The sequence below is a fragment of the Bradyrhizobium sp. IC3195 genome (assembly GCF_020193585.1).
Lineage (GTDB): Bacteria > Pseudomonadota > Alphaproteobacteria > Rhizobiales > Xanthobacteraceae > Bradyrhizobium > Bradyrhizobium yuanmingense.
Genome location: NZ_JADYVG010000013.1, coordinates 56,798 through 112,589, shown reverse-complemented (window position 1 = coordinate 112,589; position 55,792 = coordinate 56,798). Strand labels below are relative to the sequence as shown.

The following is a 55,792-nucleotide window of genomic DNA, read 5'->3' as shown; positions in this document are numbered from 1 at the left end:
TGCACACCAGCGGCTTCAAGATGGGCCAGCCCTATGGCGAGGGCACGCCGAACTTCGAAGCGATGCGCGAGTGGAACAGGGCGGTGGTGTACCGCAAGACCATCGGCTATTTCGCCGATCGGCTGATGGGGCAGTGACCACATCATCGGTGTCATCACCCGCGAAGGCGGGTGATCCAGTATTCCAGAGACGGCGCGGCTAGAGCAAGCCACGGCGTACTGGATTCCCCGCCTTCGCGGGGAATGACAGCGGTGGGTGTGGAGGCCGTTGCGCTCCTGGCTACTTTTCTATCCCCTTCGCCATCTTCTCCAGCCGCCGCTGCAGCGGCGCCCAATACGTGCCCGGGCGGAAGCGCTGCAGCAGGTCCATGAAGCGAGCGTCGTTGCCGATCAGGATGCGCGGCTCGTTGCGCTCGATGCCCCTGATGATGCGCAGTGCCGCGTCCTTCGGCGAGGTCTTCGCCGCGTTCTCGAACCGTTCGATCGATTGGGCGCGGCGGGCATTGTCGGTGACGCCGACGCCGGTGCGGGCGTTGCGCGCGATCGCGGTGGCGATGCCGCCGGGATGCACGACCGACAGCTTCACCGGGCTGCCCGCGACGCTGAGCTCGTGCCGCACGCTCTCCGAGAAGCCGCGCACCGCGAACTTCGCCGCGGCATAGGCCGATTGGCCCGGCGGGGCGATGATGCCGAAGATCGAGGAGAGGTTGACGATGTGCGCCTCGCTCATGGTCTTCAGGTGCGGCAGGAAGGCGCGCGTGCCGTGCACCACGCCCCAGAAATTGATGTCGAACAACCAGTCCATCTGCGCCTGGTCGATCTCCTCGAACGTGCCCATCAGCGCAACGCCGGCATTGTTGACGACGATGCCGAGGGCGGGATGCGCGGCGATGGCCTCGCTTGCGAACTGCGCGATATCGCCGGGCTCGCCGACGTCGACGCGATGCACGCTGACCTTGCGCGCTGTTCCGATCTCCGCCGCGAGTGCCTTCAATCCGCCCTCGTCGCGATCGGCCAGCGCGAGGTCGCAGCCGCGTTGGGCGAACTCGATCGCCAGCGCCCGGCCGATGCCGCTCGCGGCTCCCGTGATGGCGGCAGCGCCGCGAATCGTAGTCATGATGTTCCCCGTCAAGCCCCTGATGCGGGAACTATGCTTTACATTTTTTCAGAATGGAACCGAACCGTAGCCGGCCTCGGTTTTTAACATTCGTTACGGAGAGCATGCATTGGGAGCCGCCGATGGGACAAGCGACGCCATTACGCGCGACAGCGCTGATCGTTGAAGATGACGCCATGCAGCGGGAGATGCTTTGCGTCCTGCTGGAAGAGAGCGGCTACCAGGTCATCCAGTGCGAAAGCGCGGAGGCCGCCGAGCGCGTCCTCGACAAGAACGCCGGCGCGCTCTGTCTGATGCTGACCGACGTCCAGCTGGCCGGCCGCATGAACGGCGTCGAGCTCGCCCATGTCGCCAAGGACCGCAATCCGAAGCTCGACGTCGTCGTCACCTCGGGCCGGCCCTTGAAGCAGGCCCTGCCCGACGGCGCCAAGTTCTGGGCCAAGCCCTGGGCGCCGCTCGACGTGCTGCGCGAGGCCGAGATCGCTCAGCTGTCCTGACGCGCTTCGCTTTCTCGCAGCGCGCTGCGGTGATAAGGTCGGCCCATGACCTGGTCCTTCCTGCTCACCTCGCTCATCGTCGTCGCTTCCCCCGGCACCGGCGTGCTCTACACGCTGGCTGCGGCGCTGACCCGCGGTTCGCGCGCCAGCGTGGCGGCCGCCTTCGGCTGCACGCTCGGCATCGTGCCGCACATGGCGGCGGCGATGCTCGGTCTTGCCGCCGTGCTCCACACCAGCGCGCTTGCCTTCGCCGCGCTGAAATGGTGCGGCGTCGCCTATCTGCTCTACATGTCCTGGCAGGCTCTGCGCGAGACCGGGGCGCTGGCGGTTGGCGGCGAGATCAGGGAAAGATCGAGCAGCCGCGTCATCGTCACCGGCTTCCTGATCAACATCCTCAATCCAAAACTGTCGATCTTCTTTCTCGCCTTCCTGCCGCAATTCGTCGCGGCGGACGAGGCCCATGTGCTGGCGCGCATGCTGGAATTGAGCGGCGCCTTCATGGCGATGACGTTCGCGGTGTTCGTCCTCTACGGCCTCTGCGCCGCCGCGGTGCGCGAGCGCGTCATCTCCCGCCCGGCCGTCATGGCCTGGCTGCGCCGCTCCTTTGCCGCCGGCTTCGCCGCGCTCGGCGCCAAGCTGGCGTTGTCGGAAAGGTAGGTCTTCGTCACCTCTCGAAAGGTCTCGTCATGCCGGGGCTTGTCCCGGGCATCCACGCTCTTCGGACTGTGCGGCAAGGCGTGGATGGCCGGGACAAGCCCGGCCATGACGCTGTTAGAGCGGGTACACTTCGAACTCTCGCACAATAAAAAAGCGGGCCTTGCGCCCGCCACCTTCGATCGACCCGACGCCCGGGCGGAGCTCACTCCACCCGGGCAAAGAAACAGAAGCCTCGTTACTTCTTCTTCGCCTTCTTGGCCTTTTTCGCCTTCTTCTTCGCCGCCTTCTTCGCTTTCTTAGCCATAGTATCCTCTCAAGGGTTAATGGTGGAACGCGACACGAGGGTGCTCGGCGGAGGGCCAGCCTCGCAACATCCTCGACGACAAACTCAGCAGATTCGGAGCCGGCTGCCCCGCGTCGTCACATCCGTGTCATCCTGTTATCCACAGCTCAGATGCACTTTCGGGTGATTTTTGGCGCGAATCCGCTCCACGCGTCAGGCCATCGGGCGCGACAGCCTTAACGATCCGGCAATAGCCGCGTGCCGTTCATGAATCCAAAACCAAGGGCGCGTTTTCGCGAGCCGCAGTGAGACTCCATTAAGCGCAACCATCGCATTGTCTTCCGCAAGAAAACGGGGATGGGTCATGGACGGACGGCTGCCGGGATCGGGGGGCGGGACGCTGCGCGTGCTGTACGCGTCATGCTGAACGTACCGACATTGTGGACGGTCTTCGTCGTCAACTTCCTGGCGCTCGGCGTGATCTGGGCCTACGTGACGCGTTCCTATCCGAATTTCGCGGCTGCGCGGTTCTGGATGGCATCGGCCTTCGTCGGTGCCGCCGGCGCGATGACGGCCTTGATCCGTCTGTTCGTCGCCTCTCCCCTGCCGCTGCTGCTCGGCGCCGGCGGTGTCATCGCTGCGAGCTGCCTTGCCGCCATGGGAATTCAGCGCTTCTACGACCGGCCGGTCTCGTGGCGCCTGATGACCGCGACGGGGTGCTTGAGCCTTGTCGGCGTCGTGCTCTTCATGGTCGGATTCGAGCACATGCAGCTGCGCATGCTCAGCTACACGTTCGGTCAGGCCCTGCCGCTGATGCTGGCGCTGCGTCTGTTGTTGTCGCCGGAAGGCCGCGTCAGTCCGGGCGCCAAGCTGTCCGGCATCGTCATCCTCAGCATCATCGCGATCCTGCTCGTGCGCACCGTGGGCAATCTGCTCGGCTACGATCTCTCGGCGCGCGCCGGCGGCCAGGCCCATGCGATCATGGTGCTCGTGCTGCTGTTCCTGTCGATGACGCTCAATTTCGGTTTCCTGCTGATGGCGATGGACCGGTTGCGGGGCGAGGTTGCCGACCTCGCGTTGCTCGACGATCTCACCGGCGTTGCCAACCGGCGGCATCTCTTGCAGCGCCTGACCGAGGAATGCGCCCGTTCGGGGCGCAGCGGTGAGCCGTTCTCGCTGCTGCTGATCGACCTCGACGGCTTCAAGACCATCAACGACACCCATGGCCATGCCGCCGGCGATGCCTGCCTCAAGCACTTCACCCTGATGGCGCAGACGCGCCTGCGGCCCGGCGACATGCTCGCCCGCACCGGTGGCGACGAGTTCTGCATCGTGCTGCCGTCCTCGTCGCTGCGCGAGGCTGCCGCGATCGCCCGCCGCGTGCTTGAGGTCTGCCGGCAGGATGCCGTCAGCTGCAGCGGCCGCGACATTCCGATCGCGATCTCGATCGGGGTTGCGGAGTGGGATCGCGGCATCGGGGAATTCCCGGACCGCCTGATGGCCAATGCCGACCATGCCCTCTATGCGGCCAAGAAGAACGGCAAGAACGATTTTGCGGTCTATGACCCCACCCCGCCGTTATCGCCCGAGTCTGTCGGGACGGTGAGGACATTCGCGTAAAGCCTGTTAGGCTTGGGTCGCATTGGACCCTGCATGATGATATTTCGCCTGCTCGCGGCCGTGTTGGCCGCTCTCCTTCCGATCGTCCCCGCCGCTGCTGCGGATGCCGAGCTCGCCAGGCTCGCGCGCGCCTCCGGCACGCCCGTCATTCCCGGCCTGAAGATCGTCTGGCTGGCGCCTTGGGGCGAGGTCCGCAACGCAAGACCCTGGCGCAACATCATCGTGCACCAGACCGAGGGACCTGCGGGCTCTGCCCGCGGCGGCGCGCAGGCCCAGGCGAAGAACCCGACGCGGCGCGGCGTCACGGTCTGGGTTGAGACCGACGGCACGGTCTATTGGGCGGTCGCCGAGAACCTCGTGCCGACCCACGGCGACGGCGCCAACCGCAACGACAACAAGTACATCGACAACCGTCCGACCTACCGCCAGGTGGTGCGCGACAATTCGATCGGCGTCGAGTTCGCCGGCAATTATCCCGACGTGACGGCGGGGCCGACCGAGGCACAGGTCGCGGCGTGGAGGATCCTCGTGAAAGTGCTGCGCGCGCGCTACGACATCCCGCTCGAGCGGGTCTACGCGCACAACTGGATCGACTACAAGGACGCCCGCTATTGCGAAGGCTGCACGCTCGCGACGATGGCAAGGCAATGGGGGGAGTAGGCGGTGTGCCCACACGCACCGCTATCGGGCGCAGTTCGCATCACACCAACAAAAAAGCCGGCGTTGCCGCCGGCTTTTCGTCTCTTTCGATCCGCCAATCTCTGGCGCTGAGCCGCCGCGCTTAATGCGCGGCTTCCAGCGCGGCCTGTTCGGCCTTTGCGATCGTGCCCTTGACCGCGGACTGCACCTTCTCGAAGGCGCGGACCTCGATCTGGCGGACGCGCTCGCGCGACACGCCGAACTCGGCAGCAAGGTCTTCCAGCGTCATCGGCTCATCGGCGAGGCGGCGGGCCTCGAAGATGCGGCGTTCGCGCGGGTTGAGCACGCCCATGGCGCCGTTCAGCGCGTCACGGCGGTGATCATACTCCTCGTGCTCCGCCATCATGGCTTCCTGGTTGGGCGTGTTGTCGACCAGCCAGTCCTGCCATTCGCCGGCTTCGCCATCGTCGCGGATCGGTGCGTTGAGTGACGCATCGCCGCCGAGGCGGCGGTTCATGTCGATCACGTCCTGATCGGTGACGCCGAGGCGCTTGGCGATCAACTTGACTTGGTCGGGGCGGAGATCGCCTTCGTCCAGCGCGTTGATCTTGCTCTTCGCCTTGCGCAGGTTGAAGAACAGCTTCTTCTGGTTCGCGGTGGTGCCCATCTTCACGAGCGACCACGAACGGAGGATGTACTCTTGAATCGACGCCTTGATCCACCACATGGCGTAGGTGGCGAGACGGAACCCCTTCTCGGGTTCGAATCGCTTCACCGCCTGCATCAGGCCGACATTGCCTTCCGAGACGACCTCGGAGATCGGCAGGCCGTAGCCGCGATAGCCCATGGCGATCTTGGCCACGAGGCGGAGATGGCTGGTGACGAGTTGGTGTGCCGCGTCGCGATCGTCATGCTCACGCCAACGCTTGGCGAGCATGTACTCCTCCTGCGGTTCCAGCATCGGGAATTTGCGGATCTCGGCGAGGTAGCGAGAAAGGCCGGATTCTCCATTGAGGACCGGCAAAGCAGCGGTACGGGCCATAGTGCGCCCTCCAAAAGGTTCAGGCCCCCGATAGCGGCGGGCCAGGCAGACGACCGCTGTGTTAAAGCCGGCCGTAGCTGCGATGTTCCGCGTTGGTCATTTCAACGCAGACGCAATATACCCCATCGGGGGTCAAAAAGGGAAGGATTGCTGACGTCACGTCCCCGTGTGGCAGCTATAACTTTTTGTAATGTAAAGGCTTTCTGAAGCGGCCTGCGTCATAGCGCCGCCTTGAGCGCACGTTCCAGGAGAAGCAAATCCTCCGGCAAAGGCGCCTCCCAGTGCAGTAATTCTCCCGTCCTCGGGTGCTGCAATACCAGCAGGTAAGCATGTAAGGCCTGCCGCCCCAGCGCCGCCAAAGCTGCCTGCGACTCGGGGCCGAGCTGGTTGGCCTTGGTCTTGAAATGCGGGCCATAGACGGCATCGCCCATCAGCGGGTGGCCGATATGGGCGAGATGGACGCGGATCTGATGGGTGCGGCCGGTCTCGAGCTCGCAGGCGAGCAGGGTGGCGACGGCCTTGCCGTCGCGTCCATGAAAGCTCTCCAGGATTTCCCAATGCGTCACCGCCTCGCGGCCGCCCTGGCGCACGGCCATCTTCTCGCGCGCATGCGGATGCCGGTCGATCGGCGCATCGACGGTGCCGCGATGCCGGTTCGGCACGCCCCAGGCGAATGCCATGTAGCCGCGCCGCATCGCGCCGGTGCGGCCGTGATCGGCGAATTGCGCCGTCAATGAGGCGTGGGCGAGATCGTTCTTGGCAACCACCATCAGCCCCGTCGTGTCCTTGTCGAGCCGGTGCACGATCCCGGGCCGGCGCACTCCGCCGATGCCGGAGAGCGAGCTGCCGCAATGGGCGATCAGCGCATTCACCAGGGTGCCGGTCTCGTGGCCGGCCGCGGGGTGCACGACGAGGCCCTTGGGCTTGTTGAGGACAACGATGTCGTCGTCCTCGAACACGATATCGAGGGCGATCTCCTCCCCCTTGGGCTCGGCGGGCGCCGCTTCCGGCACGTCGATTATGATCGTATCGCCGGATGCGACGTGATAAGCGGGGTCGCGGACCGCGGAGGCCTTCAGGCGCACTGCGCCCGCCAGGATCAGGGCTTTCAGCCTCGATCGCGACAGCTCCGGCAGGCGCGCCGCCAGCACGCGGTCGAGCCGGGCCGAGCCCTCGGAGCCTTCGACCACAACCTCCAACCTTTGCGCTGACCCAGAGCTTTCCATGACGACGTCTGATACCGCTGTTCCCGAACCGACCCCCGAGCAGGCCGCGCTGTTCGCGCGGGTGCGGCGGATGATGCTGATCGCGGGGTTGACCACGGCGCTGGCGTTCTGCGCCGTGCTGATCGCGGTGGGCTACCGCCTTTTCAAGTCGGAGGGAAGGGCGGCCGAGCCGGCGAGCGATGTCACCGCCACCCTGCCCAAGGGCGCCAGAATCGTCTCGACCGGGGTTGCCGGCGATCGCCTGGCGGTCACGCTGGATATCGGCGGGGTCATCGAGATCCGCACCTTCGATGCCCATACCCTGAAGCCCACCGGACGGCTGAAATTCGCCAATGAGCCGTAAAAGGCCCGTCGGGGTCCTTGCGGCGGACAAATTTCGAGGCTATTGGCTAGCCCTCACGCTCCCTTCGTCTAGCGGTTAGGACGCGGCCCTCTCAAGGCTGAAACAGGGGTTCGATTCCCCTAGGGAGCGCCACGCGCTTAACTCGCGTTTGATTTCCCTTTTTTGGCCTAGTTGTCTCACCCACGAGTTAGGTGGGACAGCGAATGTTCTCACTTCATACCTGCGGAACCTGCAGCGTGGATACAGAACGCATCTATTTCCAAGTACGAAATCTTCTCGATACATTGCCGGACTTCTACAACCTGCCTGGGCACGACGCCGATCAGGCAACATGGCTAGCCCGGGCCTCCGTCTTGGTAGAGCAAGGCGGCCACCCGGCCGACGCTATTGCCTTCGTGACCGCGATGGACACCATCATTGGGAATACCAACATCTCAATGCATGGCATGGCGGTCGAAAAAGTCCGCAGCATTTTGTTTCGGACCCTTGCGCGGTTAGAAGCGACGCTACCGGCCGGCCTGCAAGGATCATACATCGCAGCCGGAAACCCCTTCGATGCACTTGCCGCTGTCGCGCGTGTTTTCCAAAGTGCCAAAAACAGCCTCTTGATCGTCGATCCGTATGCCGATGAAAAGCTGCTTCGGGATTTCCTTCCATTAGCGCCCGAGCATGTTCAACTTCAAATTCTCTCGGATGCCTACTACGTAAAGCCATCGTTGAAGCCCGCAGTTGAGCGGTGGACCCAACAATTCTCAACTCGCCCGCTGGCTGCTCGCTTAACGCCACCTCGATTATTGCATGATCGATTGATCGTGGTGGATGATCAACAGGTGTGGATCGTGACCCAATCGTTCAAAGATCTAGCCGAGCGGGCGCCCGCATCAATAGCTCGCTTTGAAGCCGAGCCCGCGACGCTAAAGTTGGAGAGCTACCGTCAGATGTGGTCAAACGCCAACCCGATATAGCGGTTAGCTTCGCCATTGCCACATCAGCCATTTTTTTCCGATTTGCCGCGTTAGTGTAACGTTCGACCTCTTCCAGCGCTCGATGGCCGCCAACGGCCATCATTTCATGTGGCGTCGCTTGTGCCTCGGCACCCATTTGCAGTGAATGGCTTGCTGAACTCTGTGAGCAGATTACGGTGACAGTGCACTAAATGGCTGGCGGAGATGTGCACCAGCTTGCCTCGGCGCGTCTTATGCACTGTCATTGCAAATCGTCTCTGATGATGGGCGCGTCGAACAGGCGGCCTAAGGCTCAAATTCCATAAACACTGCTAGTGGACGCGACCGTCTGGCGGGAGATTATCCGGCGAGTAGCCCAGACGCTCCAACACAATAAATGATCGGCCGAGTGCGGCGTCCACGAGCTTGTGCAATGTCTCGAGGTGCATTCGCGTGCGCGTCAAGCCTTCGAGAATATTCCCGGCCTCGCCGTCCTTAACAAAGCCGGCCATTAGTTCTTTGAGTTTGTCCTGATCGCCGGCTACATGGATCGCGGCCAATCGCACCCAGGGCAACCACGTCGCGGCCCATTCATCGTTGCTCCAGTCAAATTCAGCTTTGATTGCTTCGAATTGGAGTGCGTCGCGCTCTTCCTGTGTCATGGGTCGGTTGATCGGCTTTTTGTGTCGCCTACGATGCTTGGCGATGGGTAGGTTGTTCGCGTCCGGAATCGTGATGGGCATCGTGCGTCCCTCCTGTGCATCGGGGGCGCTGTGGACGCAGCGTAAGGGCTGACCGACTAGTTGCCGTTAGCCGCCGCGCCAGTCGGCGCTTCGCGCTAGCATTTGACATTGTAGTACTCTTCAGTATCGCGCGCAAAAGCGCATGGTATCCTCGCGACGTGCTCCTGCGCCGCGCGATGGTTGCACGACGAGCGCATGACTCAGGCTCCCCCTCAACGCCTGTTCGAGCGGGGATCGCGAGAGGAGCCCTGGCCATACGTCTTGGCCGTAACTTCAGTGATGCGCCGAAACGCTTCTGACGGTCTCGGTGAGCATGTCACCCGATGAGGAATGGCTGACGTCACCCAGGCTGATGATGCCGACCATCCGCTTGCTCTTGTTGATCACCGGCAGCCTGCGGACCTGCAGCTTCTCCATATGATGCATCGCCTTGGCGAGGTCATCGTCCTCGCGGCAGCAATGGATGCCCTCGGTCATCACGTCACGTGCCGTCGCGCGGCCGGCATCGAAGCTGTGGCTCGCGAGTCCTTTGCAGACGATGTCGCGGTCGGTCACCATTCCGACCAGCTTGTCATCCTCGCCAGTCGGAATGCAGCCGATGTCATGTGCCCGCATCAGTTTGGCAATCTCGGTGATTGGGGTGTCGGGGCTGACCCAGTCGACACCCTTGTGCATCACGTCTTTGACTTTCATGGCGAGCCTCCGTTCGTGGGTTTCAAGTGCGTTGATGCAATGCAGCGGCACCCCCATCTTCCGAACTCCGACCAGACAAAGCGCAGACACTTTCGCCGCCACCCTGCGGAACGGTATGACGGCGAACTTGCGGCTAGAGTTCCCGCCCAGGGCCGCAAGGACAATGGGCGGTGCACAGGTCCTCAGTCATGCGCGCTGAAGCGGCCGTGCGGTGCGTTGGCCGTCAAGCGCGCAAACTGCGCGTGACCCATGTGAAGCAGCGTCTCATGATCGCCGGCTTCCATATAGATGTCCGGCTGTGCCTCGAGGCTGTCGTCGACGATGATATCCAATCCGTAGCATTTGCCGACGGCAGGAACTGCACCGTGTGCACAGTCGCTGAACAGCCGATTGATCTCGGTTTCATTGGCCATGTGGACATTGTCGCCGAGGCTTGTCCTCAGGTCGGACAGGCGGAGGTGATGCGATGCGGGCAAGACGGCCAGCATGTATCCGCCGTCGCGCCGCAACACGATGCCCTTGGCGAGGCGATCGCCGGAGATATGGCATGCCTGCGCCGTTCGGGCGGACGTCATGCTGAGTTCGTGCGGGATCACCTCGTACTGGATGTTCTCAGCGGCGAGGTATTTCTGGAGGGTGGGAGCAATGGCCATGGCATCACCTCCGATGCGGAATGGAAACCATCCACCGTGAGGCGATCCTGCAGACTCTCGCCATTCGATGGGCGGCTGCCTGACTAGCTACCCAACATAGGTCTTCCATCCGCAAGCTGCAATGCAATTCCCCTCGGAGCCGCAACGGGTGTGGGCAGGAGCAGGCTTTTCGCGTGGCTCCGCGCTCTCCTACGCCGTCGTGCCGTCGATCGAGCGGCGGATCACCCGCTGCACTTCCGTATTCGACAAGAACAAATCGTGGTTGATGATGCCCCAGCCTTCCTGGGAGGCATCGACCACGCGCACACCGAGCGCTGCGATGGCGGCCTTCTCGGCCGCGCCGACGCGGGTCATGCCGCCGGCGAGCTGCCCCGACAGCGCCAGTGCACGATCGTTGGTCGAGGCGATCACCGTGATCTTGCCGGCGAGAGGGCCGATGCGCTGGATCGCCGACGAGAACACGTCCATGTCGATGTCGGGCGCGGCAAACACCACCGCGCCAATCTTGCTCGTCACCGTGTCGCCGTATCTCCCATGGAGCTGGCGCAGGCTTTCGAGGGTCAGCATGGTTCCCATGCTGTGGGCGACGATGTGCACGCGCCCCGCCCCCGGCGCCGACACCAGCGCAGAGAGCACGCGCTCGAAATTGTCGCGCGACCACATCGCGCTGTCGCGGTCATAGGCGTAGTCGAACAGTCCTGCCTTGGAAGGCCAGGAGAACGCCATGGTCCGGCCGCGGAACTTGATCCCATCGGAAAGGTGGGCTGCATCCAGCACCGCCGTCTCGAATGTCTGCTTGAAACCGTGCACATAGATCAGCACGTCCCCGCCGCCGGCCTGCGCAGCGAGATCGCCGGCGTCGGCCGGGACCGGCTCGATCCGGTCGAGACGCCAGTTCTCGAGTCCGACCGAGGCGAGGGAAAGCCGGCTCTCGTCCGGCGCCGTCAGCTTCGCCCGCGCGACCGTCATGCTCGTCGCACGCTCCGGCCCGAACCAGGGTTTTGCGCGGCCGCCGTTCACGGGCTTGCGTGTGGTGACGACAAGCAACGTCGGATCGACGGAGAGCGAGGAGGCGTCGAAGCGCGCGCCGGTCGCACCGAGGCCAGCGCATCCGCCAAGCGCCAGCGCGCTACCCGTCGACAGGAGACCGCCGATGAGAGCGCGGCGCGACATGGAATGATTTGTTTGGAGAAGACGTCGACCTATCACTGGGAACCCATGGGAACTTTGCCCCGACAGCCGCCCCATCTGCTCTCTGAATGACAATGGGGGCGAGATCGCGGCGGAGCCGCCTCGCGCATGTCGTGGCCTTCAAGTGAATGGCGGGTCAGTCGACGATCTCGATTGCCTGAATCTCGCACCAATCGCGCAATGCCCGCTCCCTCGCCTTGTTGCGGTAGTCATGCCAAGCATCGATCGCTCCCCGTCGGGAGAGCAGGCCCTTGAACTTCTGATAGGCGCTGCGTTTGCTGAAATATAGCGAACGTCGTCCAGATCGTTCGGCAGGAACTCGCGGACGAAGGCAATCACGAGAGGCTTGCCGAGGTCGAGGTCTCGTGAGTTCGGGATCTGCAAGTATTTGGTCTCGTCCTCGATATCGTCAGGCAGTTCGTCGTCCTCGAGCTCCTGGAGGTCGTCCTGATCGAACTGGTAGTAGATCTTTCCTGTCTGCCTGCAGACGAAGGTGCGGCACTCCACAATGCCGCTGATATCGGCGAACTCAAAAGCCTGGAGGATGTCTCCGAATTTCACGCGCATTGGACACCTTGCCAACGGACCGATGCCGCGCTGTCTGCAATCGGCCCGGACAGTATAAGCGGATCGTCCTTCGAGGCAATGAACCCTCGCCGTGTCCGGAAGGCAACTGCCCCGGCGTCGACGGCAAAACACCCCGATCCGCTGTCAACCCCTTCCGCCAAAAATATTCCACTTTACCGAAATTCGGATTTGTCGTATGTGTCGGCCATTCCAGCCCACCAAGGGGCGGTCGTACGTCGTTTCGAGCGCGGGCTGGAAGTTGCGGTGGACGCGGGCGGCGTTGAAGGCGGAGCTTGCGCGTGCAGGGCGAGATGAACCTCGTGAGCATGCGGGACCCGCGAAGACGAACGGCGCCCCTGCGTACGGCGAAACCGTGTGGTCCTGGCCGTCGTTGCTACGGTCAAGCCTTGGCGAAGACGTCATCGCGTCAACCGGCGCGAGAGGCGTGACTTTCGCGGAGGCGAGGGAGGCCAGAAGGAACTCGGCTCCCGGGAGAGCGCGGCATAGGCCGTCAAACCATCGCGCAGGGAAGGCCTGGTTTCGGCTGCCCTGTGTCTCCCCTGTGCACTGCGTGTGCATTCGTTCAGCGCAGGGGTCTTATGGATGCCAGCTGGCGCCCGGTCTTCCCTGCGCCCTTTCCTTGAGGGGGTGTGTGAAGCGGAGCATAGCTCGGGCGGATCACGCCGCGAGAACGCGAGCGTATGCCGATTGGATCGGCGGACTGACGCAGCGGCATTGTTGGGCTCCGGTCCGATACACTTCCTGCGTTCACCGGCCTCACTTGCAAGCATGCTGCATCGGCATCAGTGGTGGTGGTCGTTCTCACGAGAATATGCACTATGCGCGCCGATGCGCCTCCGAAGCTGCTGCCGGGCCTTCGGAGATTCTGGCAATTTGCTTTTCGGAGTGACGAGATGAGCGGTTTGGTGGTCTCTGGCGGCCGGGTGGTGGATCCCGCGAGCGGGATGGACGCCGTTGGGGATGTGGCGGTGGTGGACGGCAAGATCGCCGCCGTCGGCACGGGCCTCGGCGGCGCCGAGCGGGTGATCGACGCTACCGGCCTCGTGGTGGCGCCCGGCTTCATCGATCTGCATGCCCATGGCCAGTCGATCCCGGCCGATCGCATGCAGGCGTTCGACGGCGTCACGACCACCCTCGATCTCGAGGCCGGCGTGCTGCCGGTCGGGTCCTGGTATGAGCGCCAGGCCCGAAAGGGGCGCGTGCTGAATTATGGCGCGGCCACCAACTGGGCCTTTGCCCGCATCGGCGCGATGACGGGGTCCAACGCGGAGAGCTCGCTGGAAGCGTTCGGCAACGCCATGCGCGACCGCCGTTGGATGGACAACGTCGCAACCGATGCGGAGGTCTCGGGCATTCTCGAGCGTCTGGCCCGCGGCCTCAACGAAGGCGGTATCGGCATCGGCATCCTCAACGCCTATGCGCCCGGCGCCGGCGTGCAGGAGCTGACCGCAGTGTGCCAGCTGGCCGCGAACCAGGACGTCCCCACCTTCACCCATGTCGCCTTCATGTCGCGCATCGATCCCGAGAGCGCAGTGGAAGCCTATATCCGCCTGATCGGCTATGCCGGCGCCACCGGCGCGCACATGCACATCTGCCATTTCAACTCGTCGAGCAAGACCGACGTCGAGCGTTGCCGCGTGCTGATCGAGAAGGCGCAAGGACAGGGCCTGCCGATCACGGTCGAGGCTTATCCTTACGGCACCGGCTCGACCGTGCTGGCCGCGGCCTTCTTCAGTGATCCCCAGTTCGTCGAGCGCAACGGCACCGGTTACGATTCCGTGCAGCGCGTCACCGACGGCTACCGCTTCCACGACCGTGAGGAGCTCTTGAAGGCGCAGGCGGAGGAGCCGTCCTCGCTGGTGCTCTGGCACATTCTCGACACCGAGAACAATGCGCACCACCGCGACCTGCTCGATATGTCGGTGCTGTATCCCGGCGGCGCGATCGCCTCCGACGCGATGCCTTGGACGCTGTCGGACGGCTCAACCTACACCGGCGATGCCTGGCCGCTGCCGGATGACGCCACCTCGCATCCGCGTTCGGCCGGCTGCTTCACGAAGTTCATCCGTGAATGGGTGCGCGAGCGCAAGGCCGTGTCGCTGCTGGAAGGCGTGCGCAAATGCGCGCTGATCCCGGCGGAGATCCTCTCGCAGAGCACGCCGGCGATGCGCAGCAAGGGCCGGCTCGCCAAGGACGCGGATGCCGACATCGTCGTGTTCGACTACGAGAAGCTCTCGGACCGTGCGACCTTCACCGCGATGAACCGGCCCTCTGAGGGCGTCCGGCATCTGGTCGTCAGCGGCCAGGTGCTGATCAGCGACGGCATGCTCGATGTGACCGCGCGGCCGGGCAGGCCCGTGCGCCGCCCAATCGTCGAGGGCTGATCCATGGCGGTCCCCATTCTCCTGGTGACGGGCTTCTTGGGGGCCGGCAAGACCACGGTCGTCAACCATCTGCTGGCGCATGCGGAGGGGCGGCGGATCGCTGCCGTCGTCAACGATTTCGGCGCCATCAACATCGATGCGGAGCTGATCGCGGGCGCGAGCGACGGCGTGGTCAGCCTTGCCAATGGCTGCATCTGCTGCTCGCTCGAGGGCGATCTGCTCCGCACGCTTTCGACGCTGCTGCGGCGTGATCCCAAGCCCGATTGTATCGTCATCGAGACCAGTGGCGTTGCCGATCCCGCCGACATCGTGCGCAACCTAATGGACCCCGTGATCCTGCGCGAGGCGCAGCTGGAGACGGTGCTTTGCGTGTTGGACGCAGGGACACCGCCTTCGGCTCTGGACGACGCGCTGATGCGGTCGCAGCTGCGCGTCGCCGATATCGTGGCATTGAGCAAGCTGGATCTGGCGGGCGCGGGCGCGGGGGTGCGGATGCGTGACGCCATCCGCGCCCAGCGCGTGCCCGCGGTGGTGGTCGAGGCACAGCACGGCGAGATTCCGCCCGCGCTGCTGTTTCCCGCCGGTGCCGACCGCGCTCCGGCGCCGCGCGAGGTGGGACCGAAACGGCCGGCGGAGGAGCGCTTCGAGGCACTGAGCTGGACCTCGGATAAGCCGGTCTCGCTGCCGCGCCTGCAGCAGGCCATCAGCCGCCTTGCGCCGAAGCTGGCGCGCGCCAAGGGCCTGTTCGAGACGCTCGAGCAGCCCGGCCGCACGATGGTGTTTCAGTTCGCCGCCGGCCGCGCGACCCTGGCGCCTGGCGATGCGCCGACACCGGGCGCGGCGCGGACGCGCATCGTCTTCATTGCCGAGCTTGGCATGCTCTCGAAGGCGGAGCTCGATGAAGTCATGGAGGCGTGCGTTGCCGGCGGCTGAGGTGAGGGGGTAGGGTCAACCGCTTCCGCCATTAGCCACCACCTCTCCTCTTGCCGAGTCGATCCGAGGCCGAACTATGCCGCCAAATATGCCACTCGCCCCCGCTGATGCCGCCTCGCGCCGCGCTGCCAAGCCGGCCATCGTCTATCCGGCCGGGACGATGCCCGGGCCGGATATGGCTACGCTCGAAGCAGCCCGCCGTGCTGCGGTCAAGACGCACGAGCTTGTCGTGCCGCCGCGCGATGCCCGTGCCTTTCGCGTGGCGCGCGGCCAGTTCTTCCGCATCGTCAGCATCGAAGGCCCTCAGGTCGGCGACCTCAATATCTGGAACGCGGACGATCTCTCCGAGCGCTTCTTCAGCGGCAAGACGCGGGCGCTCCATGGCACGCATGTCGGCATCGGTGACCGGCTCTGGAGCAATATGCCCTATCTTCGGCCGATGGCGACCATCAGCCACGATACGCTCGGCTGGTACGGCTTCGACGCCGACGGCGCCGGCATTCACGATGTGATTGGCACGCGCTGCGATCCCTATACAAATCTCCTGCTGAACGGCACGGCCTACGATTTTTGCTGCCACTCCAACCTGTCCCGCGCCCTCGCCATCGAATTGAAGGCGAATCCGGCCGCAGTGGAGCATCATGTCCACGACGTGCTCAACGTCTTCATGTGCACCGGCTTCACTGGGGATACGCACCAATATTTCATGAAGGCAAGTCCGGTCCGCCCCGGCGACTTCATCGAGCTCTTCGCGGAGATCGACCTGCTCGGCGCGCTGTCGGCCTGTCCGGGTGGAGACTGCAGCGCAACCCATTCCAGCGATGCCGCGGCATGCCATCCGCTCAAGATCGAAATCTTCGAGCCGGATCGAACGGCCCTGAAAGGCTGGACCTGGCCTACCCCGAGCGCGTATCACCGTCACCACGGTGCGCATGCAGGACGCTGAATCTCAGTCTTCGACCGGCAATCCGTCGCCGTGCACCTCACGCGAACTGCGCGATGCCGTGACCGACGGACCAGTTCTCCTTGGGCGCGTCGAGCACGTTGACGAACACGTCCTCGGGCCTGATCCCCGGGTTCTCGCCGAGCAGGTCGGCGATCCGGCGATACAGCGCCTTCTTCTGCTCGGCCGTGCGCGAGGCGAACACGGTGATCTGGATCAGCAGGGCGTCTTCGCTGCGCTCGACGCCGTAGGCATTGCCGCAGCGGAAGTTGGCCGGCTCATGCTCGGTGATGGCCATGAACGCATCGCCTTCGGGCACGTTCAGGGCGTCGCGCATCGCGCGGTAAAGTCCGTCCAGAATCGCCTGCCGGTAGCTTTGCGGCTTACCGGCGCGCATCGAAATGTGGAGGAGAGGCATCACGCGGCCCTTTGCATGCGGCCCCGGCCGACACGGCGATGTGAACGCCGCCGGCTCGGCCAATTGAGAAAAACGGACTATCAATCTTGATCAGTTTTTGACACGATGTCGAGAAAGCATGTTCTTGACGTCATGTCAAATACTTTGCGGAGCCAAGCTTGAGACCGCGCGAGTTCGATCATGACGAGGTTCTGCGCATCGCGTTCGACCAGTTCTGGCGCAAGGGCGTGCGCGGCACCTCGCTGTCCGACATTGCGCGCGATGCGGCGGTCCAGCGCGGGAGTCTCTACAATGCCTTCGGCAGCAAGGAGGCGCTATTCCTGCAGGCCTATGAACGCTACGCGGGGGATTATCTCGCCAAGCTGCAAAAGGCGCTCGGGGCAGGTTCCTTGCGCAAGCGCCTCACCGCGTTCTTCGATCTGACCATCACCAATTTCCGCTCGGGCACACCGCCGCGCGGCTGTCCGACGACGCGCGGGCTGATGGAGCTCGGCGGCGCCGAAGGCGAGGGGCTCGACGACAACGCGCGCCAGGCTTTTGCGAACCTGATCTCGCGCATCACCGCACTGCTTCAGGACACGTTGGCCGCTGGCGCGGCGCGGGGCGAGTTCGACGGCAATCCCGCGGCTGCGGCGCTGCAGATCGTCACCGTGACGCGCGGCCTCGCCGTGCTCGAGCGTGCCTTCGGGGACGAGCCCCAATTGCGCAAGATCGCCGCGCACACGATCGATCTCGTGCTCGGCAGGAATGGCGGATAGGTGTCAGCACAGCGCGAGCGCGTTGACCGCGCGTGTCGCAGCATCCTCCTTGCCGGAGCCAACGAGCTGGCCAACGGTGGATTCGAGCTCGCCCGGCGGCTTGCGGCGCGCGACCGCCAGCAGTCGCATCAATTCCGCCTCGTCCTTGGAAAGCCGCCTGCAGGACGGCGGCATGAAGCACAGCTCGCAGGGCCGCTCCCTGCGCAGGATCCTGACGAGCGCGGCCGCGCGCGCGACCAGCAGCGGGCTGTCGGCAATGCCGGGCGCTTCCTCGGCAAAGCGATAGGCCGCTTCCCAGCAATCCGATGCGCCGGTCGCATAGGCCGCTCCGATGAAGCGGAGCAGCGCCAGCGCGAGGCGGGAAAAATCATCGTAGCTGTCGATGTCCGGCCGGGTCGCAAGCGCGGCCTGGAGTGGACAGAGCAGCGGCTCACCAGCGTCCGACGTCGGCTCAGAATCGCAACTGGCCCGCATCGTGAACGATCTCGTCAATGCAACGTCGCGCTGCCCACGAACCAGCTCTTCATCGCCAACATCCCGTCATGCTCGACAGGCTGCACGTGCCGGTCGGGCAGGACGAGGCCGGCCATGCGGAAGATCGTCGCAAGCCCCAGGACCGGCGCGAGCGCCCAATCGGCGCCGATCGGCGGCAGCCAGCGCTCGAACTGCTCGCGCGCGACATCGACGCGGTCCTGCTGGGCCGCGGCAATCGCGCGCAAGATTCCGCGCTCGCTGTCGGACATGCGCGGACAGGTGGGGCAGTGCACTTCGATCGCGGTATGCGCGGTGCAGGCAAAGATCTCGATGATGGAATCCAGCGACAGCACGGCATCGCCGACGCGAAAATGGTCGTACACCTGCTGGATATCGGCCGCCGTCGGGACGGCGCTTCCGCTACGCGCCTTCGCCCGAAATCCCCAGATGAAGAGACGCTCCGCTGCGCTCAGCGCAGGAAGGTCGACGGGCCTGGTGTATGTCGATCGATGCATTGTGCTTTCGGCCTCCGGCTGCGCTCACGCCAGCGCTGGCGCGGATGATCTGCGCCGATCGTTCTGCCAGAGAGCTCTCCAAGTCAACGCGCGGAGAGGCGATGTCGAGGTGTTCTAGATTGGAAGAATTCGTATCTCGGGTGAGGTCGGTCTTGCTTGTCTCGTGGCCATACGAGCGTGCCGGTAACCCGCAAAATTTCGGAGTGTCGGGAACCCGAATGCTTAAAGCTTTGCTAAGAGACGCGGGATAATCTGGCATATCAGCCCTTCCAATTCCTGTGAGCACCGATGATTTTCTCCCGCATCAGTTTCAAGCTGGTCCTGATTGTCGGCATCAGCCTCCTCGGCATGATCGCGTTGGCGCCGGTCGCCCTCTCGACCCTGCGCACGCAGATGGTCGCCGACCGTCAGGCCAAGACGCAGCAGATGGTCGATGTTGGCTACGGCATCCTGGCGCACTACCAGAAGCTCGAGGGCGAAGGAAAGCTCTCGCGCGAGCAGGCGCAGGGCGGCGCGATGGCCGAGATCAAGAGTCTGCGCTACGACAAGGTCGAGTATTTCTGGATCAACGACATGACCCCAAGATGGTCATGCATCCGATCAGGCCCGAGCTTGACGGCAAGGATCTGTCCGGGATGAAGGATCCCGCCGGCAATGCGCTGTTCATGGGCTTCGTTGACGTCGTCAACAAGCAGGGTGCGGGCTTCTACGGCTACCTTTGGCCGAAGCCCGGCTTCGACCAGCCGGTCGGGAAAATCTCCTATGTGAAGGGCTTTGCGCCCTGGGGCTGGATCATCGGCACCGGCATCTATCTGGACGATGTCGATGCCGCCTTCCGCCAGAACGCGATGACCTTCGCCTATATTTGTCTCGCTGTGCTGGTCGTGGTGCTCGGCGCCTCCTTCCTGATCGGCCGCAGCGTCACCCGGCCGCTGGCCCGGATCACCGCGCTGACCGAGCGCCTTGCCGCCGGCGACAGCGCCTTCGACGTGCCCTACACCGACCGCCGCGACGAGGTCGGCGGCCTCGCCAAGGCGCTCGCCGTGTTCAAGGACAATGGATCGGCGGTGAGCCGGATGCATGCCGAGCAGCAGGAGCTGAAGCAGAAGGCCGACGAGGAGAAGCGCAAGACCATGACCGATCTCGCCGGCAAGTTCGAGGCGAGCGTCCAGGCCGTCGTTCGCGACGTCTTCGACGAGGCCCGCGCGATGCAGCAGGCGGCGCAGGGCATGTCGGAAACCGCGAACAAGGCGAGTGACCGTGCGAGCTTCGTCGCCACCGCGTGTCAACAGGCCTCGAGCAACGTGCAGACGGTGGCCTCCGCCGCCGGCGAATTATCGGCCTCGATCGCCGAGATCAGTCAGCGCGTGGCACAGGCCGCGACGGTCGCCGACAAGGCCGCCGCCGACGGCCAGCGCACCAACGACACCGTGCAGGGCCTTGCCGCCGCCGCGCACAAGATCGGCGAGGTCATCGACCTCATCAACCAGATCGCCTCGCAGACCAATCTGCTCGCGCTCAACGCCACCATCGAGGCGGCGCGCGCGGGCGAGGCCGGCAAGGGTTTTGCGGTGGTCGCGAGCGAAGTGAAGTCGCTGGCGAGCCAGACCGCGAAGGCGACCGACGAGATCGGCGCGCAGATCACCGCGATCCAGGCCGAGACCAATCAGGTCGTCGGCAACATCGAGAGCATCCGCGCCACCATCATGGAGGTCAACGAGATCTCCTCGTCGATCGCCGCCGCGGTCGAGGAGCAGGGCGCCGCGACGAAGGCGATCGCGCACAGCGTGCAGGAGGCGGCCTCCGGCACCGACCAGGTCTCGCACAACATCTCCGGCGTCACCGACGCGACGGCCGAGACCGGACAGGCCGCCGGCCTCGTACTGCAATCGAGCGGCCGGCTGACGCACAAGCTGCAATCGCTGCAGGACGAGGTCAGCGCCTTCGTTGCGGGCGTGCGGGCGGCTTAGTATAACGGGAGGATGGGCCAAAACTCCGATCGACGCGCGCGCATCCTCCTGATCAATCCGAACAGCAACGAGGCGACCACCACGATGATGGTGGCGATCGCAAGGTCCGCTGCCGCCGATGGTTTCGACATCGTCGGCGCCACGGCAACGCGTGCGCCCACGATGATCGTCTCGGCGGACGCGCTGGAGGCGGCTGCGCTGGAGGTCGAGGAGATCGCGCGTCTCCGTGACGGCGAGTGCGACGGCGTCATCGTGTCGGCTTTCGGTGATCCTGGCCTCGCCGGGATCAAGGCGACGATGAAGCTGCCCGCCGTCGGCATCGGCGAATCCGCGATGCTGGAAGGCGCCGGGAACGGTCGCCGGTTCGGCGTGGCGACCACGACGCCGTTGCTGAAAGCGAAGATCGATGCATTGCCTGATACGCTGGGCTTGCGCGCGAGCTACACCGGCACGCGCTTCGCCGATGGTGATCCGCAACAGCTGATGCGCGATCCGGCGCAGCTGCGCGCAGCGCTCGCCGGCGCGGTTGAGGCCTGCATTGTGCGAGACAGAGCGGAAGCGGTCATCATCGGCGGCGGGCCGCTGGGTGAAGCGGCGCGCGAGCTTCAGCCGATGTTCGCGGCGCCAATCATCGCCCCGATCCCATCTGCCGTGCGACGGATCATTCGTCTCGTCGCGGCGTAGCCCCGGTTTTTCCGCGCCGCGGCATCGGCCGTGCTGCGGAAAACTGTTTTCCTTGACATGAACTCTGCGGTGCTCGACGTGTAACGAGGTCGAGCGATGCTGCCTGCGTCCCTCGCGAAAAGAAAAGCAACACGGGAAGGACGTCATGAACAAGGGCCTCGACGAGAATGACTACCTCGCCACCTTGCGCGGCCTGTGGGACAAGGCCTGGCCGAAGGGCCTGCCGCGCTCGCCGAACTATCTGCACGGCGAAGTTCCCCTGACGGAATATCTGCGCACCTGGGCAAAGCGGAGTCCGGAGCGGCCCGCGGTGATCTTCTACGGGCATGTGACCACCTATGCCGATCTCGATCAGAAGAGCGATCGCTTTGCGGCGCTGTTGCAGGCAAAGGGCGTGCGCAAGGGCGATCGCGTCGCCGTCTTCCTGCCGAACTGCCCGCAATTCCACGTCGTGTTCTTCGGCATCCTGAAGCTCGGCGCGATCCACGTTCCCATCAGCCCGCTGTCGCGCGCGTTCGAATTGTCCTACCAGCTCAACGACACCGAGGCCGAGGTGATCGTCGCGCTCGACCAGCTCATTCCTATCGTTGATCAGGTCCGCGGCGAGGTGCGCCTGCGCGAGATCATCGTCACCAGCTTCGCCGATGTCGTGCCGGCGGCGCCTGCGTTTCCCGCGCCGGACTCGATCCGCACGCCTCGCGTTGCGGTCTCCGGCGCAACTGATCTCCTGCCGGCGCTCGCGGCACTGCCCGCACCGACCCCGCTGCCGCCGCCCCACCTCGATGATGTCGCCGCGCTCAATTACACCGGCGGCACCACCGGCATGCCCAAGGGTTGCGTCCATACCCATCGCGATATGGTCTACACGGCCGCCGCCAATTACGGCATCTCGTTTCCCTCGGATGAGAGCAGCGTGTTCCTGTCGTTCTTTCCGGAGTTCTGGATTGCGGGCGAGAATTCCGGTCTGATCTTCCCGCTGTTCTCGGGCGGCACGCTGGTTCTGCTCGCGCGCTGGGACGCTGTCGGCGCGATGGCGGCGATCGACAAGTACAAGGTCACGATGACGGCGATGCCGGTCGACAGCGCGGTCGAGATGATGGACCATCCGCGCTGGAGCGAGTTCGACCTGTCGTCGCTGCAACAGGTGCGCGTGGTCTCCTTCGTCAAGAAGCTCAACGCCGGCTATCGCAGGCGCTGGAAGGATCTCACCGGCACGATCCTGATGGAGGCGGCCTGGGGCATGACCGAGACCCACACCTCCAATACTTTCACCGCTGGCTTTCAGGACGGGGATTTCGACCTCAACAGCCAGCCGATCTTCGTCGGCCTGCCGGTCCCCGGCGCCGAGTTCAAGATCACCGATTTCGAGACCGGTGCGCTGCTGCCGCTGGGAGCCGAAGGCGAGATCCGCGTGCGTACGCCGTCGCTGCTCAAGAGCTACTGGAACAAGCCCGAGGCGACGGCGGAATCGCTCGTCGACGGCTGGTTGCGCACCGGCGATATCGGCACCATCGACAAGGACGGCTTTCTGCACTTCCTCGGCCGGCGCAAGGAGATGCTGAAGGTCAAGGGCATGAGCGTGTTTCCGCCGGAGATCGAGGCGTTGCTGGGGCAGCATCCGAAGGTGCTGGGCTCGGGCGTGGTCGGCCGTGATGATCCGGACAAGGGCCAGGTGCCGGTCGCTTACATCCAGCTCAAGCCGGAAGCGATCGGCACGGTCTCAGAACAGGAACTGCGCGCCTGGTGCGCCGAGCGCATGGCCGTCTACAAGGTTCCGGAAGTCCGCGTTATCGATGCGCTGCCGTTGACGGCAACGGGCAAGGTCAGGAAGCAGGACCTCATTCCAAATCCTGCTGCCGTCCAGTGAGAGAGACGATGTCGTTCAAGAAGCTCCTGATCGCCAATCGCGGCGAGATCGCCATCCGCATCGCACGCGCGGCGGCCGATGCCGGCATTGCAACGGTCGCGATCCATCCTGCCGACGATGCGTTGTCGCTGCACGGGCGCGTTGCGGACGAGGCGATCGAGATCCCCGGCCGCGGCGCACGGGCCTATCTCGACATCGAGGCCGTGGTGATGGCGGCCAAGAGCGCAGCTTGCGATGCCGTGCATCCCGGCTATGGCTTCCTCAGCGAGAACGCGGCTTTCGCGAAAGCCTGCGCCGACGCCGGAATCACCTTCGTCGGGCCGAAACCGGCTGCGCTCGAGCTGTTCGGCGACAAGGTTGCGGCACGTCAGCTTGCCAAACGCTGCGGCGTGCCGATCATTGCCGGCACCAGCGGGCCGTCGAGCCTCGAGGAGATCACGGCATTCTTCACCTCGCTCGGCAGCAATGCTGCGATCGTGATCAAAGCGATGGCGGGCGGTGGCGGCCGCGGCATGCGCGTGGTGGAGAACGCGTCCGATCTTTCGGAAGCCTATGCGCGCTGCCAATCCGAGGCCAAGGCGGCGTTCGGCTTCGAGGGCGTCTATGCCGAGCGGCTGATCCGGCAGGCGCGCCACATCGAGGTCCAGATCATCGGCGACCGCCATGGTGCGATCTCCCATCTCTGGGAACGCGAATGCACCATCCAGCGCCGGCACCAGAAGCTGATCGAGGTGGCGCCGAGCCCGTCATTGAGCGATGCCCTGCGCGGCCGCATCATCGAAGCGGCAAAGCAGCTGGCGGGCGCCGCGTCTTACGACAATCTCGGCACGTTCGAGTTTCTGGTCGACGGAACCGCCGAGGACAGCTTCGCCTTCATCGAGGCCAACCCGCGTCTCCAGGTCGAACACACCGTGACCGAAGAGGTGCTCGGCGTCGATCTCGTCCGCGCCCAGCTCGCGGTCGCCGCAGGCAGCACATTGAGCTCGCTCGGTCTTGCGCAGGCATCGATCCCGAAGCCGCGCGGCCATGCCATGCAGCTGCGCGTCAACATGGAGACGCTGGACGTGTCAGGCGCCACCCATCCGACCGGCGGTGTGCTCGCGGTATTCGAGCCGCCGTCGGGCCCCGGCGTGCGCGTCGATAGTTTCGGCTATGCCGGCTACAAGACCAGCGCGGCCTTCGATTCGCTGCTTGCCAAGGTGATCGTGCACACGCCGAGCGAGGCCTGGCATGACGTCGTCGCGAAAGCCTCGCGTGCGCTACGCGAGTTCCGGATCGATGGCGTCGTCACCAACATCGCGTTTCTTCAGGCGGTGCTCGCACATCCCGATTTCAGGACCAACCGCATCGCGACTGATTTCATCGACCGCAACATTGCCAGGCTCGTGGAAGCATCGGATGGTGCCGCCAAGCCGCTTTACTTCGCCGCGGCCGAGCGTGGCGCCGGTCACAGCGCGGAGGTGCATGTCGCGCCAGCCGTACCTGAAGGCACGGTGATGGTCGCGGCGCCCTTGCAGGGAACCATCGTCACCATCCAGGTGAAGAAAGGCGAGATCGTCCGCCCCGGCCAGCAACTCGCCGTGATCGAGTCCATGAAGATGGAGCACCTCGTCATGGCCGAGCAGGGCGGGCGGGTGACAAAACTCGTCGCAGGTGACGGCGTCACGCTGATGCATGGCGAGCCGATCCTCTATCTCGAGCCGCTCGATGTCGCCGCCGACAGCACAACGGCAGAAGCCGACATCGATCTCGACCATATCCGTCCCGATCTTGCCGAGCTGATCGCCCGCCAGGCCAACACGCTCGACGAGAACCGCCCCGCTGCGGTCGAGCGCCGCCGCAACACCAACCAGCGCACCGCGCGCGAGAACGTCGCCCAGCTCGTCGACGACGGCTCATTCATGGAGTACGGCAGTCTCGCGATCGCGGCGCAGCGCCGCCGTCGCAAGCTCGACGATCTCATCAAGAACACGCCGGCGGACGGCCTCGTCATGGGCGTCGCCACGGTCAATGCCGAGAAGTTCGGGCCCGAAGGCGCGCGCTGCATCGTCGTCGCCTATGACTACACCGTGCTCGCGGGCACGCAGGGCCACATGAACCACAAGAAGATCGACCGCATGCTGACGCTGGCGGAAGACTGGCGCGTGCCGCTGGTGTTCTATGCCGAAGGCGGCGGCGGCCGGCCCGGCGACACCGACCGGCTCGGCATGACCGGCCTCGACGGGCCGTCCTTCGTGCAGTTCGCGCGGCTCTCGGGCCTTGTGCCTGTCGTCGGCGTTGTTTCCGGCTATTGCTTCGCCGGCAACGCCGCGATGCTCGGTTGCTGCGATGTCATCATCGCCACCAAGAACGCTTCGATCGGCATGGGCGGTCCTGCCATGATCGAGGGCGGCGGCCTCGGTGTCTATCATCCGGCCGAGGTCGGCCCCGTATCATTCCAGTCGCCGAACGGCGTCATCGACATCCTGGTCGAGGACGAGGAGGAAGCGACCCGCGTCGCGCAAAAATATCTGTCCTATTTCCAGGGTGCGGTGGCAGATTGGGAGGCTGCTGACCAGCGCCTGCTCCGCCGCGCCATCCCCGAGAACCGCCTGCGCGTCTATGACATCCGCAGCGTGATCGACCTCGTCGCTGACAAGGATTCCGTGCTGGAGCTGCGCCGCGACTACGGCGTCGGCATGATCACCGCACTGATCCGAATCGAAGGCAAGCCGTTCGGCCTGATTGCCAACAATCCGCGCCATCTCGGCGGCGCAATCGATGCCGATGCCGGCGACAAGGCTGCGCGTTTCCTCCAGCTCTGCGACGCCTTCGATCTGCCTGTTGTCTCGCTGTGCGACACGCCCGGCTTCATGGTCGGCCCCGAGGCGGAGAAGACCGCGATCGTGCGCCACGTCTCACGCATGTTCGTGACCGGCGCCAGCCTCACCGTGCCGCTGTTCGGCATCGTGCTGCGCAAGGGCTATGGTCTCGGCGCACAATCGATGATCGGCGGCGGCTTCCACGCCTCGTTCTTCACCGCGGCCTGGCCGACCGGGGAGTTCGGCGGCATGGGCCTGGAGGGCTACGTCCGCCTCGGCTTCCGCAAGGAGATGGAGGCGATCGCCGATCCCGAGGAGCGCGAGACCTATTACCGCAACAAGGTCGCCGAGCTCTATGCCAACGGCAAGGCGGTCTCGATCGCCTCCGTGTTCGAGATCGACAACGTCATCGACCCGGCCGAGACGCGGCGCTGGATCATGGCCGGTCTGCGCACGGTGCCGAAGCCCGAGCCGAGGACGGCGAAGAAGCGGCCGTGCATCGACACGTGGTGAGGGCGGTGCAGCAATAGCTGCTTTCCCGGTTCCCGATTGACATCCCCGCCTTTGCTGCCAGACTTTGCACAATAATACAGGGTGGAGACGTCCGCGATGGCCAGCCTCTCGGCCTCGAACCATGTCGCCCGTGTCTTGTCCGTCGCCAATCATGTGGCCGACGTCGATGCCTCCTCGCGGATTGCGAGTTCCTGGCGGCGCTGCCTCGTCAACCACAAGCTCGATCCCGCCCGCCAGGGCCCACCGCAGACGCTCACCGAAGCCGAAATCCGCCATGTCGCCGAGCCGATGGAGGAGACGATCCGGCTCGTCACGCCCGAGCTCGACGATCTCGCCCGTGTGCTGCACGACGCCGGCTACTGCGTCAATCTCGCCGATGTCAACGCGACCATGCTGTTCAGCCGTCTGCCGGGCGAAGCCGATGCAAGGATGTTTCTGGATTGGAAGATCTACACCGGCTCGAACTTCGCCGAGGCTTGCGAGGGCACCAATGGGCTCGGCACCGCGCTGGCCGAGCAGAAGCCGATCCTGGTGCATCGCGACGAGCATTTTCGGGCGCAATGGCACATGTTCTCCTGCGCGGTGGCGCCGCTGTTCGATCCGGTCGGCCGGCTCGCCGGTGCCGTCAACATCACCTCCTGCCGTGAGGATCTGGAGCGCGCCGCGCATCAGCTTGCACTTGCGGTGACGATGGAGGCGACGCGGCGGATGGAGGGTGCGATCTTCCGCGGGCATTTCCGCAATGCCTGGATCGCCACCGTGCCCGGTGACGGCGGCAGCGGCCTCGTCGCCTATGATGACGACCGCCGCATCGTCGGCGCCTGCCGCTCGGCGCGTGCGCTGCTCGGCCTCACCGACGGCATGATCGCCTCCGGCATCGACCTGTCGCGCTACCTCAAGTTCGACCATCACGCTGCGCGTGGCAGCGGCGAGATCGTCGAGCTGCGCCATGGCGACGGCCGTCCGTTGGGGCAGGGGCATGTTGCTCCGCCCCTGCGTGCGAGATCGCATGCGCCGCGCCGCGATGCGCAAGTCGATCGCTTTGATGCGTTGCACCGGCTCGCCGGCCGCGACCCCGGCCTGATCCGAAGCGTCAAACGGCTGCGGAGCATCGGCGACCACAATCTGCCGGTGCTGCTGCATGGCGAGACCGGCGTCGGCAAGGACGTGTTCGCGCGGGCCATTCACGGTGCGAGCAACCGCGCGCGCAACAATTATGTCGCGCTCAATTGCGCGGCGATGCCGGAAAGCCTGATCGACGCCGAGCTGTTCGGCTACGAGGCGGGCGCCTTCACCGGCGCGCGGCGCGAGGGTTCGAAGGGCCTGATCGTGCAGGCCGACGGCGGTACGCTGTTCCTCGACGAGATCGGCGACATGCCGATTGGCTTGCAGACGCGCCTGTTGCGCGTTCTGGAAAACCGCGAGGTCTGGCCGCTCGGCGCGCTCAAGCCCGTCACCGTCGATATTCGCCTGATCAGCGCCACGCATCGCGATCTCGGCCGCATGGCGGAAGCGGGGGCCTTCCGCGCCGACCTCTATTTTCGCCTGCGCGGCATCGAAGTGCGCCTGCCCGCCTTGCGCGAGCGCGCCGACCGCGACGACATCATCCGCCAGATCGCGCACGAGGAGGCGCCGAGCTGCCGGCTCTCGGAGGAGGCATGGTCGCAGCTCGCGGCCTACCCGTTTCCCGGCAACATGCGCCAGCTCCGCCACGTGCTGCGGCTCGCCGGCTGCACGGCGGAAGATGGCGTCATCACCGATGCCGATCTCGATCTGCCGCCGTTTGACGGACGGACGGAGCCTGATCTCGAAGCAGCCGAGCGTGCGACGATTGTCGCGGCGCTACGTAAGCATGATGGCCGCGTGACGGAAGCCGCGCGCGCACTGAAGCTCAGCCGCGCGACGCTCTATCGCAAGATCAAGCAGTTGAAGATCGAGACGGCGCAGTAGCTCTTTCTTCCCCTCTCCCCTTGTGGGAGAGGGTGGCTCGCCGCGCCGCGGCGAGACGGGTGAGGGGTCTCTCTCCGCGTATGACTCTGGTGAGTTTGCAGAGAGATACCCCTCATCCGGCGCTTCGCGCCACCTTCTCCCACAAGGGGAGAAGGAAGAAAGCGAGCACTCGTCCTACGAAAAATCCGTCCAGCTCAGATGCCGTGCGTCGAGATCGCCGATCGTCACGTTCTCGCGGAGTTCTCGTGGCGTGTGGAAATTGCTGCGCAAGTACACCAGCGGCGTGACGGCAGCGGAATGCGAGGCGCTGCGGACCTCGCCGACGAAGATCGAATGCGTCGTCGTCTCGAACTCCTGCGCCAGCACGCAGTCGAACGCGGCCACCGCGTCCGCCAGCACCGGTGCGCCGGTCACGCCACGCGTCCATTGCCCGAAGGCGAAGCGATCGTCGCCGTCGACGCCCTTCTGGCCGCTGAAGGTGAGGGCGAGCAGCGCGTGATCCTCATGCAAGAAGTTGATGGCGAAAGCACCTTCCTCCCGGATGCGGGCATGGGCGCTGGCGTTGCGGTTGACGCAGACGATCAGCGAGGGCGGCTTGTCCGACAACGAGCAGGCCGAGGTCACCGTCAGCCCCGTGCGCCTGCCGTGCTCGGCGCCCACCGTGACCAGCGCTACCGCACCGGCACATTGGCGCATCGCCTGCTTGAAGTCCTTCGCGTCCACCGTCACGCGGAAATCTCCCAGAATAGAAGCGGGTGCGGCACGATCGCGCCGCACCCGGCGCCAAGAGTCTAGCATGATCTCTTCGGAAAACCGCTATGCACTTTTCCGGATCATGCTTGCGTCAAGCCGCCTTCTTCGCGGAGCCGAGATGCCCAAGGCGCGGCATCACCTCGTTCTTCAGCAGCGAGAGCGAGTTGTGCCAGGCCTCGGCCTTATGCTTGTAGTCGAAGCCGAACACGAGCAGCACGCCGAAGCCGCCGACCTCGTCGTAGATCTTCTCGATCTTCTCGGCGACGGTCGCGGGCGAGCCGACGATCCAGTTCCGCTTCGCGCAATATTCGACCGTGACGTCGCTGTCTGGCACATCGGGCGCGTGCTTCAGATAGTCCTTGAAGCCGAAATGCCCGAGCAACGGCAGGAAGTACTCGCTCATCATTCGGCCCATCATGTCGCCGGTCGAGAGTTTCCAGGCCTCTTCGTCGGTGTCGGCGACGAATACCTCGCGCACCAGGCGCCAGTCCTGGCGGTTCGGCTTGCGGCCGGTCTTCGCGGCCCCGATCTCGACCGAGTCCCAATGGCTCGAGACATAGGCCGGGTTGAGGTTGAGGCTCATCGGGATGAAGCCGCGCTCGCCGGCGAGCTTGAGCGTGTCCGAGTTCTTGGAAAGGCCCGCAACGCCGATCGGCGGATGCGGCGCCTGCAGCGGCTTGATATGGGGCTTGAGGAAGTCGAACATCGTGTCCGGCTTGGTCACCGTCCAGTACTTCCCCTTGTGGGTGAAGGGCGCCGGCTCGGTCCACAGCTTCAGGATGATCTCCAGCGCCTCGCGCGTCATGTCGCGGTTCTGCCCGCTCATGCCGTCGACGTTGAACATCGCCCAGTCGCTCGGTAGCCCGCTCGCCGCCACGCCGAAATTGAGCCGGCCTTCGGAGAGATGGTCGAGCATGGCGACGCGGTTGGCGAGTTCGGCCGGGTGATGGTAGGGCAGCAGGAAGCCGCCCGGACCGATGCGCAGCTTCTTGGTCTGCATCAAGGCCTGCGCGATCAGGAGGTCCGGCGTGGGATTGGGTTCCCAGGGCGCGGTGTGGTGCTCGCCGACCCAGGCCTCCTGATAGCCGAGCTCGTCGAGCCAGCGCATGACCTGCAGATCCCAGTCGTTCCCTTCCTTCAGGCCGCACTCCGGCGGATGCGAAGGCATCGTGAAATAGCCGATCTCCATGGGTTTCCTCGTCTGATGTTGACGCGTCTTGTCGCGCGTTGACGGAGTTGAGTGACGAAGTGTCAGCAAGCGTTGTGCCAGCGCGGCGGAGCCTCAAAATGAAGAGAAAGGGCTGGTTTGCCCGCGCAATAGCCGGTATCTCGACGGGAGCCTTCTGGACATCGTCTCATGTGTCGCGAGACGGCGTCTTGGCCATGAGACGAGGACGAGACCTGACATGACCGAACCCGCCTATGTCGCGGTGGATTGGGGCACCAGCAGCTTCCGGCTCTGGCTGGTCGATCGCGCCGGTCAGGTGCTGGCCGAGCGCCGCAGCGGTGAGGGCATGCTGGCGGCGGCTAGGACCGGTTTTCCCGCCGTGCTGCAAGCGCATCTGGCCGTAGTCGAAGCGCCCGCGCATCTGCCGGTTCTGGTCTGCGGCATGGCCGGTGCCAAGACCGGCTGGGTCGAGGCCGGCTACGTCGACACGCCGGCAAAGCTCTCAGCCATCCTGAAACAGGCCGTGCGCGTGCCGGGCGAGGCGCGCGACATTCGCATCCTGCCGGGCATCGCCCAGCGCGATGCCAAGGCGCCGGACGTCATGCGCGGCGAGGAGACGCAATTGCTCGGCGCGCTCGGCCTCGATGCCGCGGGCGAGGCGCTGGTCTGCATGCCCGGCACGCATTCGAAATGGGTGCGGGTGAAAGACGGCACGGTGGAGCGCTTCTCCACCTTCATGACCGGCGAGCTGTTCAGCGCCGTCTCGCGCGAGACGATCCTGTCGCTCGCGGTCGCCGGCGCTGATGACGCCGAAGATATCGCGAGCTTCAAGGCGGCCGTAAAGGCCGCGTTCGACGCCCCGGCCTTCGCCGCCAATCTGCTGTTCACCGCACGGGCGCGCCAGCTCTTGTTCGGCGGCACGCCGGCAGCGGCACGTGAGACGCTGTCGGGCACGTTGATCGGTGTGGAGCTCGCGGCAGGGCTCTCCGGGACCGTACCGCAAGCGGGCGTCCAGCTGATTGCCGCGGGGCGGCTTGCGGTGCTGTATCGGCTGGCATTCGAGGCGCTCTCGGTAACCGCAAATCCGGTCGATGCGGATGAAGCCGTCCGCCGCGGCCTGTCGATGGCGGCAGCCGCGATCTGGACGAAGCAGAAGGACTGCGAGAGATGAGCGTTCCCTTTCCACCAATGCAGCGGCCGCTGGTCGCGATCCTGCGCGGCATCAAGCCTGAGGAGACCGAAGCGATCGTCGGCGTCTTGGTCGAGGCCGGCATGACCGCGATCGAGATCCCCCTGAATTCACCCGATCCATTCCGCTCGATCGCGCTTGCCGCGAAGCAGGCGCCACCAGGCGTGTTGATTGGCGCCGGCACGGTGCTGACGACGGCAGATGTCGATCGTCTCAACGATGTCGGCGGCAGGCTGATGGTCTCGCCCAATGTCGACACCGAAGTGCTGGCGCGCGCGCATCAGCATCGCATGGTGACCATGCCCGGCGTGTTCTCGCCGACCGAGGCGCTGCTGGCGGCGCGCGCGGGCGCGTCGAGCCTGAAATTCTTTCCGGCGAGCGTGCTCGGCGCTGCCGGCATCGCCGCGATCCGTGCCGTGCTGCCGGCAGGCGTGATGATCGCCGCCGTCGGCGGCGTCTCCGACCAGAATTTTGTCGAGTACATCAAGGGCGGGGTGACCGCCTTCGGGCTCGGCTCCAGCCTCTACAAGCCAGGCATGACGGCAACAGATGTCGCAGCCCGCGCAGAGGTGACAATTGACGCTTACGATCGGGCAATTGAGAAAGATTGAGCCGACAATAAACTAGCCGTAATCCTGACTTGGTCTATTCTGCCATTTGGTGGCGCGATGCCGACAAGCGCGCACCGTGTTATGCGACTGGCTGAATCAGGAGACCGACATGGCGATCAACAACGTGGCCGATCTGTTCGTGGCAACGCTCGAACAGGCCGGGGTCAAGCGCATCTACGGCATCGTCGGCGACAGCCTGAACGCGCTCACCGAGGCGCTGCGTCGCCGCGGCACGATCGAATGGATCCATGTCCGCCACGAGGAGGTCGCGGCCTTCGCGGCGGCCGGCGAAGCCGAGATGACCGGGAGCCTCGCGGTCTGCGCGGGCTCCTGCGGCCCCGGCAATCTGCATCTGATCAACAGCCTGTTCGATGCGCATCGCAGCCGCGTTCCCGTGCTGGCGATCGCTGCGCAGATCCCGACCGCCGAGATCGGCGGCGGCTATTTCCAGGAGACGCATCCGCAAAACCTGTTCCGCGAATGCAGCCATTATTGCGAGCTGGTGTCGGACCCGAGCCAGCTGCCTTACGTGCTGGAGAATGCAATTCGCGCGGCGGTCGGCTTGCGCGGCGTCGCGGTCGTCGCCATGCCCGGCGATGTCGCCTTCCGCAGTCCTCCGAAGCGCGCGTTGTCGACGACGCGTGGCCTTGCACTGGCTCCGCCGAAGGTCGTGCCGCAAGCGGATGAGCTGCAGGCGCTCGCGGATCTCCTCAACGGCGCCGAGCGCATCACGCTGTTCTGCGGCCGCGGCTGCGCCGGCGCGCATGCGCCTTTGATGCAACTCGCTGAAGCGCTGAAGAGCCCGATCGTGCACGCGCTCGGCGGCAAGGAGCATGTCGAATACGACAACCCCTATGACGTCGGCATGACCGGCTTCATCGGCTTCTCCTCGGGCTACGCCGCGATGCACGCCTGCGATGCGCTGGTGATGCTCGGCACCGACTTCCCCTACAAGCAGTTCTTCCCTGATGATGCGAAGGTCGCGCAGATCGATATCCGCCCGGAGAATCTGGGGCGGCGCTGCAGGATCGATCTCGGCCTCGTCGGCGACGTCAAGCTCACGATCGAGGCGCTGCTGCCGCTGCTCACGGCCAAGACGCAGCGCAAGCATCTCGACGACGCCGTTGCGCACTACAAGAGAGCCCGCGAGGGCCTCGATTCGCTCGCCAGGGGCACGCCCGGAGCCAAGCCGATCCATCCGCAATATCTCGCCAAGGTCATCAGCGACCATGCCTCCGACGATGCCGTCTTCACCGCCGATGTCGGCACCCCGACGGTGTGGGCGGCGCGCTATCTCGACATGAACGGCCGCCGCCGGCTGATCGGCTCCTTCGTTCACGGCTCGATGGCCAATGCCATGCCGCAGGCGATCGGGGCGCAGGCGGCGCAGCCCGGGCGCCAGGTCATCTCGCTCTCCGGCGACGGCGGCTTCACCATGCTGATGGGCGACCTGATCACGCTGACGCAGGAGAAGCTGCCGGTGAAGGTGGTCGTCTTCAACAACGGCGTGCTCGGCTTCGTCGCGCTGGAGATGAAGGCGGCGGGCTTCGTCGACACCAATGTCGACCTGGAGAACCCGGATTTCGCCGCGATGGCGCGCGCGATGGGCATCTTTGCCAAGCGCGTCGAGGATCCCGGCGAGCTTCCGGGCGCGATGAAAGAGATGCTGGCGCACAATGGGCCGGCGCTGCTCGATGTTGTTACCGCCAAGCAGGAGCTGTCGATGCCCCCGACCATCACGCCCGAGCAGGTGAAGGGCTTCAGCCTCTGGGTGTTGCGTGCGGTGATGAACGGACGCGGCGACGAGGTGCTCGACCTCGCGAAGACGAACCTGTTGCCGCGGTGATATCAGCCGGCGCGGTGGTTCACCTCTCCCCGCCGAGGAGAGGTGAACGTCTGCCAGTGCAGCACGATGCCGATCAGCATCGCCGGCAGAAAGCCGAGCGCGATCAGGAAATGCGGCAGCTGCTTCGGCGAGATGAGGGCGATGGCGATATCGGAGATCAGCCACAGCGCTGCGAACATCACCGCAAAATCCGTTCGCGGGCACCGCAGGTAATAGAACACGGCGGTGATGACGATGGCCGGGCCGATCGCGATGCCGATCATGATCGCGGTCAGCTCCTTCGGCGTCAGCGTGTCGAGCACCATCGATGCCAGCAGCCAGAGTGCGGCGAACATGGCAACGATGTCGAGCGGATGCCGCAATCCAATTCCTCTGGCGAAAGGCGCGCTATCGTTGGGGCCGGAGCTGCGGCCGTCAAGTCAAAATGGGCTTATTCCTCGTCACTTCCAGGCGTCGGGCGCAGCATGAAGTGACCGAAAGCGGTGGCGATCGGCTTCAAAGCATCGTCCTGCCAGGCCCGCGCCTCGAAGGCGACGATACGTCGGCCCTGCTTCACGATCGAGACGTCGGCAAACGTGTCGAGCGCGCGTCCGGAGCGCAAGTAGTTGACGGTGAGGCCGATCGGCTTGGGCGGTGCGCTAGCGCCGAGCTCCCGCGCCACGCCGATGATGGCGGTGGTCTCGAGGAAGGCGCCCGTCATGCCGCCATGGATCGCCGGCAGGATCGGATTGCCGATGATCTGCGGCGAGAACGGCATCGTCAGCGTGCCGTCATCGTTGACGCGGATGCCGAGCGCGCGCGCGAACGGGCTGCGCGCAAAGGGCCCGTCCGGATCCTCCGGCGCCTCCAGCGTCGGGATGCTGCGCGCATCCATCCGGCGGTCGGCGAGCATGTTGGTGCGGTTGGCGCCGATCATGAAGCAGGCGGTCGCGGTCGCGACCGGATCGTCCTCGGACTCCTGATAGGCGGTGGAGCGCACGAAGGCGATCGAGCGCGTGGTGCGGTAGCAGACCGAATGCGCTTTGATGTCGAGGCCGGGCGTTGCCGGCTTCTGGTAGTCGATGCGCAGATCCAGGGTCGCGATCGCGCGGGTGCCGTCGAGCGCAAGTTGCACCGCCATGCCGCAGCTCTCGTCCAGCATCGCGGTGACGACGCCGCCATGCAGCACGCCGGTCGCGGTGTCGCCGACGAAGACCGGTCGATAGGGCAGGCTGGACCAAGCCTCGCCAGGTGCGAACCGGTCGAGCTGGAGCCCGCTGATATGGCCGTAATCGGAGCGGCGGCCCTTGATGGCCTCGGCGAGTTCCTCGAAGGCAAGCGTGGTCGGCGTGGTGCTCATGGGGACCTTCTAGACCAGTGTCGGGCCTCGCGCAAAATCCCGAATGAGCCCCGCATGGGACGGTTTGGTCTCGACAGGGCGCGCCGAAGCGTCGATGGTGGGCGCTTCGTTCGTCGATGAACTGCAAGGAGCGCCCATGGCCGACCCCGAAACGCCCTCGACCGCCCAGGGGCCCGTCACCATTTCCACCTCCAGCGCCGAGCGGGCGCCGATCATCTATTTCGACGGCGCATCCTGCTTCGGTCACCACAACGGCGCGATCCAGATCGAGCTTGCCGCAAACCTGTTGATGCCGGTCGGCGCTGCCGTCAGGGTCGACGTGGTCCAGACCGCGCATCTGCGTTGCAGTGTCGCCGCAGCACTGGCACTGCGCGAAGCCCTCGAAAAGGCGCTCGCGATGTATCAGCAGGGTCAGAAGCAGCCGGTGGCGGAGGAGATACCGGCGGTGAAGAACTGAGGCTGCTGCGATCGCGTATCGATGCGATCGCACACTTGCTAAAGCGAGATCCATGCCACGGGCTCGCTGCAACCTCTCCCGCTTGCGGGAGAGGTCGCGCCGAAGGCGCGGGTGAGGGCTTTCTCCTCTAGGGGATTGTCCCATCGCGGAAACACCCTCTCCCCAGCCCTCTCCCGCAAGCGGGAGAGGGAGTGCACCTCCGCCGTAGCGATCGAACTGATCTCATCACGCTCTAGTTAGCCTACATGCACCTTCGGTTTCTTGCCGCCGTTCCACTTGCCGTCGAGCGCGCGCTCGATCTGGGCGGCGAGCTGCAGCAGGAGGCCGTCATTGGCCTGCTTGGCGATCGCCTGGATGCCGAGCGGCAGGCCGTGGTCTTGCGCCGCCATCGGCATCGAGATCGCCGGCATGCCGCAGAGATTGGCGAGCGGCGTGAAGGCGAAGAAGCGCCACAGATTGTCGAACCAGTCGCGCACATCAAGGTTGTCGGAGATGGTGAGATATTCCCTGGTGCCGACCTTCGGCGTCGGCAGCGCCGTGATCGGCGTCAGGATCACGTCCCATTGCTCGAAGAAGCTGCCGAAGCCGCGCGAGGTCGTGTTGAACACGGCCTGCATCTTCGCCCGCTCGGCAAAGCTGGTGTGGCGCCCGGCTTCCCAGATCCGGATGTTCATCGGCTCGATCAGATCCTCCGGCGGCTTTTCCAGTCCGCGCGCAGCGAGCATGTTGGAGATCACCACCGCGAAGTTCGAGATGTAGCAGGTGGTCTGCGCCTCGAAGGCGGCCGGGAGGTCGATCTCCGGCAGCGCATAGTCGACGTGATGGCCGAGGCCTTCGAGGAAGCGTCCGGCCTTCTCCAGCTCGGCAGCGAGCTCGGGCGTCGCGGTGTAATTGCCCCATGTGTGCGACAGCGCGATGCGAAGCTTGCCGGGATCGCGCTTGATCATCTCGCAATAAGGCTGCGCCGTGGTCCAGAACGGCATGAACTCGCCGGGCGCAGGCCCGCGCGCATGATCGACGAAGGCGGCAGTGTCGCGCACCGAGCGCGACTGGCAGCCCTGGATCGAGACGAGGCCGGTCAGGTCCGACATGTGCGGCGCGAGCGAGAACACGCCGCGCGAGACCTTCAGGCCGATATTGCCGTTGACGCCGGCGGGAATGCGGATCGAGCCGCCGCCGTCGGTCGCATGCGCGATCGGCACCACGCCCGCGGCCACCATCGCCGCGCTGCCTGCTGATGAGCCGCAGGTGGTGTAGTCCGTATTCCAGGGATTGCGCGTGACGTAGACGGCAGGATTGTCGGCCGACGAGCACACGCCGAATTCTGGCGTCGTGGTGCGACCGATCAGGTTGAGCCCCGCCTGACGGAATTTGCCGGTAAGGAACGTATCGGCGCTCGCGCGATTGCCGCGCATCAGCAGCGATCCCATCTCCTGCAGCCGGCCCTTCATGGTCGGTCCGAGGTCCTTCATCAGGAAGGGCAGGCCGGCGAACGGACCTGCGAGATTGGCGCCGTCCTTGGCGGGATCGGCGATCACGTCCTCGAACAGCTCGACCACGCCGGACAGCGCTGGATTGACCTTGGCAACGCCCGCGGCGGCCTGGCGCGCCAGCTCCTTCGCCGTCAGCTCGCCCTTGCGAACGCGCCCCGCCAGCGCGACGCCATCGTGCTGTGCCCATTCATTCCAGCTCATCGGCAAAGTCATGAAGTCAAATCCCCTTAAGGCCGCGGCGTCACCTTTTTCGCAACGGCCCGCGTGAATCAACCGAGGCGCCACGAGGGGCAGGGTTGCGCCCGGCGGAGAGGTCGGGCTGCCGGCTATCAATCCGACAGTCGCGCGATCGCTGCAACCGGGCCGCCGCCGGCCGGGCCCTGATGCTCGGCGCCGCCGGACACGTACACCGCGCCGGTGCCGGCAAGCCCCGCGATCAGGCCGCCGACCGCTGCGCGGGCGTGGCGGGTCGAGCTGATGTCGGTGTCTTCGAGCATGGTGTGGCGGAAGCCGCGCACGGCGCCGTCGGGAGAGGCCTCCGCCTTGGCGAAGATGTTGACGAGCGTGTGGCCCGCGGTGGTTTGCGGCGCCGCGCCGAGCCCGACGCTGTTCAACGCCGATAGCACCGCCGCGGCGTCGATCGCATCCTCCATCACGGCATGCCCGATCACGAACTCGCTTGCCGATGATGCCGAATTGCCGAGCACGATGACGACATTGTGCATCAGCTCGATCCCCGACGAGGTCGAGGCCACCTTGGAAAAGAGATCGTAGCGCCGTAGCACATCCTCGTCGCCGACGTCGGATCCGATCTCGCCGAGCGCGACCGCAACGCCCAATGCGGACGCACCGCGCGAATAGGCCATCGAGCTGTAAGCGCTCGTCGTCGCCGTCTTGTTGCCGCGCGCCTTTGCCGCCGCAACGCGCTCGCTGGTCAGCAGCGGGCACTTGATCTGCACGAAGTGAACGTCGGCGGGATCGCCGATGCCGGCATCCGCCATCGCGGCTTGCACGGCCTTGGCCGTCTCGGCGATTTGCGCGGAGCGGCCGAGCTCCTCGGGCAGGAAGTCCCGCGTGTGCGCCATGCCGATGCTGAGGCGCTTGCCGGATACGCCTGCCCGGCGCTCGGCCTCGCGGCGCGTGAACACCGTGATGTGCGGGCTCAGCACGCCCTCTGTGCCGCCGGACATCACGAAGGCGATCCGTTGCTCGACTGCCTCCGCCGACAGGCCGAGTTTGGGCGCCAGCGCCGCGCAGAGCGCGCGCACCGCATACTCCCGAGTAAAATCGTTGACGCCGCCATTGCCCTCGGTCTTGCCGAGAATGACCAGGATCGAGTTGGGATCGATCGCGCCTGAGCCGATCAAGTCCATCAGGCCGGAGGCGTCGCCGGGGCCTGTGGTGGCGATCCTGAAGACGCCGACCGATGTGGTACGCATGATTGGTCCTCGTGCGGAGAGTTCATTGGCCCGGCGGGAGCAAGCAGGCGCGGAACGCGGGGCCGATGTCAAGTCGCCGCGCCCCCACGAATGTGGCGAGATCGCATCGGTCGGGCAAAAAATCCTCTGTCGACGGTTGCGCACCGCACCTTGATGAATCAACCTTGGTTGGTCCATAAGCGGCGTCCCGCGGCCGGTGGTTCGCCCCTGCGCCCGCGTGCTTGGATTAGAGGGAATCTCGCGTGGCAAACATCAACCAGAAAATTGCGCAGGAGCTTGGGGTTCGCGCCGAGCAGGTCGAGGCGGCGGTGACGCTGCTCGACGGCGGCGCCACGGTTCCCTTCATCGCCCGCTACCGCAAGGAAGCGACCGGTGCGCTCGACGACGCGCAATTGCGCACTCTGGAGGAGCGCCTGGTTTACCTGCGCGAGCTCGAGGATCGCCGCAAGGCCATTCTCGAATCGGTCCGCGAGCAGGGCAAGCTCGATGCGGCCCTCGAGGCCTCGATCATGGCCGCTGACAGCAAGGCTCGCCTCGAGGACATCTATCTGCCGTTCAAGCCGAAGCGCCGCACCAAGGCGGAGATCGCCAAGGAAGCCGGCCTCGAGCCGCTCGCCAACCAGCTTATGGCTGAGCCCGGCAATGATCCGAAGGTCGTGGCGGAAGGCTTCATCAACGCCGAGAAGGGCGTCGCTGACGCCGCTGCCGCGCTCGACGGCGCCCGCGCCATCCTGGTCGAGCGCTTCGACGAGGACGCCGATCTGATCGGCGCCCTGCGCGAGGAGATGTGGACCAATGCGCGCATGGCCTCCAAGGTGCGCGACGGCAAGAAGACCGAGGGCGAGAAGTTCGCCGACTATTTCGATTTCTCCGAGCCGCTGACAAAACTGCCCTCGCACCGCATCCTCGCGATGTTCCGCGGCGAGAAAGAAGAAATTCTCGACCTGCAAATTCAGCCCGAGGCCGAGGCGCCGCCGCCGGGCGTGCCGAGCGCCTATGAATTGAAGATCATGAAGCGGTTCGGCATTGCCGATCTCAAGCGTCCCGGCGACCGCTGGCTGATCGATACCGTGCGCTGGGCCTGGCGCACCAAGATCCAGGTGCATCTCAATATCGATCTGCGCATGCGGCTGTGGAATTCGGCCGAGACCGAGGCCGTGCGCGTGTTCGCCTCGAACCTGCGTGACCTCCTGCTGGCCGCGCCCGCCGGCACCCGCGTCACCATGGGGCTCGATCCCGGCTACCGCACCGGCGTGAAGGTCGCCGTCGTCGATGCCACCGGCAAGGTGGTCGACACCACCGCGATCTATCCGCACGAGCCGCAGCGGCAATGGAACGAGTCGCTGGCGACGCTCGGCCGGCTCGCAATCAAGCACCGCGTCGAGCTGATCGCGATCGGCAACGGCACCGCCTCGCGCGAGACCGACAAGCTCGCCACCGAGCTGGTCAAGGGTCTGCCTGAGCTGAAGATGAACAAGATCGTGGTGTCGGAAGCCGGCGCGTCCGTCTATTCGGCCTCGGCCTTCGCCTCGGAGGAGCTGCCCGGCCTCGACGTCACCCTGCGCGGCGCGGTGTCGATCGCGCGGCGCCTGCAGGACCCGCTCGCCGAGCTCGTCAAGATCGAGCCGAAGGCGATCGGCGTCGGCCAGTATCAGCACGACCTCGGCCAGGCCAAGCTCGCCAAATCGCTCGATGCCGTGGTCGAGGATTGCGTGAACGCGGTCGGCGTCGATGTCAACACCGCCTCCGCGCCGCTGCTGGCGCGCGTGTCGGGTGTCGGCTCCGGCCTTGCCCAGAGCATCGTGGCGCATCGCGACGCCAACGGTCCGTTCAAGTCGCGCAAGGCGCTCAAGGACGTGCCGCGGCTCGGGCCGAAGGCGTTCGAGCAGTGCGCGGGCTTCTTGCGCATCCTCGGCGGCGAGGATCCGCTTGATGCCTCCGGCGTGCATCCGGAGGCCTATCCCGTGGTGCGCCGGATTCTCGAGGCGACCAAGAGCGACATCAAGGCGCTGATCGGCAACAGCGACGTCGTGCGCACGCTGAAGCCGAAGGATTTCGTCGACGAGACCTTCGGTCTGCCGACGATCACCGACATCCTTCGCGAGTTGGAAAAGCCCGGTCGCGACCCGCGCCCTGCGTTCAAGGCGGCGGTGTTCAAGGAAGGCGTCGAGGAGATCAAGGATCTCAAGAAGGGCATGATCCTCGAGGGCACCGTGACAAACGTCGCCGCCTTCGGCGCCTTCGTCGACATCGGCGTGCACCAGGATGGCCTCGTGCACATCTCGGCGATGTCGAAGACCTACATCAAGGACCCGCGCGAGGTGGTGAAGCCCGGCGACATCGTCAAGGTGAAGGTGCTGGACTTCGAGGTCGCCCGCAAGCGCATCTCGCTGACGCTGCGCCTCGACGACGAGGTCGGGCCTAAGAAGGACGCCCCCGGCATGCAGCGCGACAACAATCAGCGCAACGCAAGCCGCATGACCTCGTCCGCGCCGCGCAAGCAGGAATCTTCGGGCGGCGGCGCGCTCGCCGAAGCGCTGCGCCGCGCGGCGGAGAAGAACGGCGGCAAGCGGGCGTAGCGGCTGAGCGGCGCCGTTAGGACTGTCAAAGCTCGATCACGCCGCGCCGTGCCGCATGCGCCACTGCATCCGTGCGCCCGGTCGCATCCAGCTTGTCGAGCAGCGAGCCGACATGGAATTTCACGGTGTGCACGGAGATCCCGAGCTGACGCGCGATCATCTTGTTGGAGGCGCCTTCGGCCATCAGCGCCAGCACGTCGAGCTCACGCTGCGTCAGCGCGATGTCCGCAGGGCTGACACGTGGATCGCGGGCGATGATTGTCGCGGCGGCCTGCTCGCCGGGCGCGGCAAGGCGAAGCCCGGCGACATTGCCGAGCAGGGCCGCCAGGCGATCGGCGAGGGCGGCATCGTCGATCTCCAGCGATAGTACGATTTCGGCCGTCTTGTCCTCGCTCACGCCTCCGGCCTTTCCCCGACCGTGACCTTGAAGCTGACCGGCTCGCCGCCACGGTGCACGGCGACGTCCACCACCGCGCCGACGCTCGCAGGTCCCAGTGTCCGCGATAGCGCGCGCACGCCCGACAGCTTCTGGCCGTCGACTGCAACGATCACGTCGCCCTGGCGAATGCCGGCCGCGGCCGAAGGCCCAGCCTTGTCGACATTCATGACCATGGCGCCGATACCGTCGTCGAGCCGCACCGGCTGCAGACCAAGGCCGAGATAACCGCGCGCGATGCGGCCGCGCGCCTCCAGCTGGGGCGCGACACGCTCGATCGTCGCGGTCGGGATCACCAGCACGCGCCGCGGCCCGAGCACGGCCATGCCGAAGGCTTCGCCCGATGCATCGAGCGCGAGCCCGCCCTGCTGGCTGCCGCGCAGGCGGACGTCGAGCTCGATCCGCGCGTCGATGTCGCCGCCGCGCAAGGAACGCCAGCTCTTTCCGGACGCCGACACCATCCCGAGCGCCGCGCTTGGTGTCTCCCGGTTGGTCGCGACCACGACCGACAATGCGCCCAGCGGCGGGACGGTTGCGGCGAGCTTGACCGGTGCGACCGCGGCCTCAGTGCGCAGCAGCGCGATGTCGGTGGTGTGGTCGCGGCCGGCGATCGTGGCAGCGACCCGACGACCGTCGGCGAGGCTGGTCTCGACCTCGCCCTCGTCGGCGAGGGCCTCATCGGCGGTGATGATCAGGCCGCTCTTCCAGACGAAGCCGGTCGCGCGAGCGCGATGCGAATGCACGGAGACGACGGACGGCGCGGTGCGCGCCACAATGTCCGCGAGCGCGGACGACAGTGAGGACAGGGGACTAAGATCAGTCATGGCGGGGCTCCCGTAAGTTGTCCTCAATCTGGGATGCCGCGGGCGATTGCGAAACTGGCCGGGTGGCCAGGACCAGGACGGCCTCCGCAAGACCGCGACCGACGAACATGTGATTGGGAGCGCCTCACGGGAACGTGTAGCAATCCCAAAATTGGGCCATTTGGCCTCGAGGATTTCCAGCGAGCCCGACCGATGACCATCGACTTGACCCGCCGCACCCTGCTGCAGCTCGCCGGCGCCACCTCGCTCGCCATGGCCGCCGCAGCCGCGGCCCGTGCCGAGGGCACAGCGCAGGGCGGCGGCCCCACCTTTGCCAGCCGTACGCCGATGCGGGTCGGCATGGTGACGCTGCGGGTGAAGAGCCTCGACAAAGTCGCAGATTATTACCGCGATGTGATCGGGCTCACCGTGATGGAGCGCTCGGCGGCCACAGCCAAGCTCGGCACATCAGGCCTCACGCTGCTGGTGCTGGAGGCCCGTCCCGAAGCCGCGATTGAATCGCGCAGCGCCGCAGGCCTCTACCACACCGCCTTCCTGATGCCGACCCGCAAGGATCTGGCGCGCTGGCTGGTTCATGCCGCCTCGCACCGCGTGCCGTTGTCGGGCTTTGCCGATCATCTCGTCTCCGAATCCGTCTATCTCGACGACCCCGAAGGCAACGGCATCGAGGTCTATGCCGACCGCGACCCCTCGCAATGGCAATGGAGCGAGGGTAGCGTGAAGATGGCGACCGACGAGCTCAACATTCCCGACCTGTTGTCGCTCACCAATACGCGCGTTCCCGATTATGCCAAGGCGCCGGATGGAATGCGCATCGGCCACATGCATCTGCGCGTCGGCGATCTCGCCCAGGCCGAGAGCTTCTATCACGGCACCGTCGGCCTCGACCCGACCCGCCGCCGCAGCGGCGCGGCGTTCCTGGCGTCGGGCCGCTATCACCATCACCTCGGCATGAATGTCTGGCAGAGCCAGGGCGCCGGCCAGCGCGACGAGTCCACGACCGGTCTTGCCTGGTTCTCGCTGGTGATGGCGAAGCCGGAGCTGCTCGCCGCGCAGGAAGAACGGCTGCGCAAAGGCGGTGTGAAGGTCACGGCGCTTGCGGATGGGGTGGAGGCGATTGATCCCTGGGGCACGCGGGTGCGTCTGCTCAGGGTTTGATCGCCGGCGCCGGCATTGGTAATAGCGGTCAGCCGCAAACCAATCGACCGGGATCAGCGCCGCATGTCCGAATTCCACGGTGTCTTTCCGTATCTCGTCTCGCCCATCGATGCCGACGGGACGGTGCGAACCAACGTGCTGGCAAAACTCTGCGACGACCTGATCGGCGCCGGCGTGCACGGGCTGACGCCGTTGGGCTCGACCGGCGAATTCGCTTACCTAAACGCCGCGCAACGCATGGCGGTCGTGCAGACCACGATTGAGGCCGCGCAGGGGCGCGTGCCTGTTATCGCCGGCGTCGCCTCGACCGCAACGGCGGATGCGGTGGCGCAGGCGAAAGCCTGCCAGAAGTGTGGGGCCGACGGCATCCTTGCGATTTTGGAGGCGTATTTCCCCCTGGCCGATGCGCAGGTCGAATCCTATTTCCGCGCCATTGCCGATGCCGTCGACATTCCCGTCGTCATCTACACCAATCCGCAATTCCAGCGCTCCGATCTCACGCTCGACGTCATCGCGCGCCTCGCCGAGCATCCGCGCATCGGCTACATCAAGGATGCCTCGACCAACACCGGTCGGCTGCTCTCGATCATGAACCGCTGCGGGGACTCCTTGCGCGTGTTCTCCGCCTCCGCCCACATTCCGGCGGCGGTGATGCTGATCGGCGGCCGCGGCTGGATGGCGGGACCTGCCTGCATCATCCCGCGCCAGAGCGTGATGCTCTACGATCTATGCACGGCGGGCCGCTGGGACGAGGCCATGGCGCTGCAGCGGCGGCTGTGGCGGATCAACGAAGCCTTCGCCCGTTTCAATCTCGCGGCGTGCATCAAGGCCGGCCTTGCGATCCAGGGCTATGACGTCGGCGGCCCCGTCCCGCCGCAGGCGCCACTGACGGCGGATGCGCGCAAAATCGTGGAAACGGCGCTGCGCGAGCTGGAATAGCTCGCCACGCGGCAATATGCCCCGGCATCCGTGCCGGGCGCAAAATGGTCCATACCTGACCGAGAAACTTCCGCGCGTTTGCGACGTTGCTGCGTAAGCGAGATCCTGCCACTTCATGCATGTGCATCTCACAGCCCGCATTCAGCACAAGACACGGTGATCACCCAATGAATCGTCGCTATGCGATTGCCGCGGCAGCCTTCGCCGCCCTGCTGGTCGCGGTCACGGCCGCGAAGATCCTGCATGTCCCCGTCTCGTATGTCCCATGGGCCGCGCCCTCCGCACGTGCCGTCGAGCAGCGCGGGCCGCTGTGGGACGGCGAGAAGGCAACCATCGACATCTTCGAGCGCGTATCGCCGTCGGTCGTTCAGGTTGCGGCCAAGTCGGCGGCAAGTCCCCTCATGGGCGAGGAGAGCCAGGCCGGCGGCGGTGCTTCCGGCACGGGATTTGTCTGGGACCGCGACGGCCACCTGGTGACGAACAATCATGTTGTCGCCAATGGCGGCGAGATCGCCGTGCGCTTTGCCTCGGGTGAGGTGGCCCAGGTCGACCTGGTCGGCACGGCGCCCAATTACGATCTCGCGGTGTTGCGCATCCGCAGCGTGCGCCAGCTTCCAGCGCCGATCGCTCTCGGCAGTTCGAGCGACCTGAAAGTCGGACAATCCGCTTTCGCGATCGGCAATCCCTTCGGGCTGGATCAGTCGATGACTTCCGGCATCATCAGCGCGCTCAAGCGACGGCTCCCGACCCATGGCGGCCGCGAGATCGCCAACGTCATCCAGACCGATGCCGCGATCAATCCCGGCAATTCGGGCGGGCCGCTATTGGATTCCGCCGGCCGGCTGATCGGCGTCACCACGGCGATCATCTCGCCGTCCGGATCGAACGCCGGCATCGGCTTCGCGGTCCCGGTCGACGTCGTGAACCGGATCGTCCCTGAGCTGATCCGCAACGGCCGCGTGCCGACGCCAGGCATCGGCATCGTGGCCGCCGGCGAGGATGTGTCGACCCGGCTTGCTGTCGAAGGGGTGATCGTGGTCCGGACGGCCCCCGGCAGTCCTGCCGAGCGGGCGGGGATTCGCGGTGTCAACTTTTCCACGGGAGCGGTCGGAGACATCATCACCGCGGTGGAAGGCAAGCCGGTGCGGCGCCTTGCCGACCTGACCGATGCGCTCGAGCAGGCCGGGGCCGGAAAGACCGTTCGGCTCACGGTCAAGCGCGGCTCGGACACCCGTGACGTGAATGTGAGCATTGTCGATATCGACAGGTCCTAGCCGCCCAATCCGCGCCTGCAAGGGGCCCTGACGCGCATTGCAGATGCGCCGGGGCTCGGTTGTCTGGCGCGCAAAATCGGTTAAAACCGCCGCCGTCGTTTTTCCCGATCTCGAGGATACAGCGGAATGAACATTCTTCCCGGCAATTTGCGTTTCGGAGCGGGGCAGCCCGTCAAGCGTTTGGAAGACCAGAGGCTGCTCACCGGGAAGGGACAGTTCATCGACGACAAGCCGGCCGACGGCGCGCTGTGGTTGCACGTGCTGCGCTCGCCGCACGCCCACGCCAAGATCGTCTCGATCGACACCAGCGCCGCGGCTTCGATGCCGGGCGTTGCCGCGATCTACACCGGCGCGGACTTGGTCAAGGACGACATCGGCACCATCCCGACGCTGAACATCTTCAAGCGCCTGGACGGCAAGCCGATGACCGTGCCGCCGCGCCGGCTGCTCGCCCACGAGGTCGTCCGCTACGCCGGCGAGGCCGTGGCCGCGGTGGTGGCGTCATCGCGCGTGGAGGCGCAGAGCGCGGCCGAGGCGATCGCGGTCGAATACGATGTGCAGCCCGCGGTGGTCGATCCCGTCGAGGCGGTGAAATCAGGTGCGCCCGTGGTGTGGCCGGAGGCGCCCGACAACATCGTCGGCGCCATGAGCTACGGCGATGCCGCTAAGGTCGACGAGGCCTTTGCCAAGGCCGCGCACACCGTCGAGCTCGATATCGTCAGCCAGCGTCTCGTTCCGTCCGCGATGGAGCCGCGCTCGACCATTGCCGAGATCGACAAGAAGTCCGGCCGTCTCCTGCTGCACGTGCAGTCGCAGACGCCGGCCTCGACCCGCGACGTGCTGGCGGAAGCCGTGCTCAAGCGTCCCAAGGACAGTGTCCGCGTGCTGGTCGGCGACATCGGCGGCGGCTTCGGCCAGAAGACCAATCTCTATCCCGAGGACGGCATCGTCGCCTATGCCGCGACCAAGCTGAACAAGAAGATCCGCTGGCGCGGCGACCGCACCGACGAGTTCGTCGGCGGCACCCACGGCCGCGATCTCACGTCCAAGGCGTCCTTCGCGCTGGATGAGAAGGGCAAGGTGCTGGCCTATCGCGTCAAGTCGATCGGCTGCACCGGGGCCTATTCCTCGGGCGCGGCCAACATCATCCCGCTGGTGCTCGGGCCGTTCGTACAGACCGGTGTCTACGACCTGCCGCTGGTGCACTTCGAGGTGCAGTCGGTGATGACCCACACCGCGCCGGTCGGGGCCTATCGTGGCGCCGGCCGCCCTGAGGCGGTGTTCATCGTCGAGCGCCTGTTCGACGCCGCTGCGCGAAAAATCGGCATGGATCCGCGCGCGATCCGCAAGGCCAACTACATCAAGCCGGCGCAGCTGCCCTACACCAATGCGGCCGGCCAGGTCTACGATTCCGGCGCCTTCGCGCACATGCTCGACCGCGCCGTGAAGCTCGCTGACTGGGACGGCTTTGCCGCGCGCAAGAAGGCGGCGAAGAAGAAGGGCCTGCTCTACGGCCGCGGACTCACCTCCTACATCGAGTGGACCGGCGGCCGCGCTCACACCGAGAAGGTCAGCCTGCACGCGACCTCGCAAGGGCGCGTCGTGCTGCATTCCGGCACCATGGCGATGGGGCAGGGGCTGCAGACCACCTACACCCAGATGATCTCCGACACGCTCGGCATTGCCATGGACAAGATCGACGTGGTCCAGGGCGACACCGATCTCGCCATGGGCTTCGGCAGCGTCGGCTCGCGCTCGCTGTTCGTCGGTGGCACGGCGGTCGCGGTCTCCTCCAACGATCTGATCCAGAAGGCGCGCGAGAAAGCAGCGAACGTGCTGGAGACCTCGGTCGAGGATATCGAATATCAGGGCGGCATGCTCACCGTGGTCGGCACCGACCGCCGCATCAGCCTGTTCGATCTCGCCGAGAAGGAGAGCGGCGCCAGGCTCAGCGTCGATTCCGAAGGCGAGGTCGACGGTCCCAGCTGGCCGAACGGCACGCATATTTGCGAGGTCGAGATCGACCCCGAGACCGGCGTCTCCAAGGTCGTGCGCTACACCACGGTCGACGACGTCGGCGTCGCCGTGAACCCGATGCTGGTCACCGGCCAGATCCATGGCGGCGTCGCGCAAGGCATCGGCCAGGCGCTGTATGAAGGCGTGTCGTATGATGCCGACGGCCAGCTGCTGACCGCGAGCTACCAGGATTACTGCATCCCGCGCGCCGATGACGTGCCGCCGATCGTGGTGACGCTGGACGATTCCGCGCCCTGCCGCACCAATCCGCTCGGCGCCAAGGGCTGCGGCGAATCCGGCGCCATCGGCGGCCCGCCCTGCGTCACCAACGGCGTGATGGACGCGCTCGCCGAGCTCGGCATCACCCAGCTGAACACGCCCCTGACGCCGCAGAAGATCTGGCAGGCGATCCGGGACGCGAAGGCGGCGGGTTGAGCCCAACGCTTTGTTGCTCTAGCTGTCGCAGCAGACTCAACCGTCGTCCCGGGGCGCGCAAAGCGCGAGCCCGGGACCCATAACCACAGGGAGTGGTTTGGCGAAGACTCGGAGTGACCAGCTCGCCCCATAACCTCTCCCTGGGGTTATGGGTCTCCGCCTTCGCGGGGACGACAGCGGAGATCGGAGCACAGGCGCTCGCCATATCCCGGATTGCGCTGCGCTCCATCCGGGCTACATGCCCTAAATCCCCAGCATCATCTTCGCGATAATATCCCGCTGGATTTCCGAGGTGCCGCCAAAGATGGTGTAGGCGCGGCCGTTGAGATATTCCGGCATCACCGTCAGCATCTCCTCAGGCGTCGCCGGCTCGTGGTTGAGCCTGTAGAGCGGGCGCATCGGCTCGACGGCGAGGGCGTCGTGGCCGATCACGTCGGCTCCCAACCGCGTCACGGCCTGGCGGATCTCGCTGTTGCGCAGCTTCAGGATCGACGACACCGCGCCGGGATTCTGGCCGGTCTGGAGTGCCGAGAGCACGCGTAGCTCCGTCATCTCGAGCGCGTCGATGTCGACCTCGACCTCGGCAATCCGCGTCGCGATGTCGGGGCTGTCGATGGCGCGGCCCGTGAGGTCGGACTCGGCAAGATCGGCAATCGCTTTCAATCCTTCGCGCAGCTTGGCCGAGGCGATGCCCGCGCCGCGCTCGAACTCGAGCAGATATTTGCCGTAGGTCCAGCCCTTGCCTTCCTCGCCGACGCGATTGGCGACGGGCACGCGCACGTCGTCGAAGAACACCTGGTTGACCTCGTGGTCGCCGCCGATGGTAAGGATGGGACGGATGGTGATGCCCGGCGTTTTCATGTCGATCAGGACGAAGCTGATGCCGTCCTGCTGCCGCGGCCCGTCGCTGGTGCGCACCAGCGCGAACATGCGGTTGGCGTGATGGGCGTGCGTGGTCCAGATCTTGGTGCCGTTGATGACGTAGTCGTCGCCGTCGCGCACCGCGCGCGTCTTGAGGGACGACAGATCGGAGCCGGATCCGGGCTCGGAATAGCCCTGGCACCAATAATCCTCACCGGAGAGAATCCGCGGCAGGTAGAAATTCTTCTGCTCGGGGCTGCCGAAGCCGATGATGACGGGCCCGACCATCTTCACGCCCATCACGTTGACGTTGGGCACGCCGGCGCGGGCGCATTCAGTCTCGAAGATCCAGCGCTGCGCCGGCGTCCAGTCGGGGCCGCCATATTCGACCGGCCAGCCCGGCGCGCCCCAGCCTTGGGCGTGCAGCGCGCGCTGCCAGGCCATGCCGATGTCGGGATCGGAGAACACCGATGGCGTCAGCGCGGTCGCGCGCTTCATTTCCTCGGTGAGATTCTTGGCGATGAAGCCGCGCACCTCGCTCTGGAAGGCGCGCTCCTCGGCATTGAACGACAGGTCCATGATGCGCTCCTTGTTAAGCAGAGATGGCCCTGCGGCTCAGCTCGGCGTGGCGGGCATAGTGATGCGCGCTGCCGCCGAACAGCGTGTCGAACGCGACGAGGCGCTTGAAATAGGCGCCGACCTCAAGCTCCTCGGTGACGCCCATGCCGCCATGGAGCTGGATCGACTGCTCGCCGACGAAGCGCGCGCATTTGCCGATCTTCGCCTTCGCGCCCGAGGCTGCCCGGGCACGCTCGATCGGCGCGCTATCGGCCTTCAACGCCGCGCGCAGCGCCATCGAGCGGGCCTCGTCCACCTGCATCGCCATGTCGGCGAGGCGGTGGCGGATCACCTGGTTGGCGGAGAGCGGCCGGCCGAATTGTTTTCGGATCTTGGTGTAGTCGAGCGTGGTGTCGAGCAGCGTCTGCATGATGCCGACAGCTTCCGCACCGAGCGCGGCCATGGCGCGATCGATCGCCCATTCGATCGCGGGCACGGCGTCGCTGCCGTCGCCGAGCAGGGCGTCTTCCGGCAGATGCGCGTCGAACAGCTCGATGTTGCAGGCGCGTCCGCCGCCGAGACGCGGATAATCACTGATGACGAGGCCTGACGTCGTCGCCTGCACGAGGAACAGGCCGATCCGGCCCGAGGGGCCCCGATGATCGTGGATATGGGCGGAGACGATGATCTCGTCGGCGGCATGTCCGTCGAGCACGGCGATCTTGCTGCCGGAAAGGCGCCAGCCTTGTCCGGTCTTGTTGGCGCTGGTCGTGACCTTGGCAAGATCGAACCGGGCGGCGCGCTCCGAATGCGCCAGGGCAAGCTTCAGTGATCCGTCCGCCACCTTGGGCAGGCTCGCCTGCTTCTGCTCGCTGGTGCCGCATCTGGCGATCAGCGCGGCCCCGAGCACGATTGTTGCGACATAAGGCTCAGAAACCAGGCCCCGGCCGAAGGCCTCCATCAAGATGCCGATATCGACCGCGCTGCCGCCGAGCCCGCCGAACTCTTCCGGAAGCGGCAGCGCCAGCCAGCCGAGCTCGGCGAATTGCTTCCAAACGGCCGGGCTGAAGCCGAGCGGATCATTCGCGATTCTGCGGCGGTGCTCGGCATCGTAGCTCTCGGCCACGAAACGTTCCGCGCTTTCGCGCAGCAACTTTTGCTCGTCACTGAGATTGAGATCCATCGCGTCTACTCCGCGGCGGCCGGCGGCTTGCGCACGGAGGGATGCAGGCCGGATGGATCGACGATCATGCCGAACTCCTGGAGATTGTGCGCGTGGCAGAGCTGATGCAGCGCGAAGGCCTGGTCGATCGCAGCCGGCTGGCCCATGACGTCGACCGAACGGTTGACCGCCTCCTTGGTCAGCTTCAGCGCGAAGGACGGTTTTGTCGCGATCCTTCGCGCCAGCTCCAGCACGCGCGACGACAGCTCGGCGCGCGGCACGATTTGGTTGACCATGCCGAGCTGGTGCGCCTCCTGCGCGCTCCAGCTGTCGGCGGTGAACAGGAACTCCTTGGCCTTGCGTGGCCCCAGCTCCCAGGGATGCACGAACCATTCGACGCCGCACACGCCCATGGTGACGACGGGATCGCAGAACTGCGCATCGTCGCTGGCGATGATGAGGTCGCAGGCCCAGGCCAGCATCAAGCCGCCGGCGATGCACTTGCCATGCACCTCGGCAATGGTGGGCTTTGCCAGATTGCGCCAGCGCCGGGTGATCTGGAGATAAATTTCCTGCTCGCGGGCGAACCGGCCATGGGCGTTCGGCTCGGCGAAACCGCCCCAATTTCCGATCGGCGGGAAATCGACCCCCGCGGTATTCTTGTCTCCGGGGCGCAGGTCGTGGCCGGAGGAGAAGTGCGGCCCGTTCCCGGCGAGAATGATCACCTTGACCGCATCGTCCTGCACCGCCGCGTCGAAGGCGGCGTTGAGGTCGTAGGTCATTTGCAGGTTCTGCGCGTTGCGCGCCTCGGACCGGTTCATCACGACACGGACGATCGCCGGCTCCGGCCGCTCCACGAGGATGGTCTCGAACGAGGACATCGCGTTCCCCCTGGTGTTTCCGCTCTTGTTTTGCCGGAGTTGACTATGTCGGCCGGTGCGAGGCAAGAGGCTTGCGTCAGCCTGCTGCTTTTCTCAGGCGCGCAATCTGATAGTTTGCGCCGGATTCCACCGGGAGAAATTTAATGCGCAAGATCCTGACCGTGCTGGCCGCCCTGGCCTCGCTGAGCCTGACCAATTGCGGCTACAACGCGATCCAGAGCGAGGACGAGCAGATCAAGGGCAATTGGTCCGAGGTCGTGAACCAGTATCAGCGCCGCGCCGATCTCGTGCCCAATCTCGTCAACTCGGTGAAGGGCTTTGCCCAGCAGGAGAAGGACGTGCTGCTCGGCGTCACCAATGCACGCGCCAAGGTCGGCAGCATTCAGGCGACGCCGGAGGTGCTGAACGATCCCGCCGCGTTCCAGAAATTCCAGGCCGCGCAGAGCGAGCTCTCCAGCGCGCTGTCGCGCCTCCTGGTCGTCACCGAGAACTATCCGCAGCTGAAGTCCGATGCCCTGTTCAAGGACCTGATGTCGCAGCTCGAGGGCACCGAGAACCGCATCACGGTGGCGCGCAACCGCTACATCAAGGCGGTGCAGGATTATAACGTCACCGTCCGCTCGTTCCCGACCAATCTCACCGCGATGGCGTTCGGCTACAAGGAGAAGCCGAACTTCTCTGTCGAGAACGAGAAGGCGATCTCTACCGCGCCGAAGGTGGACTTTAACGCGGCGCCGGCGCCGTCGAAGTAAGCGCGTCGTTTCGAATGCGCGCCCCACACTCCGCTGTCATTCCCCGCGAAGGCGGGGAATCCAGTACGCCGCAGCCTCTCCGCATCCCACGGGCGTCTCTGGAATACTGGATCGCCCGGTCAAGCCGGGCGATGACAGCGAGGATTTGGTGGGCGCATCGAGCGATCGCCTCTTTTGTGTTCGCCATCGCCCTCCTTCTCACCTTTGCCTTCCCCTCCCATGCCGACGTCGCCGTCCCCCAGCTCACCGGCCGTGTCGTCGATCAGACCGGCACGCTCTCCAGCAACGACATCGCCACGCTCACGCAAAAGCTGCGCGACTTCGAAAACCGCAAGGGCAGCCAGATCGCTGTCCTGATCGTCGCGACCACGCAGCCGGAGACGATCGAGCAATTCTCGATTCGCGTCGCGGAGGCCTGGAAGATCGGTCGCAAGAAGGTCGACGACGGCGCGATTCTCGTCGTCGCCAAGAACGACCGGCATTTGCGCATCGAGGTCGGCTACGGTCTCGAAGGCGTGCTCACCGACGTCACCTCTCGGCGCATCATCGACGAGGCGATCACCCCCAAGTTCAGGAGCGGCGATTTCGCCGCGGGCATCAGCGCAGGCGTGGACCGCATGTTGCGGGTGATCGACGGCGAGCCGCTGCCGTCACCTTCGCGCAGCGTCAACTTCGCCCACAATAGTCTGGATGATCTGGCGCCGGTGTTTGCGGTGGCGCTGTTTGCCTCGATCGGCGTCGGCGGGTTCTTCCGCGCCATCCTGGGGCGGCTGCTCGGATCATTGGTGACCGGGGGCATCATCGCAGCGGTAACCTGGCTCATTCTCGGCTCCGCGGCGCTCGCGGCGGCTGTCGGCATCCTCGGCTTCATCGTCGGATTCATCGCCGATCTGTTTTCGGCGATCACGCCGGGCACGGGCCGCTCGCGCGGCGGCTCGTGGTCGAGCGGCTCCTCCGGCGGATGGAGTAGCGGATCGTCGAGTAGCGGCGGCTTCAGCGGCGGCGGCGGCAGTTTTGGCGGCGGCGGCGCCTCGGGGAGCTGGTAGCTATCATGAGCATCAAGCGCATTGCCCGACATCTCGTGCAGCATCACTGGCGGGCGAAGCAGATCTTTCCGCAAGCGGTGCTCGACCGCATCGAGCAGGCGATCAAGCGCGGCGAAGCCACCCATTCCGGCCAGGTCCGCTTCGTCGTCGAAGGGGCGCTCGACGGCGGCCCGCTGTTCCGCAACCAGCTGGCCCGCGAGCGCGCGCTCGACGTGTTCTCGCATCTGCGTGTCTGGGACACCGCCCACAACAATGGCGTTCTGATCTATCTCCTGCTCGCGGACCGCGACGTCGAGATCATCGCCGATCGCGGCATCGACGCGAAGGTCGGCGCGGAGGGTTGGGAGACGATCTGCCGCGCGATAGAGGCCGAGTTCAGATCGGGCCGGTTCGAACGCGGCGTGATCAGTGGCATCGAGGCCGTCTCGCGCGAAATGGCAAAGCATTTTCCTAAGCAAGGGCCGCATGCGAACGAGCTGCCGGATGCTCCCGTCGTGATGTGACGGATAGTGATTTGATCGGAGCGCGCGCGGCGCGCTCCGTCATTGCGAGGAGCCCTTGCGACGAAGCAATCCAGACTGCCTCCGCGGAGTTGCGCTCGCAATGACGCCATGGGGGCCATTCCGCCCCCGTTCATCTTCCCCCGATTACGAACTGTTTCACGCCCGCCACACCGGTTCCACTTTCCCGGCCCAATTCGGCCCCGGATGAATTCCTAAAATTTCGGTAAGCGGGTCCCGAGGTAAGGATTTCGCAAGCAATGAAAGTTACCAAAAGGTCAACCGAGACTGGAGTATTTGAGCCGTGAGCGAACCAATGCCCGAGCAGGCTGCCCAGGATTCCGCTGCCATCGACGCGGCAGCGCCGCAGGCCATCGAGGCTGCCGCGGGTATCGAGGCCCCCTCGATCGCCCCCGACCACGAAGCGCCGCCCAAGCCCGATCCGGTCAAGGCGGACGCCCCGAAGATTGAGCCGCCGCGGATCGAAGTGCCGAAGTTTGAGGCCAAGACTGACGCCAAGACTGACGCCAAAGCTGAGGCCAAGCCCGAGCCGAAGCACGGCAAGCTCATCGTCATGCCGCCCGCCGACCGCGCCTGGGAGCGCGAGGAGTTCGCCCCGCATGGGAAGGCCGACGAGCTGCGCGAGTCCGGCAGCAAGCGCCGGCTGTCGGCGATGGCCGCGGTGGTGGCGATTGCCGCCAGCGTCGGCGCGATCAGCGGCGCGCTTGCGACCGCCGGCATGATGCGTTTCGCCACACCCGCCCCGGCTCCGGTCCAGGTCGCCGATACCAGCGCGCTGGATGCGTCCGTGGCGCGGATCGACGCCGACCTCGTCGCCCTGAAGGCCAATGTCGAGCAGAGCTCGAAGACCGGCCTCACCCAGTTCAACCGGGCCAACGACCGCCTGGACAAGCTCGAAAAGGCGCAGGCCGAGCCGCTTGCCAGGATCGCAAAGCTGTCCGAGGCCGTCGACAAGCTCCGCGCCACGCCGCCCGCCGCGCCTGCGCAGGCCGCTGCAGCGGTGCCCAAGGAGACCACCGGCTCGATCGCGCCGACGCAGGTCGCGACCGCGGCGGCCGCACCGGTCCCGGCGCCCGCAGCTCCCAAGACCGAAGTTGGGCGTCTGCCGACGATCGAAGGCTGGCGGCTGCGCAGCGCCGGCAATGGCGGCGCGCTGATCGAGGGCCGCGACGGCCTCTACGAGGTCTATCCCGGCGACCCCATCCCCGGCGTCGGCCGTGTCGATGCGATCCGCCGCCAGGATGGCCGCTGGGTGGTCGTCACCTCGAGGGGGCTGATCACCGGACGCTGAGCGTCCGATATCCGACTTTCGAAGAGGCGCTTCACTGCGATGTGAGGCGCCTTTTTGCTTGAATAGGTGTCCCTGCGCGGTGTTACCTCAGGCATGGGCCGCGCCTTGCGAATTCTCGTTGCTGCCGCCGCATTGCTGGGCGGTGTGGTTTCGCTGTTCGCAGCGGAGAATGCCGCGCTGACGCGCGGCACCGCGATTACCGATCCCGATCTCCTGCGCAAGCTCGACCAGAACAACACGCTGACGATCTCGCGTCTTTTGTCGCCGGAGCGGAATTCGGACGTCCCGCTCACGACCGAGCCGATGTTCGCCTCGCTGC

General features: G+C 65.5%; 51 protein-coding genes, 1 tRNA gene and 1 pseudogene (2 of these 53 cut by a window edge). 31 read left to right on the top strand and 22 right to left on the bottom strand.

Going from position 1 to position 55,792, the window contains the following annotated elements:
- A protein-coding gene (locus I6F09_RS23710) for a lytic murein transglycosylase (RefSeq protein ID WP_225189166.1) crosses the window boundary here: on the top strand, positions 1-137 show its 3' end. The gene continues 670 nt to the left of window position 1, outside the view; 137 of the gene's 807 nt are visible here — the last part of the coding sequence; its start codon lies off the left edge, out of view; the stop codon is at positions 135-137.
- Between the two features lie 142 nt (positions 138-279).
- On the opposite strand, the gene I6F09_RS23705 is transcribed toward I6F09_RS23710, so the two are convergent.
- The gene (locus I6F09_RS23705) at positions 280-1,116 is read right to left on the bottom strand and encodes an SDR family NAD(P)-dependent oxidoreductase (RefSeq protein ID WP_225189165.1); all 837 of its coding nucleotides are present in this window, start codon (positions 1,114-1,116) and stop codon (positions 280-282) included.
- Between the two features lie 122 nt (positions 1,117-1,238).
- Here I6F09_RS23705 and I6F09_RS23700 point away from each other — a divergent pair, with 122 nt between their 5' ends.
- The 4 genes from I6F09_RS23700 (at position 1,239) to I6F09_RS23685 (ending at position 4,833) form a co-directional block, all read left to right on the top strand.
- Positions 1,239-1,613 (top strand): response regulator, encoded by a 375-nt coding sequence (locus tag I6F09_RS23700; RefSeq protein ID WP_036009616.1) that lies wholly within the window; start codon positions 1,239-1,241, stop codon positions 1,611-1,613.
- Positions 1,614-1,658: 45 nt separating this feature from the next.
- Positions 1,659-2,270, top strand: coding sequence for a LysE family translocator (locus I6F09_RS23695; RefSeq protein WP_036044087.1), 612 nt, complete (start codon positions 1,659-1,661; stop codon positions 2,268-2,270).
- Positions 2,271-2,973: 703 nt separating this feature from the next.
- Complete coding sequence (locus tag I6F09_RS23690; protein ID WP_225189164.1) at positions 2,974-4,173, top strand: GGDEF domain-containing protein; 1,200 nt, start codon at positions 2,974-2,976, stop codon at positions 4,171-4,173.
- A gap of 33 nt (positions 4,174-4,206) precedes the next feature.
- A complete protein-coding gene (locus I6F09_RS23685) occupies positions 4,207-4,833 on the top strand; it encodes an N-acetylmuramoyl-L-alanine amidase (protein WP_225189163.1) in 627 nt (208 codons plus the stop codon).
- 121 nt (positions 4,834-4,954) lie between these two features.
- Here I6F09_RS23685 and rpoH read toward each other — a convergent pair whose 3' ends face one another.
- Complete coding sequence (gene rpoH, locus I6F09_RS23680; protein WP_036009602.1) at positions 4,955-5,854, bottom strand: RNA polymerase sigma factor RpoH; 900 nt, start codon at positions 5,852-5,854, stop codon at positions 4,955-4,957.
- A 218-nt stretch (positions 5,855-6,072) separates the two neighbouring features.
- Positions 6,073-7,080 carry an RluA family pseudouridine synthase gene (locus I6F09_RS23675; protein WP_225189162.1) on the bottom strand — a complete coding sequence of 336 codons (1,008 nt, stop codon included), beginning with the start codon at positions 7,078-7,080 and terminating at the stop codon, positions 6,073-6,075.
- On the opposite strand from I6F09_RS23675, the gene I6F09_RS23670 reads away from it, so the two are divergent.
- The 3 genes from I6F09_RS23670 (at position 7,079) to I6F09_RS23660 (ending at position 8,388) form a co-directional block, all read left to right on the top strand.
- Positions 7,079-7,423, top strand: coding sequence for a hypothetical protein (locus tag I6F09_RS23670; RefSeq protein ID WP_225189161.1), 345 nt, complete (start codon positions 7,079-7,081; stop codon positions 7,421-7,423). The two genes, I6F09_RS23675 and I6F09_RS23670, sit on opposite strands and share 2 nt — an antisense overlap.
- A 57-nt stretch (positions 7,424-7,480) precedes the next feature.
- A tRNA-Glu gene (locus I6F09_RS23665) sits at positions 7,481-7,555 on the top strand.
- A 104-nt stretch (positions 7,556-7,659) separates the two neighbouring features.
- Positions 7,660-8,388 carry a hypothetical protein gene (locus I6F09_RS23660; protein WP_225189160.1) on the top strand — a complete coding sequence of 243 codons (729 nt, stop codon included), beginning with the start codon at positions 7,660-7,662 and terminating at the stop codon, positions 8,386-8,388.
- A 311-nt stretch (positions 8,389-8,699) separates the two neighbouring features.
- On the opposite strand, the gene I6F09_RS23655 is transcribed toward I6F09_RS23660, so the two are convergent.
- From I6F09_RS23655 to I6F09_RS23635, 5 genes are all read right to left on the bottom strand, one after another.
- Positions 8,700-9,110, bottom strand: a complete 411-nt coding sequence (locus tag I6F09_RS23655) for a hypothetical protein (protein ID WP_225189159.1) — start codon at positions 9,108-9,110, stop codon at positions 8,700-8,702.
- 273 nt (positions 9,111-9,383) lie between these two features.
- Entirely contained in the window at positions 9,384-9,803 is a 420-nt protein-coding gene (locus I6F09_RS23650; RefSeq protein ID WP_225189158.1) for a CBS domain-containing protein, read from the bottom strand.
- A 182-nt stretch (positions 9,804-9,985) separates the two neighbouring features.
- Positions 9,986-10,456 (bottom strand): YbaK/EbsC family protein, encoded by a 471-nt coding sequence (locus I6F09_RS23645; protein ID WP_036009608.1) that lies wholly within the window; start codon positions 10,454-10,456, stop codon positions 9,986-9,988.
- 189 nt (positions 10,457-10,645) lie between these two features.
- Positions 10,646-11,629 carry an alpha/beta fold hydrolase gene (locus I6F09_RS23640; RefSeq protein WP_225151811.1) on the bottom strand — a complete coding sequence of 328 codons (984 nt, stop codon included), beginning with the start codon at positions 11,627-11,629 and terminating at the stop codon, positions 10,646-10,648.
- 138 nt (positions 11,630-11,767) lie between these two features.
- Positions 11,768-12,214 carry a hypothetical protein gene (locus tag I6F09_RS23635; protein ID WP_225151809.1) on the bottom strand — a complete coding sequence of 149 codons (447 nt, stop codon included), beginning with the start codon at positions 12,212-12,214 and terminating at the stop codon, positions 11,768-11,770.
- Positions 12,215-13,053: 839 nt separating this feature from the next.
- On the opposite strand from I6F09_RS23635, the gene I6F09_RS23630 reads away from it, so the two are divergent.
- The 3 genes from I6F09_RS23630 (at position 13,054) to I6F09_RS23620 (ending at position 16,498) form a co-directional block, all read left to right on the top strand.
- Complete coding sequence (locus I6F09_RS23630) at positions 13,054-14,619, top strand: amidohydrolase family protein (RefSeq protein WP_276573741.1); 1,566 nt, start codon at positions 13,054-13,056, stop codon at positions 14,617-14,619.
- Positions 14,620-14,622: 3 nt separating this feature from the next.
- Positions 14,623-15,552 (top strand): GTP-binding protein, encoded by a 930-nt coding sequence (locus tag I6F09_RS23625; protein ID WP_225142157.1) that lies wholly within the window; start codon positions 14,623-14,625, stop codon positions 15,550-15,552.
- A gap of 76 nt (positions 15,553-15,628) precedes the next feature.
- Positions 15,629-16,498: a DUF1989 domain-containing protein gene (locus tag I6F09_RS23620; protein ID WP_225189157.1), complete on the top strand. Its 870-nt coding sequence runs from the start codon at positions 15,629-15,631 to the stop codon at positions 16,496-16,498.
- A 37-nt stretch (positions 16,499-16,535) separates the two neighbouring features.
- Here I6F09_RS23620 and I6F09_RS23615 read toward each other — a convergent pair whose 3' ends face one another.
- Entirely contained in the window at positions 16,536-16,913 is a 378-nt protein-coding gene (locus I6F09_RS23615) for a tautomerase family protein (protein WP_225126730.1), read from the bottom strand.
- Between the two features lie 158 nt (positions 16,914-17,071).
- On the opposite strand from I6F09_RS23615, the gene I6F09_RS23610 reads away from it, so the two are divergent.
- Complete coding sequence (locus tag I6F09_RS23610; protein WP_036009632.1) at positions 17,072-17,671, top strand: TetR/AcrR family transcriptional regulator; 600 nt, start codon at positions 17,072-17,074, stop codon at positions 17,669-17,671.
- A 3-nt stretch (positions 17,672-17,674) separates the two neighbouring features.
- On the opposite strand, the gene I6F09_RS23605 is transcribed toward I6F09_RS23610, so the two are convergent.
- Together I6F09_RS23605 and I6F09_RS23600 are read right to left on the bottom strand one after the other, a co-directional pair.
- The gene (locus I6F09_RS23605) at positions 17,675-18,145 is read right to left on the bottom strand and encodes a hypothetical protein (RefSeq protein WP_225189156.1); all 471 of its coding nucleotides are present in this window, start codon (positions 18,143-18,145) and stop codon (positions 17,675-17,677) included.
- A 14-nt stretch (positions 18,146-18,159) separates the two neighbouring features.
- Entirely contained in the window at positions 18,160-18,660 is a 501-nt protein-coding gene (locus tag I6F09_RS23600) for a hypothetical protein (protein ID WP_036009636.1), read from the bottom strand.
- 288 nt (positions 18,661-18,948) lie between these two features.
- Between I6F09_RS23600 and I6F09_RS23590 the strand changes: the two are divergent.
- The 5 genes and pseudogenes from I6F09_RS23590 to I6F09_RS23570 all read left to right on the top strand — a co-directional run bounded on the left by I6F09_RS23590 (position 18,949) and on the right by I6F09_RS23570 (position 28,445).
- Positions 18,949-20,630 (top strand): annotated as a pseudogene (locus tag I6F09_RS23590) (cache domain-containing protein).
- A gap of 12 nt (positions 20,631-20,642) precedes the next feature.
- Positions 20,643-21,314 (top strand): aspartate/glutamate racemase family protein, encoded by a 672-nt coding sequence (locus I6F09_RS23585; RefSeq protein WP_225189155.1) that lies wholly within the window; start codon positions 20,643-20,645, stop codon positions 21,312-21,314.
- 145 nt (positions 21,315-21,459) lie between these two features.
- The gene (locus I6F09_RS23580; RefSeq protein ID WP_225189154.1) at positions 21,460-23,181 is read left to right on the top strand and encodes an AMP-binding protein; all 1,722 of its coding nucleotides are present in this window, start codon (positions 21,460-21,462) and stop codon (positions 23,179-23,181) included.
- 8 nt (positions 23,182-23,189) lie between these two features.
- Positions 23,190-26,495, top strand: coding sequence for a carboxyl transferase domain-containing protein (locus I6F09_RS23575; RefSeq protein ID WP_225189153.1), 3,306 nt, complete (start codon positions 23,190-23,192; stop codon positions 26,493-26,495).
- A 96-nt stretch (positions 26,496-26,591) separates the two neighbouring features.
- Positions 26,592-28,445, top strand: a complete 1,854-nt coding sequence (locus I6F09_RS23570; RefSeq protein WP_225189152.1) for a sigma-54-dependent Fis family transcriptional regulator — start codon at positions 26,592-26,594, stop codon at positions 28,443-28,445.
- Between the two features lie 174 nt (positions 28,446-28,619).
- On the opposite strand, the gene I6F09_RS23565 is transcribed toward I6F09_RS23570, so the two are convergent.
- Complete coding sequence (locus I6F09_RS23565) at positions 28,620-29,174, bottom strand: flavin reductase family protein (protein WP_036009648.1); 555 nt, start codon at positions 29,172-29,174, stop codon at positions 28,620-28,622.
- Between the two features lie 115 nt (positions 29,175-29,289).
- Positions 29,290-30,387, bottom strand: a complete 1,098-nt coding sequence (locus I6F09_RS23560) for an LLM class flavin-dependent oxidoreductase (RefSeq protein ID WP_225189151.1) — start codon at positions 30,385-30,387, stop codon at positions 29,290-29,292.
- Between the two features lie 217 nt (positions 30,388-30,604).
- On the opposite strand from I6F09_RS23560, the gene I6F09_RS23555 reads away from it, so the two are divergent.
- The 3 genes from I6F09_RS23555 to poxB all read left to right on the top strand — a co-directional run bounded on the left by I6F09_RS23555 (position 30,605) and on the right by poxB (position 34,012).
- A complete protein-coding gene (locus I6F09_RS23555; RefSeq protein ID WP_225189150.1) occupies positions 30,605-31,537 on the top strand; it encodes a 2-dehydro-3-deoxygalactonokinase in 933 nt (310 codons plus the stop codon).
- The gene (locus tag I6F09_RS23550) at positions 31,534-32,166 is read left to right on the top strand and encodes a 2-dehydro-3-deoxy-6-phosphogalactonate aldolase (RefSeq protein ID WP_225189149.1); all 633 of its coding nucleotides are present in this window, start codon (positions 31,534-31,536) and stop codon (positions 32,164-32,166) included. Before I6F09_RS23555 ends, I6F09_RS23550 begins: the two co-directional genes overlap by 4 nt.
- Positions 32,167-32,275: 109 nt before the next feature.
- On the top strand, positions 32,276-34,012 hold the full coding sequence (gene poxB, locus I6F09_RS23545; protein ID WP_225189148.1) for a ubiquinone-dependent pyruvate dehydrogenase: 1,737 nt from the start codon (positions 32,276-32,278) through the stop codon (positions 34,010-34,012).
- 2 nt (positions 34,013-34,014) lie between these two features.
- Here the strand turns inward: poxB and I6F09_RS23540 are convergent, their stop codons facing one another.
- Both I6F09_RS23540 and I6F09_RS23535 read right to left on the bottom strand, forming a co-directional pair.
- Entirely contained in the window at positions 34,015-34,374 is a 360-nt protein-coding gene (locus I6F09_RS23540) for a hypothetical protein (protein WP_036009657.1), read from the bottom strand.
- A gap of 68 nt (positions 34,375-34,442) precedes the next feature.
- Positions 34,443-35,351, bottom strand: a complete 909-nt coding sequence (locus I6F09_RS23535; protein WP_225113898.1) for a PaaI family thioesterase — start codon at positions 35,349-35,351, stop codon at positions 34,443-34,445.
- Between the two features lie 136 nt (positions 35,352-35,487).
- Here I6F09_RS23535 and I6F09_RS23530 point away from each other — a divergent pair, with 136 nt between their 5' ends.
- A complete protein-coding gene (locus tag I6F09_RS23530) occupies positions 35,488-35,808 on the top strand; it encodes a hypothetical protein (RefSeq protein WP_036009675.1) in 321 nt (106 codons plus the stop codon).
- Positions 35,809-36,044: 236 nt separating this feature from the next.
- On the opposite strand, the gene I6F09_RS23525 is transcribed toward I6F09_RS23530, so the two are convergent.
- Both I6F09_RS23525 and I6F09_RS23520 read right to left on the bottom strand, forming a co-directional pair.
- A complete protein-coding gene (locus I6F09_RS23525; protein WP_225189147.1) occupies positions 36,045-37,514 on the bottom strand; it encodes an amidase in 1,470 nt (489 codons plus the stop codon).
- A 116-nt stretch (positions 37,515-37,630) separates the two neighbouring features.
- A complete protein-coding gene (locus I6F09_RS23520) occupies positions 37,631-38,740 on the bottom strand; it encodes a ring-opening amidohydrolase (RefSeq protein ID WP_225189146.1) in 1,110 nt (369 codons plus the stop codon).
- Between the two features lie 242 nt (positions 38,741-38,982).
- On the opposite strand from I6F09_RS23520, the gene I6F09_RS23515 reads away from it, so the two are divergent.
- Positions 38,983-41,319, top strand: coding sequence for a Tex family protein (locus tag I6F09_RS23515; protein ID WP_225189145.1), 2,337 nt, complete (start codon positions 38,983-38,985; stop codon positions 41,317-41,319).
- Positions 41,320-41,344: 25 nt separating this feature from the next.
- Here I6F09_RS23515 and I6F09_RS23510 read toward each other — a convergent pair whose 3' ends face one another.
- Complete coding sequence (locus I6F09_RS23510; protein ID WP_036009663.1) at positions 41,345-41,716, bottom strand: helix-turn-helix transcriptional regulator; 372 nt, start codon at positions 41,714-41,716, stop codon at positions 41,345-41,347.
- Positions 41,713-42,579 carry a S1C family serine protease gene (locus I6F09_RS23505; RefSeq protein ID WP_225189144.1) on the bottom strand — a complete coding sequence of 289 codons (867 nt, stop codon included), beginning with the start codon at positions 42,577-42,579 and terminating at the stop codon, positions 41,713-41,715. Before I6F09_RS23505 ends, I6F09_RS23510 begins: the two co-directional genes overlap by 4 nt.
- A 192-nt stretch (positions 42,580-42,771) precedes the next feature.
- Between I6F09_RS23505 and I6F09_RS23500 the strand changes: the two genes are divergently transcribed.
- From I6F09_RS23500 to I6F09_RS23485, 4 genes are all read left to right on the top strand, one after another.
- The gene (locus tag I6F09_RS23500) at positions 42,772-43,737 is read left to right on the top strand and encodes a VOC family protein (RefSeq protein ID WP_036009665.1); all 966 of its coding nucleotides are present in this window, start codon (positions 42,772-42,774) and stop codon (positions 43,735-43,737) included.
- A 63-nt stretch (positions 43,738-43,800) separates the two neighbouring features.
- Positions 43,801-44,676 carry a dihydrodipicolinate synthase family protein gene (locus I6F09_RS23495; protein ID WP_036009666.1) on the top strand — a complete coding sequence of 292 codons (876 nt, stop codon included), beginning with the start codon at positions 43,801-43,803 and terminating at the stop codon, positions 44,674-44,676.
- A gap of 167 nt (positions 44,677-44,843) precedes the next feature.
- Entirely contained in the window at positions 44,844-45,950 is a 1,107-nt protein-coding gene (locus tag I6F09_RS23490; protein ID WP_036009668.1) for a trypsin-like peptidase domain-containing protein, read from the top strand.
- 126 nt (positions 45,951-46,076) lie between these two features.
- On the top strand, positions 46,077-48,401 hold the full coding sequence (locus tag I6F09_RS23485; protein ID WP_225189143.1) for a xanthine dehydrogenase family protein molybdopterin-binding subunit: 2,325 nt from the start codon (positions 46,077-46,079) through the stop codon (positions 48,399-48,401).
- Positions 48,402-48,644: 243 nt separating this feature from the next.
- Here I6F09_RS23485 and I6F09_RS23480 read toward each other — a convergent pair whose 3' ends face one another.
- Genes I6F09_RS23480 through I6F09_RS23470 form a run of 3 tightly spaced genes read right to left on the bottom strand, consistent with a single transcriptional unit; the run spans position 48,645 to position 51,863 of the window.
- On the bottom strand, positions 48,645-49,841 hold the full coding sequence (locus tag I6F09_RS23480; protein WP_225189142.1) for an acyl-CoA dehydrogenase family protein: 1,197 nt from the start codon (positions 49,839-49,841) through the stop codon (positions 48,645-48,647).
- Positions 49,842-49,854: 13 nt separating this feature from the next.
- Complete coding sequence (locus tag I6F09_RS23475) at positions 49,855-51,003, bottom strand: acyl-CoA dehydrogenase (RefSeq protein WP_225126705.1); 1,149 nt, start codon at positions 51,001-51,003, stop codon at positions 49,855-49,857.
- Between the two features lie 5 nt (positions 51,004-51,008).
- Complete coding sequence (locus I6F09_RS23470) at positions 51,009-51,863, bottom strand: enoyl-CoA hydratase (RefSeq protein ID WP_225189141.1); 855 nt, start codon at positions 51,861-51,863, stop codon at positions 51,009-51,011.
- Positions 51,864-52,006: 143 nt separating this feature from the next.
- Between I6F09_RS23470 and I6F09_RS23465 the strand changes: the two genes are divergently transcribed.
- The 5 genes from I6F09_RS23465 to I6F09_RS23445 all read left to right on the top strand — a co-directional run.
- Positions 52,007-52,615: a LemA family protein gene (locus tag I6F09_RS23465; protein ID WP_036009681.1), complete on the top strand. Its 609-nt coding sequence runs from the start codon at positions 52,007-52,009 to the stop codon at positions 52,613-52,615.
- Positions 52,616-52,746: 131 nt separating this feature from the next.
- Positions 52,747-53,661, top strand: a complete 915-nt coding sequence (locus I6F09_RS23460; RefSeq protein WP_225189140.1) for a YgcG family protein — start codon at positions 52,747-52,749, stop codon at positions 53,659-53,661.
- Positions 53,662-53,666: 5 nt separating this feature from the next.
- Positions 53,667-54,164: a TPM domain-containing protein gene (locus tag I6F09_RS23455; RefSeq protein ID WP_225189139.1), complete on the top strand. Its 498-nt coding sequence runs from the start codon at positions 53,667-53,669 to the stop codon at positions 54,162-54,164.
- Between the two features lie 313 nt (positions 54,165-54,477).
- Positions 54,478-55,473 (top strand): hypothetical protein, encoded by a 996-nt coding sequence (locus I6F09_RS23450; protein ID WP_225189198.1) that lies wholly within the window; start codon positions 54,478-54,480, stop codon positions 55,471-55,473.
- Positions 55,474-55,566: 93 nt separating this feature from the next.
- Positions 55,567-55,792, top strand: partial view of a hypothetical protein gene (locus I6F09_RS23445; RefSeq protein ID WP_225189138.1) — the beginning only. Its footprint extends 1,313 nt past the window's final position; only the first 226 of its 1,539 coding nucleotides appear in the window; its start codon is at positions 55,567-55,569; its stop codon lies beyond the right edge, outside the window.

What these genes read in the sequence shown, in the direction of transcription:
- I6F09_RS23705 (WP_225189165.1), bottom strand. Translation starts at nt 1,116, where the DNA reads ATGACTACGATTCGCGGCGCTGCCGCCATCACGGGAGCCGCGAGCGGC.
- I6F09_RS23700 (WP_036009616.1), top strand. Translation starts at nt 1,239, where the DNA reads ATGGGACAAGCGACGCCATTACGCGCGACAGCGCTGATCGTTGAAGAT.
- I6F09_RS23695 (WP_036044087.1), top strand. Translation starts at nt 1,659, where the DNA reads ATGACCTGGTCCTTCCTGCTCACCTCGCTCATCGTCGTCGCTTCCCCC.
- I6F09_RS23690 (WP_225189164.1), top strand. Translation starts at nt 2,974, where the DNA reads ATGCTGAACGTACCGACATTGTGGACGGTCTTCGTCGTCAACTTCCTG.
- I6F09_RS23685 (WP_225189163.1), top strand. Translation starts at nt 4,207, where the DNA reads ATGATGATATTTCGCCTGCTCGCGGCCGTGTTGGCCGCTCTCCTTCCG.
- rpoH (WP_036009602.1), bottom strand. Translation starts at nt 5,854, where the DNA reads ATGGCCCGTACCGCTGCTTTGCCGGTCCTCAATGGAGAATCCGGCCTT.
- I6F09_RS23670 (WP_225189161.1), top strand. Translation starts at nt 7,079, where the DNA reads ATGACGACGTCTGATACCGCTGTTCCCGAACCGACCCCCGAGCAGGCC.
- I6F09_RS23675 (WP_225189162.1), bottom strand. Translation starts at nt 7,080, where the DNA reads ATGGAAAGCTCTGGGTCAGCGCAAAGGTTGGAGGTTGTGGTCGAAGGC.
- I6F09_RS23655 (WP_225189159.1), bottom strand. Translation starts at nt 9,110, where the DNA reads ATGCCCATCACGATTCCGGACGCGAACAACCTACCCATCGCCAAGCAT.
- I6F09_RS23650 (WP_225189158.1), bottom strand. Translation starts at nt 9,803, where the DNA reads ATGAAAGTCAAAGACGTGATGCACAAGGGTGTCGACTGGGTCAGCCCC.
- I6F09_RS23645 (WP_036009608.1), bottom strand. Translation starts at nt 10,456, where the DNA reads ATGGCCATTGCTCCCACCCTCCAGAAATACCTCGCCGCTGAGAACATC.
- I6F09_RS23640 (WP_225151811.1), bottom strand. Translation starts at nt 11,629, where the DNA reads ATGTCGCGCCGCGCTCTCATCGGCGGTCTCCTGTCGACGGGTAGCGCG.
- I6F09_RS23635 (WP_225151809.1), bottom strand. Translation starts at nt 12,214, where the DNA reads ATGCGCGTGAAATTCGGAGACATCCTCCAGGCTTTTGAGTTCGCCGAT.
- I6F09_RS23630 (WP_276573741.1), top strand. Translation starts at nt 13,054, where the DNA reads ATGCGCGCCGATGCGCCTCCGAAGCTGCTGCCGGGCCTTCGGAGATTC.
- I6F09_RS23625 (WP_225142157.1), top strand. Translation starts at nt 14,623, where the DNA reads ATGGCGGTCCCCATTCTCCTGGTGACGGGCTTCTTGGGGGCCGGCAAG.
- I6F09_RS23620 (WP_225189157.1), top strand. Translation starts at nt 15,629, where the DNA reads ATGCCGCCAAATATGCCACTCGCCCCCGCTGATGCCGCCTCGCGCCGC.
- I6F09_RS23615 (WP_225126730.1), bottom strand. Translation starts at nt 16,913, where the DNA reads ATGCCTCTCCTCCACATTTCGATGCGCGCCGGTAAGCCGCAAAGCTAC.
- I6F09_RS23605 (WP_225189156.1), bottom strand. Translation starts at nt 18,145, where the DNA reads ATGCGGGCCAGTTGCGATTCTGAGCCGACGTCGGACGCTGGTGAGCCG.
- I6F09_RS23600 (WP_036009636.1), bottom strand. Translation starts at nt 18,660, where the DNA reads ATGCATCGATCGACATACACCAGGCCCGTCGACCTTCCTGCGCTGAGC.
- I6F09_RS23585 (WP_225189155.1), top strand. Translation starts at nt 20,643, where the DNA reads ATGGGCCAAAACTCCGATCGACGCGCGCGCATCCTCCTGATCAATCCG.
- I6F09_RS23580 (WP_225189154.1), top strand. Translation starts at nt 21,460, where the DNA reads ATGAACAAGGGCCTCGACGAGAATGACTACCTCGCCACCTTGCGCGGC.
- I6F09_RS23575 (WP_225189153.1), top strand. Translation starts at nt 23,190, where the DNA reads ATGTCGTTCAAGAAGCTCCTGATCGCCAATCGCGGCGAGATCGCCATC.
- I6F09_RS23570 (WP_225189152.1), top strand. Translation starts at nt 26,592, where the DNA reads ATGGCCAGCCTCTCGGCCTCGAACCATGTCGCCCGTGTCTTGTCCGTC.
- I6F09_RS23560 (WP_225189151.1), bottom strand. Translation starts at nt 30,387, where the DNA reads ATGGAGATCGGCTATTTCACGATGCCTTCGCATCCGCCGGAGTGCGGC.
- I6F09_RS23555 (WP_225189150.1), top strand. Translation starts at nt 30,605, where the DNA reads ATGACCGAACCCGCCTATGTCGCGGTGGATTGGGGCACCAGCAGCTTC.
- I6F09_RS23550 (WP_225189149.1), top strand. Translation starts at nt 31,534, where the DNA reads ATGAGCGTTCCCTTTCCACCAATGCAGCGGCCGCTGGTCGCGATCCTG.
- poxB (WP_225189148.1), top strand. Translation starts at nt 32,276, where the DNA reads ATGGCGATCAACAACGTGGCCGATCTGTTCGTGGCAACGCTCGAACAG.
- I6F09_RS23535 (WP_225113898.1), bottom strand. Translation starts at nt 35,351, where the DNA reads ATGAGCACCACGCCGACCACGCTTGCCTTCGAGGAACTCGCCGAGGCC.
- I6F09_RS23530 (WP_036009675.1), top strand. Translation starts at nt 35,488, where the DNA reads ATGGCCGACCCCGAAACGCCCTCGACCGCCCAGGGGCCCGTCACCATT.
- I6F09_RS23525 (WP_225189147.1), bottom strand. Translation starts at nt 37,514, where the DNA reads ATGACTTTGCCGATGAGCTGGAATGAATGGGCACAGCACGATGGCGTC.
- I6F09_RS23520 (WP_225189146.1), bottom strand. Translation starts at nt 38,740, where the DNA reads ATGCGTACCACATCGGTCGGCGTCTTCAGGATCGCCACCACAGGCCCC.
- I6F09_RS23505 (WP_225189144.1), bottom strand. Translation starts at nt 42,579, where the DNA reads ATGACTGATCTTAGTCCCCTGTCCTCACTGTCGTCCGCGCTCGCGGAC.
- I6F09_RS23500 (WP_036009665.1), top strand. Translation starts at nt 42,772, where the DNA reads ATGACCATCGACTTGACCCGCCGCACCCTGCTGCAGCTCGCCGGCGCC.
- I6F09_RS23495 (WP_036009666.1), top strand. Translation starts at nt 43,801, where the DNA reads ATGTCCGAATTCCACGGTGTCTTTCCGTATCTCGTCTCGCCCATCGAT.
- I6F09_RS23490 (WP_036009668.1), top strand. Translation starts at nt 44,844, where the DNA reads ATGAATCGTCGCTATGCGATTGCCGCGGCAGCCTTCGCCGCCCTGCTG.
- I6F09_RS23485 (WP_225189143.1), top strand. Translation starts at nt 46,077, where the DNA reads ATGAACATTCTTCCCGGCAATTTGCGTTTCGGAGCGGGGCAGCCCGTC.
- I6F09_RS23480 (WP_225189142.1), bottom strand. Translation starts at nt 49,841, where the DNA reads ATGGACCTGTCGTTCAATGCCGAGGAGCGCGCCTTCCAGAGCGAGGTG.
- I6F09_RS23475 (WP_225126705.1), bottom strand. Translation starts at nt 51,003, where the DNA reads ATGGATCTCAATCTCAGTGACGAGCAAAAGTTGCTGCGCGAAAGCGCG.
- I6F09_RS23470 (WP_225189141.1), bottom strand. Translation starts at nt 51,863, where the DNA reads ATGTCCTCGTTCGAGACCATCCTCGTGGAGCGGCCGGAGCCGGCGATC.
- I6F09_RS23465 (WP_036009681.1), top strand. Translation starts at nt 52,007, where the DNA reads ATGCGCAAGATCCTGACCGTGCTGGCCGCCCTGGCCTCGCTGAGCCTG.
- I6F09_RS23460 (WP_225189140.1), top strand. Translation starts at nt 52,747, where the DNA reads ATGACAGCGAGGATTTGGTGGGCGCATCGAGCGATCGCCTCTTTTGTG.
- I6F09_RS23455 (WP_225189139.1), top strand. Translation starts at nt 53,667, where the DNA reads ATGAGCATCAAGCGCATTGCCCGACATCTCGTGCAGCATCACTGGCGG.
- I6F09_RS23450 (WP_225189198.1), top strand. Translation starts at nt 54,478, where the DNA reads ATGCCCGAGCAGGCTGCCCAGGATTCCGCTGCCATCGACGCGGCAGCG.